A 54,849-nucleotide genomic window follows, 5' to 3' on the forward strand; every position below is an offset into this window, starting at 1 on the left:
CGGACGACATGGAAGAGGTCAGGCGATATCTCGAACAGACCCTCCCGGGCCAGAACCGGGGGGCGAGCGCTGCTCCATTGTCCTATACGAAAAGGGTGGATTCATGACCGCGACAGATGTGCTGGAAACGGTCGGCGGACTGACCTCGCAACTGAAAGCCTATGCCGTCAAATTGCCGTCGATCGTCTTTTTGACCGTGGTGCCGACCGGCATCAAACCGACACCGGAAGCGATCGAAGAATATGAGCACATTGTTTCGCGATTCCGCCAGCAGAGCGCGGGCACCTCGTATAAGGGACTCAACGAACTGCTGGTCGAATCGCTGGAAGCCTTTGAAGTCGGAAAGTTGCTCGGCTCGGTTCAACCGCTATTGGCTGTTCTGGATCATCTGGAGCGCATGCAGCGAGACAAAGAAGCGGAGGTTGGACGCACGGACGAAAAGCGGCTCTCCGATTACCGCGCGGCGCTGAATAAGATCCTGCCGGGCAACAAGCCGGAATTGGATGGGGCCGGCCGGGGACTGTAAGGGGTCATTCGAAGTGAGTCCTGCTGAAGTTGTGAGGTGATTCAGAAACCCTGACTGAAACGCTGTACTCGTAATCGTTCAGATCAGTGGCCCATCTTCGGCCCTGTCGCATTGGCCCCTTCCGACGTCAGTTTGAATCGGACCAAAGAGCCGCAGTGAGGGCATTTCGCGCGAATCGTCTCTTCGTCGAGCAACTCGTAATCATCCTGCTTCAGCCACATCAACTGAAAACACTTGGAACAGCTGCGCACTTGCGTTGCCATAAGTTTCCTCGTACACTAGCGCCGTTTGGATCTACTCGCGGGGAGTTACTTTAGTACAAGATGCCTTCCTCCCTCAAGACCGCCTTGGTGTTTTCCGACAAAAAGGATTTGCAGACAGCCCAGCTTCTCGGCCTCTTTCATCAAGCACCCTGGGCCAAAGATCGAACGCTTGAGGATGCCAAAGACATGCTGCGGCACACTGACCTCATTCTCAGCGCCTGGGATGGGGAGCATCTCGTCGGATTCGGGCGAGTCTTGACCGACTTTGTCTACCGAGCCACGATATGGGACGTGATCGTGGATAAGGCCTACCAAAAGCAAGGGATCGGAACGGAGATCGTGCAGCGCATCCTTCATCATCCGAGACTGCGCCGGGTCGAGCTCTTCTGGCTGTGCACGAGACGGCCGGCCTTCTATGAAAAGATGGGGTTCAGCGCGAGGGAACAGACCGGCATGGTCTGGAGCAGGTCGAAACAAATCAGGCAGGAATGACTCGATAGCCGCCCTCGCTTCCGCAGTGTCCCCCTCCTCCGACCGGATTCTCCGGTGTCCCGGCCTAAGGAAATCGCCGTTCGCATTGTTCATGCACAGCAGAACGAAAGAAGACCGTGGGGCAAGCCTGCGCTAGGCCGCCGAGCGACGTCTTTTGGGAGAAAACAGAATGGACAGGAAAAACACGCTCGTAGCCAGGAGGACGATGGCGGGGCCTGAGGGGATATCCCACAAGGCGGAGATGAGGACGCCGCAGACCGCCGTGCTCATACCGATGATCAGCGAATACCAGGTCAAGGTGGAGAGGCTATGCGTCAGTTGATACGCCGTCGAGGCCGGAATAAGGATCATCGCAAAGACCAGGATTGCACCGACCGTTTTGAGTGAGACAACCACGGTCAGGGCGATCAGGCTCAGCAACAGGAAAAACATGCGGCGGGCCGGCACACCCGATGCCTCGGCCATTTCCTGGTCAAACGCGATAAAATACAGTTCTTTGGAAAACAGCACCATCACCCCGATGATGAAGATGGCGAGCGCGATGATCGTGCGCAGCTCATCCTGGGTGACCGACAGCACGTTTCCAAAAAGATAGCCGTAGACCTCCGCATTGTATGTCTTCATCAATCCGATAAATAAGATCGCCAGTGCCATTGTGGCGGTGTAGAGAATGCCGATCGAGACGTCCAGCTTCATCCGGCCGTGCTCCTCGACCCAGCCGGTGATCCATACAGTCGTCAAGCCAAACAGCACAGCCAGTGCCAGCGGCGACCATCCTATCAAGTATCCGAGCGCGACGCCGGCGAACGCCGCGTGAGCCGTCCCGGCTCCGACGAAGGCCAGCCCGCGCAGGACGACAAACACGCCGACGACGGAGCAAAGGCCTCCGACCAGGGCTGCCGCCAGTACAGAACGCTGCATGAAATCGTAAGCGAAAAGTTCCAACATGGCCGGGTCTCAGTGGTGGTGGTGATAGTCTTCGACCAGGATCGTGTCGTGTGCGGTGATGACCACGTCCTTTCCGTAGACTAGACGCAGGATGTCCGGCTTCAACACTTCCGCCGGAGGGCCTGAGGCAAACAGGCGGGTTTTCAACAGCACCAACCGATCGACGCGGGAACGGATCATGTTGATGTCGTGAGTAATGAGCAGCACGGTCAGCCCCAGCTCGTTATGGAGTTTTTGCACGAGATCGATCACGCTGTGCTGCGTGGGAATATCCAGTCCGGTCGTCGGCTCATCCAGCAGCAATACCTTAGGCTGCTGCGCGAGTGCCCGCGCAATGAAGACCCGCTGTTGTTGTCCGCCCGACAACTGTCCCAACCCGGTGTTGCGATGCCCCTCCATTCCCACGTGCGCGAGAGCCTCGACCGCGATGTCCCTGTCCCGCTTGGTTGGACGAGCGAACAAGCCGAGAGCGCCGTATCGACCCATCATGACGGTTTCGAGCACCGTGACCGGAAAATGTCGATCGACCACGCCCTTTTGAGGCAGGTAACCGATTCTGGCCCGGTGATGACAGCGCAATTTATCGCACGCGCAGTCAAAAATTCTGAGATGCCCGGAAGTCGGCGGCATCAGGCCCAACACCGCCCGGCACAAGGTCGTCTTGCCGGAGCCGTTCGGACCGATGACCCCGATGAATTCCCCTTCGTGGATGTCCAGTGAGACGTCTTCGAGCGCCACAACGCCGGGAAACTGGAATGTGGCATGGTCGAAGCGGATGATGGCCTGTGAACGGAGTGACACGCTCACGTCTCCGTGGCGGGCGACAGGCAGGAGGTGTGGTCAAGCGGCTTCGAGTGCATTGACCAATTGGAGCACATTGTAACGCAACATGTCGAGATAGGTGTCCGTTCGAGGCAATCCACCGGGAAGGGTCGTGAGCACCACGACGCGCGCACCGGTTTCCTTTGCCAGAAGGTCAGGAAATTTCTGGCTGAGTTGAATCTCGGAGACCACGACTTTGACCCTGTGGCGCTTCATCGTTTGAATCAGCTCTTGGATATGCCGCGCACTCGGCTCCCCGCCCGACTGCAACTGAATCGTTCCGACGATATCGAATCGGAACCGCCTGGCCAGGTAGGGCCAAGCCGGGTGGTGCGCGACGAATTGCCGGTCTGCCAAGCCCTTGACCCTGCCGGTCAGTTCGACCTGCAGCCGGTCCAGGCGGGTGAGATAGGCTGCCTGGTTCTTGCGATACTCCTCCGCGTGTTCGGGGTCGGCTTGTATCAGTGCTTCGGTGATGTGCCGGACCATCATCACCGCATTGGCCGGATCGAGCCATACGTGCGGATTTCCTTCGGCGGTCGACTCCCCGCCGGCATGGCCGTCTTCAGCAGCGTGGGCATCACCGATCAGTCCTATGCCGGTGGAGGTCGTGACGACGCGCAGGGCAGATCCTCCGGCATTCTTCACCAGGGGCGATACCCATACCTCCAATCCGATTCCTACTTGAAACAGGAGGCGGGCTTTGCGCACGGCAATGAGGTCGCTTGGCTTCGGCGAATAGGTATGTTCATTCTCGTATCCCTTCAGCAATGAAGTGACCAAGACCCGCGGCCCTCCGACTTGCTCGACGAAGTCTTTGAGCACGGGGATCGTGACGACGACGTTCAATCCCTCATTCGGAACGTTCGCCGATACCAGAGCGGGAACGACCACGGAGAAGAGAAGCTGCAGTGCGAGCAGCAGGGCGCACAGATTCGATCGCAATACGGGCGCAGGCATGGGGTGGGGACCGTAACATCGGGGCCATGCGAAGTCAACGCAACGCAGGCCCTGGCAATGTGTCAGTTTTCTCTCTGCGCCATGCCGGGACAGCGGGCGCCATCTCCCATCAGGACTCAATGCCGGGGAGAACGCCTCGCCCGGATTCTCGCTTCCGCGCGAATGGCACACGCCAGTGCTGCTGACTGCAAACTGACCCACAAACCGGGCCCCGGCCGCCTGCGCACGGCTGCTTGACCGCGGGCGAGAGTTCCATTAGCGTAGCGGCGCTCAACGGCACCCTGATCAGCGGAGGATGAGAGTCATGAAGGTAATTGGACTGATGTCCGGGACATCGGGCGACGGAGTCGACGCCGCACTGGTTGAAATCGCAGGGCGAACGCCATCACTTCAAGTGAAGACCCTTGCCGCGGAAACGCTCGCCTATCCGCGCACGCTTCAGCAACGGATTCTGACCGCTTCGGTATCAGGAACCGTCGGCGAAATCTGTCATTTGAATGCCTTGTTGGGTGAATGGTTCGCCGATGCGGCGTTGCAGATCATTCGAGCCGCCAACCTTCGTCCCGCCGACGTGGCATTGATCGGCTCACACGGCCAAACCGTCCATCATCTTCCCCGCGGCATTCAGGCGCGGGGGGTGGGATCCATTCGTTCCACACTGCAGATCGCCGAGCCCGCGGTCATTGCCGAGCGAACGGGAATTACCACGATCGCAAACTTTCGAGCTCGAGATGTCGCGGCCGGCGGTCAAGGCGCTCCTCTCACCCCCGCGGTCCATGCCCTCCTCTTCCGGCATCCACGCCGCGCAAGACTCGTGGTGAATCTCGGCGGTATCAGTAATGTCACATACGTCCCGCCGGGGAAGACCGACGAAGGGGTCATGGCGTTCGACACCGGTCCCGCTAACATGGTGCTCGACAGCCTCGTGGCTCGCATGACGAACGGCCGCCTTGCCATGGATCGCGATGGGAAGATGGCGCTCCGCGGGAAAGCGGACAGTAGGCTCTTGAGCAAGCTATTGGCGCATCCCTTTCTGTCGCAACGACCCCCGAAATCGACCGGAAGAGAGCAATTCGGCGCAGCGTTGGCCGAGGAACTGCTCGAGGCCCCGCACAAATTGTCCATGGAGGATCTTCTTGCGACGTGCAGCGCGTGGACGGCCAAAGCCGTCGGAGCGTCACGCCGCTGGATCAGGGGCCATATCGATGAAGTGGTGGTAGGAGGAGGCGGGGTCCGAAATCGGGCGATCATGGCTCAATTGTCCGCGGTGTTCGCTCCGGTCCCGGTCACGACCTTTGATGCACTGGGATGGGACAGCAAGGCCTTTGAAGCAGTCGCCTTCGCCGTCCTGGCCTACCGAACGGCCAAAGGACAGTGGGGCAATCTTCCGGCCGTGACGGGAGCCACCCATCCGGTTATTCTGGGCGCGATCGTGCCGGCCGGGCCACAATGGATTCGACTGTTCAAATAGGCCAGCCCGGCATGGATCAAGTACTTTTCTGGAGCGCCCTGGTCATCGGCATCTGTGCGATGTGGTGGTTCAAGGCCAGCAGAAAGCAGACCCCCACACAAACGGAAGAGCGTACCCTCCCAACGGGCGTTATCCTGGAACCGCAGCCTCTTCTCAGCGATCGGGATGTGCGGCTTTACAATCTGCTCCGGATGGCGGCGCAGGACCGCTATATCATACTGGCACGGGTTCCGCTGTTGGGAATCCTGAGGGTGCAGGTCGAGGGCTCCGGGCGGATGCAGATGCTGCGCCGCATGGCACTTCAGCACGTGGACTTCGTGCTGATTCATCCGGGCTGTCGCCTCGTCGAACACGTTGTGCAAGTTGAAGGCGACCAGGAATTGAACGCACGCGAGACGGAAAAACGTCAGGACATCCGGAGAATCGTTCATGCCTCCGGTATCCACCTGGTCGTTCTTGAAGCGGATCGGTTCTATTCAGTGCGGCAGCTGGAAGAAATGCTGGGTCTTGCCGGCGAGTGAGCGGCAGTGCCGCTTCTCAGCTCCTCCGAACGAACGTGCCGCTATTCCGGTAACGTTGTCGATTCGGCTCGGGGCTGTTCCATATCGAGCGCCTTTCTCGCCGCCTCGGCCTCCGGACTGTCCGGATATTCGTCGAGCACGCGCTCGTACATCATTCGTGCTTTCTCATGGTCTTTGAGCTTGGTATAGGTCTGGCCGATCTTGAGGGTCGACGCGGGCAGCTTGGGGCTGAGGGGGTAGTAGGAAACCACATTATAGAATGAAGCCAAGGCATCCTTGTAACGCCCCATCCGGTACTGACATTCCCCGACCCAGTATTGTGCGTTCGCCGCAAGCGCGGTTTGGGCATGGAGTTCGAGGAACAGGCGAAAACCGGCGAGAGCCGCTTCGTAATCCCGGTGCTTGAATTCTTCCATGACCCGATCATACAAATGACGTGACGTATCCTGAACCTGCCCCGGAGCGGCGGAGGCCAGAACGGGATTGAGGCATAGCGGCAGGAGAATTCCGAACACGGCAACGATCCGAGGCCTATACGATAGTGTCATCGCCATCCTCCGAAATGGGTCACGGTGGCTTCGTGGGACCATGGGGATGTCGCAATCGTCGTGCCAGCCGTCGGCAGTAGAGGCGATAGGCAAATCGGGTAAAGGCTCGTCAATGCATAGAGTTGTATCCGAGGGGTTCTGTCACTTCAGAGAGATTCAACAGAATTGTACGAGTCTGTCTGTGCAGACCCGCGGCTTGACAAATGTGAATCCGCAGTTCCCTCACGCGCTCGACATATGTGTCATGCCGGATTGGAGAGCGGGCGGTTTCATGACGCGCAATTACGCCTGTGCCATTGAGTTGTAGAACGATGAGCACTGAGCAGGATCATCGAGACAGGCAGGACATTCCCCCGAATCCACTTGGGGGAAGAACACTGGTGGTGGACGCCCGGGATGCCAAGGCCTATCCGAGGCCGAGCGACGCGCTCGCAGAGGCGGACGCGTTAGATCAAGTCTTCGTCCGGCCGGGAACCTATGAGGACAAGATCTTTGTGGCCTCTCGGCCGATCGCCCTCATCGGTGCCGGCCGGGATCTGGTTCAGGTATTCTCGCGGCGTGGTGCGCCCTTGTACCTGCAGCAAGTGCCGAGCGGGAGAATCAGTGGGATCAGCTTCCGCTATGTCGGAAGCGACCAGCATTCTGCCATGAATCTCCTTGATTCCACCTGCACCGTCACACAATGCCGCGCCATGGAGGGCATCCTTTCAGGCGTCGTCATCTACGGACCCGAATCCAGGCCGACGTTTGTGGGCAACGAGTTTTGTGGCAATCGGGAGTCGGGCTTGTTCGTGTTCGCCGGCGCGCAGCCTCGCCTGGCTGAGAATGTCTCCCGGGGCAATCATCATTTCGGCATTGCGGTACGAGACGACGGCAGTTACCCCGAACTGGTGAGAAATCAGTGCCGTGAGAATATGATGAGCGGCATCCTGCTGTTTCATCATGCCAAAGCGCTCCTGATGGACAACCGCTGTACGGACAATTCCCACTGGGGTTTCGTGATGACGCCAGACTGCATCCCGTCTCCGGATCAGGATGCCCTGGAATCCTCCAATACGCTGACGCCTAATCCACGGGGTGCGGTATCGGTGACCGAAACGCCGCTCTCTGAAATCGGGCGATAAGAGGTCAGAGGATGTTCAGGACTCGGCGTGGGCGGATTGCGTGTGGTAGCCGGAGGCTTCGTGAAAATAGAAGCCGCTGCCTCCTTGCTGCTTCGCGCGGTACATCGCTTCATCCGAATGTTTGAGAAGCTCGTCTATTCCCTGATCATCGTGCGGATAAACGGTGATTCCGATACTCACGCCGATTGATACGTGATGGCCTTTCAATTCAAAGGCCGAGGAGATAGCCTCCGCGATCCGCTTGGCCACTACGACGATACTGGCCTCCGACGGCACCCCTTCCAGAATGATCGTAAATTCATCGCCCCCCATGCGGGCGACGGTATCGACTTCGCGGACGCAGCTTTTCAATCGTTCCGACACCGCCTTCAACAATTCATCGCCGATGTCGTGGCCTAATGTATCGTTGACGGCCTTGAAGCGGTCGAGATCCAACAACATCAGCCCGATGGGCTGCTGGAGCCGTTTACTGCGGGCCATCGCTTGGATCAATCGGTCCCGAAACAGGCTGCGGTTGACCAAACCGGTAAGGTGATCGTATTGGGCGAGATAGGTCAGGCGTTCTTCCGTACGTTTGCGCTCGATCGCATACCGTACCGCCCTGGCGAGCAGTTCGGGATGTCCCTGTCCTTTGACCAGATAGTCCTGGGCTCCCTGTTGCACCGCTTGCAGGGCCAGAGCCTGGTCACTCACACCACTGAGTACGACCACCGGGATCGCCGGATTAGTCGCATGCACCTGCCGAACCGTCGGCAACCCAAAGGCGTCGGGAAGAGAGAGATCGAGAAGAATGGCGTCAAAACGGGTTTGACCGATGAGTGCCAATCCGTCGGCCAAGGTCTTGACGTGCGTAATGCGGAATTCCTCTATGCTCCATTCGGCCAACAGATCTTGGGTAAATTGGGCATCGACATCGTTGTCTTCTATAAGAAGAACGGCGATCATCGCTGGTTAACTCGTGTAGGAGACGTGATAAAGACGCGTGCAATTACCCGCTTGATTATAGCCAAGCGTGGAATACGGAGGAACAAAAAGTAGGAATATTGCACAGGGTTGGGAGATCATAAGCCTCGAGAGGTAGAACGGTGGAGACTAGGACACTCGCTCCATGTTGTTCGCGGCTTCGCAGGGGAATCTGTATTTCTTGGTGACGCGCCCGGAAGACAGGGCCTGATGGAGATCAGCCTTGGGGGAGCGGAGGATACGGATAGGCACCGGTCGGCGGCTGCTCGGGCCCGACAGCCCCTTCACAGGCGTATCCCGGCTCGAAGGGCCAGAGGAGCGCCCGCCCGAATTTCGATCCCCGAACGTGGATATAGCGGAAGGTGACCCCGAGCCGATCAGCCTCTTCCTGCATCGTGGAAAGACAGCCTTCATAGGAGAAGGACCGTCGGCCTATGAGGATCGGCTCACCGGTTTGACTGTGGAACACCGTAAATGGCTCTGCGCAGCCGGCAAGACCCAGCATCAGGAGTGCAAGCCCTTGTAAGAAGACCCGCCTCGACCACATATGTCGATTGTAGCAGATACAGTTCGGAAATTGGACTATTGAATAGCCCTCGATACGCCAGGTTTCTCAACGACAGGGTTTCGGATCAAGCGTCCCAAGCGTACCTGGTCAGTACCCGGCATACGGATAAACTCCACGCCGAAGTACCGTCCCTGACACCACCGGACTCTTGCCAAGCCCACCGACAGCGGAGGGGTCTGGTCGGGGAACAAAACCTTTAATTCGAGATAGGAACCCGAACGGACGGCCTTCTTACTGGTGATCGCGCATCCTGGGACTGAGAGGTTCAGAACAGTCCCTTCTCCCACAAACGATTCACCCGCGAATACAACCGGAAGGCGCGTATCGACTCTGGTGCAGTAGCGAAGCTTCATGATGGGCTCCTCCACGGTTCCCTCAGCTCTTCCTGCCTGTCGGCAACGTGTGGTTATAGGCCACCATAATCAGACACACTATTGTCTGTCTGCCCTACAGAAGTTGGGAACAGGGGGAAAGACTACCGTGGTTGAAGTGGACCTAATACGACGGGAAGGCGGCTAGAGCCGCGAAGCTCTGCAAACTGGGCATGGAGGCTAGACGGGCTTTTCCGCTATATATTCAAGGTACTTCCACAGTTCTTTTGCCTCGCCCTCTCCGAAGACCAACGGGGTATTGTTGGCGGATCCGGCGAAATAGACTTTGACGCTCATTTCGTCCTGCCAGGCTTGCACTTCGCAATAGGCGATGCTGTCAAGGTTCAAGGCCCGTTTGCCGATTCGGACATAATGCATGGGTGATGCTCCTCGCTCCGCGACCCTCCGACTATAGCATCGGAGAATCGGCTCACCTACGACATCATGCTTTTCGTCCGCAGCCGGCTGCGGAACGCGCAGCTCACTCCAAACTTGTTCGTTCAACCACGAGATTGGATGAGGCGAACATGGCGGCGTCGGATTGGGCTCGATCATTTTGAAAGGACAATCAGCCTTCAATCGTCGATTTGCCGACCTGTTCTGGCCAGTACAATTACGGGAATTGAATGGAAAGGCCGCCGAGGACGTGATGCGAATCGAAAGTTGCTCGGTAGCTGTCCGTGGAGAACCCGGTTACGGCGTTCTGATAGCTCAATTCCGAAGTAAAGTGCGTGAACCGGTATTGCGTGAAGAGGCCGATGTTCTTCGTCAACATGAAGGTCACCCCCGCGTCCACCTTCGCTCCTACCGAGACATCCGTCTCATGCTGATTTTGTGGTTGCACGTTCATGGGCGTTCCCGCGTAGGTTATAAACAAAGACGGACCGGCACTCATATACGGTTGGAGCCGGCCATGCGGAAACGCGTCGCTCCGAAGAAGCGGAATCCTCAGCCGTAAGACATCAAATCCGATGCCAAATACGGGCAACGACCACTGAAACGGAGCCGGCGAGGTTGTCGTCTGTCCCCCACTGGTCACGGTACTCGGTACCGACTGACCGGGTGCGTTGACACGGAAAAAGAAGACATCGAGCCCGAAGCCGAGCCAGTCGAAGCGATCGAGCCAATAGCCGGTTCGGCCGCCGACGGTCCATGTGTCGCTAACGGATAAGCCTTGATTGGTGGTCGTCGTCCCGCTGGTGCTGCTGACGGTCACGTCGGTCTTGTTTGTGAAGACCGCACCGCCATAAATGTCGGCATACATTTCGGCGGAGGTTTCGTGAGGAACCAGGAACAACAGCACGAAGGACCAAAGAATCAATGGTTGGACCCGCCTGCGATGCACCATCACATGCCTCCATACGCCAGGAAACTACGTAAGAAGTCTAGCGTGATCTTTTGACTTGTCAACCTGCACGCCCCCTCTGGGAAGTGGTTGCAAGTCGAGAAGCACCTCTAGATACCATTGATTTGAGTCAGAGAAATGCCCGGGACTTAGGTGCGAATGTCAGACAGCGAACGTATGAGGTATGTGACGGAATGATACCGGGAAGGTGGTTTCTTGGGCAGGGAATTCAATTAGGACTCATACGCCTCCTTCCAATGCTTGTCCATTTGCACCTTCTGACTATTCACTTCATATACCACTGCATCTGAATTTTCCACCTCATGAAGGAGAAGCCATTTACTATGGACAACGAGCTGCGCTCCATCGCGACACTTATGAATCAACTTGCCCTCCCAAAAGCCTCTTTGCACCAACTGTGTTTCGATTGATGACAACGAACAAGGGAAGATTGTCTTCAGGAGGAAATGGGAAGTTTTTCCTACCGTCTCGTTAGCATCCCAGCCATACAATCGTTTGGCACCCTGATTCCAACCCTGAATAGTACCATCGGTATTGCGAATCAAGATCGCATCCTCGAGTCGGTCGGCATAGAAATCTATGACGTATGGCTGTTGTCTGAACTGGGACGTAATCCCACTTGGCACAGAAGCGGGACTAACAGCATTGCCGGCAAGCAAACCTTTTAGTCGAAGAGCTCGTTGCTCGAGGAGATGCCAGGAAGCTGCGGCGAGCATTAACGTGAACCAAGGGCGATAGGGAAGGAATGAACCAGCAGCACAGCTAAGGCCGCGGCTATTCGAATGAGGTTAAAATTATTGTCGCGGCCTTGAGTGTAATGAGACAGCTTCATGAGTCGGCCTGGGGTGAAGAGCAGTGATCCAATATAATGAGTACACTGCGGCTGCAGGTCTTTAGTACTCGGGGAAGCCCCGCGCCCCCTTGAATCGCCACGGTTGATTCTTGCTGCGGGTACCACCACCCTGAAGTGGCTCAGGTAGACCTCGTTCAACCGACCGACTCTCAATCTTTCACTGCAACCCTTCGCGCATCCGAACTGCCTTGACATTGGCCTCATGCCATTGTCCCGCCTCATGCTCGCTTCCTGTCCATGGACACTGATCGCATTCGACCAACCCATTGTCCACCTGAAGGTCCAGGCACCCACAATGAGGACAATGCGGCACTGGTTTCTTTAGATCTTCGAGAAGCCTCAGGCCTCCTATTGGCAATGCATTCACAATGAACCTCCCTTGTCTCGTTGACAGCAGAAAGACCCTCCCGGCGTCCTGCAGGGACGGAAGGAGCGTGGAAGACGGCGCACGATCCAGTCTAAATTACAAGGAAGCAGGCGGAGGGTCGACTTGCGAGGGACTTGAGAGGTAACGCTGATGTCGCGGAGTTGCCACCGTATCTCCTACTACTTCTCTATAGTTTCATATTGGAGAAGGGCAAAACAAGCACTCTTTCTTCCAGATGATCCGCATCGTCATTCTACATCCTCGCGGGAATTATCACTGCCAGCGAGCAGGCCTCGCTCCTTAAATTCTCCTGACCAGAACTTTCCCTAGAATCGAGGATTCACGGGGCATAATATACATGACCCAACAGCTCAAGTGACCCAACCTTCGACGGAGGATGCAATGCGCATTCTGCTAGCCATCGACGAGTCCGAAAGCTCTCATCGCGCTGTCAAGTATGTGGGATCTCTTTTGCACCGAACACCTGATGTGGCCATCACGATCTTTCATGTCCTCAAACCTATGCCCAGGGGGTTGCTGGAGCATGGGGGATCGGAGAGTCCGGCCGTCGAAGCACAAATGGATCAGCAGCTACACAAGGACCAGGAAGACTGGATTCGAAAGCAACGGGAATCCCAGTGTCATGTCCTGCAGAGCGCGTGTCAGACCTTGAAAGACTCCGGATTTGACATACAGCGAGTAACCCTGAAGTTTGGCCATGAGGACGATATCGCGAGAAACATTCTTGAAGAGGCACGAGGTCACGAAACGATCGTGGTGGGGCGCCATGGGATGTCCCGGATCAAACGTCTCTTCGGCGGCGGCGTGACCGATCAGATACTGCGCGATGCGAAGGGCTTTGCGATTTGGATCGTGGAATGAAATAGAATAGGCAAGATGTATACATTGACCAGCCGTTTTTGACGAGTTCGTGATTTAACTTTGAGCCACCATTTTACTATGTTCTCACCGACAGGACTAGAAACACGGATTAGCCCGTCGATGGCTACATTAATGACCCCAATAGGTATTGAAGAGCCCTCCCCCCGTCTCATAGCTTTCAGGATTTGACTGGTACAACGACATGGACGTGGTGGGGATATTGTAATAGTGACATAGCCATTCATCGTTCGCGAATCTGTCCTCGACATGGGCACGGGGCGGATCATCCGTGCCGTGATTCCAACCGAGCACCCATTGAGTCCTAGACAAGAAGGAGGAAACCACGGACGAAAGAAATAGACTGAGCCCCATGATTTTCCTCACCGTTCCCGTCGTCTTCGTGAGCAAGAAATGCACATTCATGGTGTCCCTCGCTTTCTCGTCACATCCTTGCTTATTCCATTTGTCCTGTATCTATGGTCTCGCATTAATCAAACCATGCATTCGCCCGATGCATTTGCCACGCCAGTGCAGCGACTCTCCTTCGCGCCTCAGCCCAGGCTCGATTTCACCGAATTTTCCCCTCCGCTTCATCGCATAATCAATTATTCCTGGTTCTCTTAGCATGCACTAGGTGTCTACCTAGTCATTTCATGCCAGAATTATTGCTCCCCTTGCGGACAAATTGCGCCACCGAAGAGTCGTCAAGGGCGAGGCACATGGCTGACGACAGGCATGTGTGCGGTCGGCTCTCCAGAGATCGTTGGCATCTGCCAGAAGTCTATTGACTGGCCAAGGTCCCTATGGGGCACGGTGTCAAACAGCTGACACCCAGTGTGCCACTCACCGTGCAGGATCGATGGTTCGAACCGAATTAAACGTGCCGTGCTCATTGGCGATCCGATCAAGATTCAATGGGTCTTCTTCCCACCGCTGCCCGTTAATCACAAACTTATATTGATAGATGCCGGATTCGAGTCGCAGTGTGACTTTCCATAATCCGCCAGTATCCGGTTTGAGAGGGCGAGCTTCTGGATTCCACTGATTAAAAGTTCCAGCGACGGTGACGGTGGTTGCCGAGGGGTCAAAGTATTCGAATGTCACCGACCGTTTGAGAGATCGTCGAGGCGAGGTGCGAGGCAAAACAGGTTTCTTGAGAGGACTTGGTTTCTTCATATATCCGTTTCTCCATCATGCGGGTCGCTCCGCTGCGATACCGATACCTGCCAGGTTGCGTCGGTTACGTTGCCGCTCAAATGGACTGTAATTTCATAAACGCCTGCTGGGATGTACGAATGTTCGCGCATTTCACCAGGGTGACTACGAAGAAGAAACTGGGAGGGGCCCTAGGAGCGATCAGAGGAGACAGAATAACGGAAGAGCCCACTTCCTTTCGAAAGTGAGCCCTACCTGCTAGAGGTGTAAAACCCTCTTCGTTCCGCTTCGCAGCGCCGCGCAGGGGCATCCTCGCAATGGGAATGCTCCTGACGAGCGTCAGTGCCGCCGCGCTACTCTCTTCCACTAATAGCCCGCCCTTGGAAGTTCGACCCCCCATCTCTTGGCAAGCCGTCGCTCGAAAATACGTGCATTTTTGTCTTGGATCTGTTCGGCTCTGTCAGCTCTCACAGTTTCGATGGCCATGTAAATCGTATAGAGTCTCCTCGCTGGCAGATCGCTACATCCATCGAGTCGGCTGGCTAAAGGCCGGCTCTCTACGAAAGGAGTGATGATTATGAGGGAACCAGTCTCTCGTGGTTTGCAGCTCGTGGCTATGGTGGCAGGCTCCGCGCTGTTATTGAACGCATGGCTCGCTGGCCCGGCGTCGGCGGCTTCGGCAAAAGAAATCGACGCCGGGGCGGACGAAGCCATCGTGAAATTCGAACAGGAGGTCAAAGGCGGCAAAGCCTTCATCGAGAGCAGTAAAGGCATGCTGGTGTTCCCCAAGGTCATCAAAGGTGGCGCGGGGTTTGGCGGAGAGTATGGAGAGGGCGCATTCCGGGTCAAAAGCAAGACGGTCGATTACTACAGCATGTTGCAGGGTTCGTTTGGACTGCAATTGGGCGGAGAGATCAAGACCATCTATCTCGTGTTTCTTGATGAAGCCGCGATGAAAAAATTCCATGATGGCGAGGGGTGGAAGGCCGGAGTGGACGGCTCCGTTTCACTCGTGACCCTAGGCGCTGGGGGAACGATCGATACCAATAACATGAAGGATCCGATCGTAGCCTTTGTGTTAGGTCAAAAAGGCCTCATGTACAACCTTTCGCTCGAAGGGACGAAGTTCACAAAACAGAAAAAGTAGCGCTCGACCTTTATTCTCCCTTGGGCATCCTGGTTGTCCGTTCTGTGGGCACCATTCTTCTCCCTGGCCCCGATACCTAGTCTCAGGTGGCGGGGGCGCACATTTTCGCACGCTTCGCTGCGTTCTCCTTAATACGGAAAGCCAGGCAAGAATTGGTCAGGCGCTGTGCCTAATGTTGGGATCGCTGTTGGAGTGGCTTGGGGGGAAGCTAAATAACTTGGTTGCGGGGAGAGGATTTGAACCTCTGACCTTTGGGTTATGAGCCCAACGAGCTACCAGGCTGCTCCACCCCGCGGGCGGAATCTAACAAAGCGTTGAACGGCAAGTCAAGCAACAGCCGAGCGCCGGTTGCATTCGCGGAAGACGGATGCTAAAGCGGTGGCATGCGCGTCATTTTCATGGGCACACCGGATTTCGCCGTTCCTTCGCTGGAAGCCCTTCTGAATTCCGACGACGAGGTCGTCGGAGTGGTCACGCAACCGGATCGGCCCAAGGGCCGCGGCCAGACAATGACGTTCTCGCCGGTGAAGGATCTCGCCGTGGGCCGGCAGATTCCCATTCTGCAGCCGACGAAGATGAAAGATCCCGATTTTCTGGCGGCCTTGCAGAAATGGGATGCCGACGTCATCGCGGTGGCGGCGTTCGGCCGAATCCTGCCTCCGTCAATTCTTTCCCTGCCACGTCATGGATGCCTCAACGTGCACGGCTCTCTGCTGCCGCGTTATCGCGGCGCAGCACCCATCCAATGGGCGATCATCGAGGGCGAAACCGAAACCGGTATCACGACCATGCTGATGGACGAAGGCATGGATACAGGCGCGATCCTCCTCCAGGAACGGATGGCCATCGAGCCACAGGATACGGCCGGCAGCCTGTCCGTTCGCATGGCCGCACTGGGCGGACGATTGCTCAGTGAGACCATGAAGCATTTGAAATCCGGGACGCTCATGCCGAGCCCGCAGGATGATCGCCAAGCCACGCTCGCTCCGATCCTGAAAAAGGAAGATGGGCTTATCGATTGGAATGAACCGGCCCGCTCCCTTGCCAATAGAATTCGCGGATTGAGTCCCTGGCCTGGCGCGTATACGTTCTCGCATGCCGACCGGTGGGTGCTCTGGAAGGCCGCTCCACTGAGCGAACCGGCTTCCGCAGCGCCCGGCACCATCGTGGACGTGACGAAACAGGCGCTTCATATTGCAACCGGCGACGGGCTTCTGGCGGTCAACGAACTTCAGGTGGCCAACAGCCGTCGGATGATGGTGGCGCAGTATCTCGCCGGGCATCCCATCCAACCGGGCCTGCGTTTGGGCGTGCCCTCGCCGGTGTAGCTTTGGTTCAATGACACATGGGCACCGAAACCCGTCCCTCCGTACGCAAACCCTCCGCACGATCGATCGCATTGGCCGTGCTCGTGGAATCGGTTCAATCGGCTGATCCCATCGATGGGCTTTTGGAGCGGGCTTGCGCGCCGATCAGCCATGATCCGAGGGAACGAGCGCTGGCCGTCGAACTTGTCTACGGAGTCCTGAGACATCAGGGAACGATCGACTGGAGGCTGCAGCCGGTTCTCGACAAGCCGATGCGAAAGCTGCCGCGGCTGATTCAGATGCTTCTCCGAATGGCCGCTCATCAGCTCCTCTCTCTCGACCGCATCCCTCATTCGGCGGCGGTCAACGAGTCGGTTCAATTGGCCAAAATCAACGTTCCCGTTTTGGGAAGAGATTGGAGCGGTTTCGTCAACGCCGTTCTGCGTGCCCTGCTTAGAAACCCTGAGCCGTCTTGGCCTTCCGCGAAGGACGACTCGATCCGCTCGCTCTCCGTGCGGTATTCCGTTCCGGAATGGCTGACCTGTCGATGGGTCGATCGGCTTGGGGCTGACGAGGCCGAGGCGGCTTGTGCCCATTCCGTCACCGTTCCACCCGTGACACTCAGAGTAAATCGGCTCAAGGCGACGCGCGATGACTTTCTCGAACGGCTTCGACAAAGCGGGATATCGGCCTCCCCCACTCGGGTGAGTCCGGTCGGGATTACGATCGAGCCGCGCGGGCCCATCACGTCGCTCCCCGGCTTTTCGGAAGGCTGTTTCTATGTCGAGGACGAGGCGGCCCAGCTCATCCCTCCTCTTCTCGGTGTGAACTCCGGCGAAGCGATCCTCGATGCCTGTGCGGCGCCGGGAGGAAAGGCGACCCATATAGCCGAATTGATCGGAGACCGGGGCACCATCCTGGCTGTCGATAAGAAAGGAGCCAGGCTCGATCTCGTTGCCGCCAACTGCACGAGGTTGGGATTGCGAAGCGTCGTGGCGATCACCGGCGATGCCCGCTACAGGGACGAATGGCAAAGGACCGCGACGCATTCCCATGATCCTTCCGAAGTCCGGAAAACGCTCGTCGACCGCGTACTGGTTGACGCTCCTTGCAGCGGGCTCGGAGTGTTGCGCCGGCATCCCGAGGCGAAGTGGCGGAAGGACGGCGCCGCACTCGCGCGCCATCAAAAACTGCAGCTGGAAATCCTTGATGCGCTCAGCGCAAGCTTGCGGCCCGGCGGCGTGCTGGTCTATAGTACCTGTTCGGTCGAGCCGGAAGAGACTCACGCCGTCATTGAGAGATTCCTCAATGCTCATGCAGACTTCCGACGAGAGTCGCTCGCGCCGTGGCTGCCGAATGAAGCACAGAATCTCCTGACCGGCCACGGAGACCTGACCACGGAGAATAACCGGTACGGGATGGACGTCTTCTACGCCTCACGCCTCAGGAAACGAGATTCATGACCAGACCCGCCCGCATCGCTCCCTCGATTCTGTCGGCCGACTTTGCCCGACTGGCGGATGAAGTCGCCGCGGTGGAGCGCGGGGGCGCGGATTTTCTGCACGTCGACGTGATGGACGGCCACTTCGTGCCCAATCTGACCGTCGGCCCGCCGATCGTCGAATCGTTGAAAAAGGTCACCAAGCTTCCGCTGGACGTTCATTTGATGATCACGAACGCGGATGCCTTCATCCCGGAGTTTGCCGCTGCAGGGGCCAGCTATCTGACCGTGCACGTCGAAGCCTGCCCCCATCTTCACCGGACGGTGCAGTTGATCAAGGAACATGGCGTCAAGGCCGGCGTGACGTTGAACCCCGCAACGTCGCTGCGCACGCTTGACGAAATTCTTCCGGATGTCGATTTGGTTCTGATCATGTCGGTCAATCCGGGATTCGGCGGGCAAAAATTCATCGACCACTGTCTTCAGAAAGTCGCGAACGCCAGGCGGATGCTGGATCAGATCCACAGTCACGCCCTTTTGGAAGTCGACGGCGGCATCAAAGTGGACAATGCCGGCCGCATTCTGGCTGCCGGGGCGGAAGTGCTGGTGGCGGGTTCGGCGGTCTTCTCCAGCCCGGACTACGGCGCCACCATCGCGGCATTGCGCGCCGCCGGGCAGCCGGCTTCGGCGCATCGATAGGGCCTGGGGTGGATATCGCAGCTCTCATCGACAGTCTGCATCCCCTGGAAATCAGGGTCCTCTCGGCGTTCTCCGACAACGGTGACCGCGCGATGGAGACCGAGCAGTTGGCCGCGGCTGCCGGACTGGAAGCCTCTCAGATCAGCATGGCGGTGGAGTGGCTGTTGGCCAAATCGCTCCTCGCCGTCGAAAAAGAAACCGTCACGCCCATCGTGTCACTGACCAAGACCGGCGAGCAGTATATCGAAAAACCATCGCCGATCGAGATGGTCCTGTCCGTCGCGCGCGAGGCCGCGAGCACGGGCAAACGCCTCACCATCCAGGACCTGCAGACCCGCGAACACCTTGAGCCGTCGGATGTCAGCGGGGCCATCGGGGCCTTGAAAAAGGAAGGGGCCCTCTTGATCGTTCAGGGCGGCTGCCTCGAGTCGACGGGAAGGTCGAGTCCCACCGCTGAAACCCTGCGGGGATTGCTCCAACAGCTTCAGCACGGATCTCGAACTCTGGAGACCTTCTCCGAATTCGAGCAACGCGTGATCGATGCGCATGCCGTCAAGCGCGGAAAGGTCAAGGAGCCCTTTCGAGTCGATGATCGCGTGACCCGCCTGTTGAAGCCGACGGCCGAGGGTCTGGATGCGTTGAAACACCTGTCCCAGCAGGACGCGGCCGAGGAAGTCTCCCAGCTGACGCCTGAACTCTTAAAAGAGGGCGGCTGGAAAACGAAGCGATTCCGCAAGTACACCATCAGTCTGCGGGCACCCAGGATCGCTCCGGGACGGCGCCATCCCTATCGCGAATTTCTCGATACGGTCAAAACCAAGCTTGTCAGCATGGGCTTCCAGGAAATGCGGGGGTCGCTGGTCGAGACCGAGTTCTGGGACATGGACGCGCTGTTCATGCCGCAGTTTCACCCGGCCCGCGATATCCACGACGTCTATTTTGTGAAGAGTCCCACGCATGCCCGGAGTGTGGCAGAGCCCTTCCTCACACGCGTGAAAGAGGTCCATGAGCGGGGAGGAAACACCGGATCGACCGGCTGGGGCTACACGTTCGACTTGCAGCGGGCCAGTCGGTTGGTCCTGCGGAGCCAGGGCACGGCGGTATCCGCCCACCGGCTGGCGTCCAATCCGCTGATTCCCGGGAAATATTTTTCGATCGCCCGGTGCTTTCGCTATGATCAGGTCGATGCGACTCACGCGACGGACTTTTTCCAGGTTGAAGGGATCGTACTGGGCGAAGATATCAATTTCCGGACGCTGCTCGGCCTCCTGAATCTCTTTGCGAGGGAAGTTGCCCAGGCAAAGGAGGTCAAATTCCTTCCGGCCTATTTTCCTTTCACGGAGCCGTCGGTGGAATTGCATGTGCGCCATCCCCGTCTTGGCTGGATCGAGCTCGGCGGTGCCGGGCTCTTCCGTCCGGAGGTCGCCGCGCCTCTCGGCGTGCAGGTGCCGGTGATCGCCTGGGGATTGGGGCTTGACCGCATGGCGATGGTGGCGCTGGGTATTCATGACATCCGTGAACTCTTCACCGACAATCTCGATCTCATCCGCTCCACCCGCGGAGTCGTCTAGGCATGCCGACCATTACGATCTTCAGACAGGATCTCGAACAACTGCTGGCGGGGCCGGCCAAACCTCCCTCACCGGTCACGTCCGACCAATTGGACGAGTGGCTGATGTTGGTCAAGGGAGAACTCAAAGGACAGAGTCCCGACACCGGTGAGCTGCGGATCGAACTACAAGATAGCAACCGACCCGATCTGTGGTGCTGTGAAGGGATCGCACGGCAAATCCGTATCAAGCAAACCGGGGCGACCGTTCCCTATACGTTTCTGTCACAGCCAGGTCCCCCGGCCAAGCAGGTCGTAGTAACGGCAGGATTGGAAGAGCTGAGACCCTATGTGGCGGCTTGCACGGCGACCGGGTATCGAGTCACTCAGGAGGGACTGGCGCAGCTGATCCAGACGCAGGAAAAACTGGCGGAGATCTTCGGACGCAAGCGCCGCACGGTCTCCATCGGCCTCTATCGTTTGCCCGCGATCGAGTTTCCCGTTTCTTATGAAGCCGTGGCGCCTGACAGCGCCAGGTTTACCCCGTTGGGCATGACGACGGTCATGACGCTCGGCGAGATGCTGCTGGTCCATCCGAAGGGGCTTGAGTTCGGCGGGATCGTCGCGGGAAAAGAGCGGGTTCCATTGCTTCGAGACGCCAAGGGGCAAATCCTATCCTTCCCTCCGATCATCAACAGCAGGGAAATCGGCGAGGTCCGCGTGGGCGACGACGCCTTGTTCGTCGAAGTGACGGGGACGGACCTCTCGATGGTCATTCTGACGCTCAACATTTTTGCGGCGAATTTGGCCGACCGGGGCGCGGCGATCGAGCCCGTGGAAGTCGTCTATCCGTTCAAGACTGATCTGGGGCAGCGTGTGGTGACGCCCCGTGACCTGGGCCGAGAGCGGACGCTCTCACTCGCCACCATCGAGCGGGCGCTTGGGCAGGCGATGGACGCGCGGGAGGTGAGTCAGGCGCTCCGGAGTTACGGATATGGGGTAACGGTGGACCAGGAAGACGTCACTGTGCGGCTTCCGATCTATCGGCATGACCTCATGCATCCCATGGACGTGGTGGAAGACGTGGCGATCAGTCGTGGGTTTTCCGAATTCCTTCCCGTCATGCCGTCGCAATTCACGGTCGGCGGTCTCTCGAGCCTGGAGACGCTTTCCGATCGCGCTAGGGGCTTGATGGTCGGCATGGGGTTCCAGGAGATCATCTCGAATATTCTCGGCTCACCCCAGTTACTGTGCGATGCCATGCGATTGAACGGAACGGAATGGGGACGGCTGGTGCAGGTCGACAACGTCATGTCGCAGAATTTTTCGGCGCTGCGCCAATGGATGTTGCCGTCGTTGCTGCGGGTGGAAGCCGCGTCCAGCCGGGCCTTTTTCCCTCACCGCCTTTTCGAAGCGGGTGAGGTCGCGCGGCCCGATCCGGCTCACGAACTGGGCGGAGAGACGGTGATGATGTTAGGCGCGCTGATCGCGCATGCGGAGGCCAACTTTTCCGAGATCCACTCCTGCCTGGACGCGCTGCTCTATTATCTCGATTGCGCCTACAAACTCGAATCGGTCCAACATCCCTCGTTTCTCGAGGGGCGAGCCGGTCGTATCGTGGGCGATGACGGCACAGTGTTGGGAGTCATCGGGGAGTTGCACCCGGAAGTGCTCGAACGCTGGCAAATCACCGTTCCTGCCGTATCCTTCGAGATCGATCTCTCGGCACTGGACACATGATCGTGGATGGGGATCCTCCACGCGCCGGGTCGCGCGCGGAGGCGTAAAGAACCGGCGGTTCCGTTACGCGCCGGCCGGCGTCAACTGCTTCTTGGCCAACCCGATCAACTGTTCGAATCCCGCCGCATCCTTGATGGCCATATCCGAGAGGATCTTGCGATCGAGCAGCACGTTGGCCTTTTTCAAGGCGCTGATAAAGCGCCCGTAGGACAGGCCCTGCGCTCTGGTCGCGGCGCTGATACGGGCGATCCAGAGTTGGCGGAAATCCCGTTTCCGGTTCTTTCTGCCCGTATACGCATATTGTTGGCCCTTATCGACGGATTCGGTTGCCGACCTGAACAGGCGGCTCTTGGCTCCGTATTGGCCTTTCGCAAGCTTCAGCCGCTTCTTCCTTCTGGCCCGTGTTTTCGGTCCACCTTTTACGCGTGGCATGGGAGAGTACTCCTTTTCGGTTGATGCTCAAGATCGCTTATTGATAGGGAAGCAGGCGTGCCAGCGCGGAGGCCTTCGTCGGGTCGACGACGACCGATCCGCTCAGGCGGCGCTTCCGCTCGCGATTCTTGCTGGTCAGAATGTGCCGCTTTCCGGCCTTCTTCCGCACGAATTTTCCTGTGCCGGTCTTGTGAAACCGCTTGCTGGCTCCGCTATGTGATTTCATCTTCATACGTCGTGGTCCTTTGGTTAAACGTGGTCGTGTGGGGTCAGTTCTTGGGTGCCACGATCATGATGAGGCTTCGGCCTTCCATCCGCGGGGCGTATTCGATTGTGCCGGTGTCCGCCAATTGTTCGATCACGGAGCTCATGAGCGACCGGCCCATCTCTTGGTTGGCCATTTCGCGTCCCCGATACGTGAGGGTGATCTTGGTCTTGTTTCCTTCTTCCAGGAACGTCTTGATTTGCCGGACCTTGATTTCCAGATCGTGCTTGTCCGTTCTGGGACGCAACTTGATTTCCTTCACCTGTGTCGATTTCTGATGTCGCCGGTTCTGGTGGTCCTTCTTGCTCAACTCATACTTATATTTCCCGTAGTCCATGATGCGACAGACGGGAGGAGCCGAGGTGGGGGCGACCTCTACCAGATCGTAGCCGCCTTCCTGCGCCTGACGAAACGCTTCCGGGGTCGGAAGAATACCAAGTTGTTCACCCTCCGGGCCGATCACTCTGACTTCACGTACTCTGATTTCGCGGTTCACGCGCAGTTTGGGGACGATAGGCCACCTCTCATGATGTCGGTGAAAGTTGTTGTGCACCCCGGTCTGCTTCCCGGCGGAGAAGGTCCAGAGCTCCGGCGACCGTCATGCTCCCGAGATTGGCGCCGCTGCGTCCGCGTACGGAGACCGAACCGCTCTGTACTTCACGGTCTCCGACCACGAACATGAAGGGGATCTTGGCCTTCTCAGCTTCCCTGATCTTGAGACCGATCTTTTCGTTGCGGAGGTCGGCGTCTGCGCGGAAGCCGGACGCTTTCATGTCGGCGGCCACCTTGGCGGCGTACTCGCGTTGGTTGTCGGTGATCGACATCACCACGGCCTGAACCGGCGCCAGCCAGGTCGGAAAGGCGCCCCCGTAATGTTCGATCAAGATTCCGAAGAACCGCTCGATCGAACCGAGCAGTGCGCGGTGAATCATGATGGGTTGATGAGCCTTGCCGTCCTCTCCGATGTAACCCAATTCGAATCGTTCCGGATTGTTGAAATCCACCTGCACGGTCGAACATTGCCAGGATCGTCCCAGCGCGTCCTTGATCTTGATGTCGATCTTCGGGCCGTAAAAGGCGCCGCCCCCCGCGTCCAGTTGAAAGGCGATGTTCCGGCCCTTCAAGGCCGCCTCGAGCGCGCTCGTGGCCAGGCTCCAATGCTCGTCGCCTCCCACTGATTCCTTCGGCCTGGTGGACAAGAAGACCTCAAACTCGGCGAATCCGAACGTCCGTAGCATGAAGAAGGTGAAGTCGAGCACGCGACTGACTTCGGATTCGATCTGGTCCGGACGGCAAAAGAGGTGGGCATCGTCCTGCGTGAATCCCCTCACGCGCAAAAGACCGTGAAGCACGCCCGTGCGTTCGTAGCGGTAGACGGTTCCGAGCTCCCCGTATCGGACAGGCAAGTCGCGGTAACTCCGAAGCCGCGATTTGTAGATCATGATGTGATACGGACAGTTCATCGGCTTCAGCTGGTAGTCGCTTCCTTCCAGCTTCATGGCCGCAAACATGTTTTCGCGGTAGTAGTCCACATGGCCGCTGGTTTTCCAGAGATCAAGCCGAGCGACGTGCGGGGAGTACACTAACTCGTAACCGTCCTTTATGTGCTGCTCGCGCCAGAAGTTTTCGATCAACAGCCTGATGGCCGCTCCCTTCGGGTGCCAGAGAACGAGGCCCGGGCCGATTTCATCCTGGATCGAGATGAGATCCAGCTCTTTCCCGACTTTTCGATGATCGCGGCGTTTGATTTCCTCCAGGCGCGCAAGATGGGCGTCCAGTTCACCCTTCGTCGGAAAGGAGGTCCCGTAAATCCGCTGCAACATCGGATTACGCTCATCGCCACGCCAGTAGGCTCCGGCCGTGGTCAACAGCTTGAATGCGCCGACGTGGCCCGTCGTCGGGAGATGCGGGCCGCGGCAAAGATCGACGAAATCTCCCTGGCTATACGCCGTGATCGGCTCGCCGTCCGGAAATCCTTCGATGAGTTCCACCTTGTACTGCTCACCACGCGAGCGGAAGAAGTCGATGGCTTCTGGTTTGCTGAATTCCCGTTTGGTGATTGTCAGATTGCGTCCGATAATTTCCGCGACTCGTTCTTCGATCTTGACCAGGTCTTCAGGCGTAAAAGGCCGGTCGAATGCGAAATCATAATAAAAGCCGTCCTCGAGCGCGGGACCGATCGTCAGTTGCGCGGAAGGAAACAGCTCCTTGACGGCCTGGGCCATGATGTGAGTGCTGCTGTGCCGATAGACCTCGCGACCCTCCATGCTGTCGAAACGAAGCGGTTCGATCGTGGCGTCGCCCGCCAGCGGCTTCGAAAGATCCACCACCTGGCCATTGACCTTGGCGGCCAAGACTTGGGGATCCAACGCGCCCAGAGACGAAAGCGCGGTCTGAACGGATCCACCGTTGTCAATCGTCAGAGCCGGCCCATTTTTCACCACGACTTTCATCGGCTTACACGCTGATCGTCGTCAAAAATAAGAAAGGCACCCCGCCTCGGAGAGGCGCACGGATGCCCTCAGCCGAATGGTAGGCGCGGACGGTCTTGAACCGTCGACCTCTACCGTGTCAAGGTAGCGCTCTCCCCCTGAGCTACGCGCCTATCGTCCGGATGCGCATGCTAATATAGCCCCGACTGACGTGTCAAGAAACGAGCAAAGGAGAAGAGGGCCCGCGCAGTCTCGCGGACGCTCTTCCCCTTTGCTGCGTGAGAAGCGATTTCGCGTCGGTCGGGCGAGCGCTTAGCGGACCGCCGACTTCAACACCTTTCCTGCGGAAAACTTCGGCACCTTTGCGGCCGGGATCCGAAGCGTTTCGCCAGTTCGCGGGTTACGACCAAGCCGCGCCTTTCGGCGCGAGATGGTAAAGGTTCCGAAATTCACCAGGGACACGCGCTGCCCCTTCTTTAGGGAGGACGTGACTGCTCCGGTAAAGGCCTGGAGCGCATTTCCTGCCGCCACCTTCGTAATTCCGGCGGAGGCCGCCATTTTTGCGATCAACTCTTCTTTTGTCATTATGCCCCTCCTGTAATGGTGGTTGGGATGCGGTCAGGTGTTTTCCCCGATTTCAGCGGGCCCTTCGGGCAGGCGCTTGTCTAGGCGTCGCGCATACGGGCCGGTCGTCCCCGCTTAACGGGAATATGCAGTTCTTGGATCTTTTTTCTCAAAGTATTCCGATTTAACCCCAGTAACTCGGCCGCTTGGATCTGGTTGCCTTTGGTTTCCTGGAGTGCCCTGGTGATCAGCGGGCGCTCAATGGCGGATATCAACATGGGATGGAGATTTCTTCCCGAGCCATTCCGCATACCTTTGACGAAATCACCCATTTTTCGCTCGATAAAGTCCTCCAGGGAGGGCGCTGCCTGTCCGTTGGCCGCGGCATGCTTGGATCGATTCAGCGTCTGCATGAATTTCGAGACTCTTCGCAGCGCTGAACGGGTGCCGGTGATGATGAGCGCCTGCGTGAGATCGAGATGACCGGGTAAAGCCGGTACCACACCGTGAGTACCGGGTTTTGCCTCGAGGATAACCGCATCAAAGATCCGCTTGGCCGAGTCCTTCGACAGGGCCGCAGCGTCTCGCACCGTGGTGACGGACGCGTCTTTAAACGCCTGCCTGAACTGGGTTTGAATATCCGCATCGCTGCTCAGCAGCAGCACGCTGAAAGCCGATGGAGAGAGTGTCATGAACTACCACCCGAAGAAGAGGGCCGGATTATTGCCCAGAGCCCAGGTGATGTCAACGGCGAAAAATATGAAGTGACGGTGTCGTGACGTCATGAACGGCGCACGCTGAGACGCGACGACGAAGTACCTTTTCATCCCACGTCGGGATCAGTGAGCTGTTGCGATCGCACGGTGCGACCGATGACTATGCCCATTGGACATCCCGCGGCACTTTCCGAACGTTGCTCGTATCGTGGTCGACCTGTTCCTGGGCATTGCGGATGTACCGATTCACCGGCATCGCATTTTCATCTTCTATAGTCCATGTTCGTATCGTTGTTTGAGGGGTGCGAGAGGTTTGACAACCCCCGAGACCCATGCCCGAGAACGATTGAGAGAACACCCCGGGCGATTGGCGTCTGTATCCGGGCACCTTGACAACCTGCAAAGCGGGACAGTAACATCTCAAATTCCTACCGGAATAGTCGTATATGAAGGTATCTCTTCGATCTACATATGGAATTATGGCGGCCGTTGATCTAGCCATGCATAGCGGGCTCCTCCCGGTTCAGGCGAAATCAATTGCCAAGCGCCAGGGAATACCCGCACGGTTTTTGGAACAGGTGCTACACGCCATGAAGAAAGCTGGCCTGGTGTCTAGTCAGCGCGGCGCTCAAGGTGGGTACGTCTTATCGAAGAAGCCGACCGAACTCTCCATTGCGGAAGTGCTGGAGGCGCTTGACGGCCCCTTCCTGACCGGAAATGGCTCGAACGGCCGTCCGCCATTTCAACGTATGACCAAATCGGAACTCCTGCTCGCAAAAGTGTGGGAACGAGTTCAGGAAGCGGAACGGCACGTGTTGGAAGCCATCACGATCGACGAGTTAGCCGGGAAGCAACGCGTGCTCGATCAACAACGCACCCTTATGTACCACATCTGAGGTTATGATCATGACTGCCAAGACCCTTACCTCCGGGCTCGTCCAGACGCATCCGATTCCGCCGGCGATCGCCGACGAAATCGAGACGTTTGAGCAGGAGTCCAAGCGCCTCCTGTCAGGAGAGATCGTCACCGACCTGTTCAAACCTTTCCGGTTGCAATATGGCATCTATGGCCAGCGGCAGCCCGGGGTCCAGATGATCCGCATCAAGATCCCTTTTGGGGGGCTGAACGCCAATCAATTGCGCCGGGTCGCCGAACTTGCCGAGCGGTATGCCACCGGAGTGGGGCACGTGACCACCAGGCAGGACATCCAACTCCATTTCGTGGAGCTGAAGGACGTGCCCGACGTGATGCGCGGTCTGGCGGAAGTAGGGTTGACCACTCGGGAGGCCTGCGCCAATACCGTGCGAAATGTGACCGGCTGCCATCTCGCCGGAGTCTGCCAGGGCGAGGTGTTTGACATCACTCCCTATGCCAAGACGGTGGCCTATCACCTATTGCGGAACCCGTTGAATCAAAGCCTGCCGCGCAAATTCAAGATCGCTTTTTCCGGTTGCAAGCATGACTGCGCGTTGACGCCGATCCACGACATCGGTCTCTTGGCCGTGAAGCGGGAAGACGGCGTCATCGGATTCCGCATGGTCGCCGGCGGCGGACTTGGATCCGCGCCGCGTATCGCTCAAGTCCTCCGCGAGTTCACGCCGATGAACGAGCTGATTCCGAGCGTCGAAGCCGTCATCAAGGTGTTCGATACGCTCGGCAACCGGAAGAATCGGAACAAAGCCCGGATGAAATTCGTGATCGACAAGCTCGGATTCGCCGAGTTCAAGCGCCGATGGGAAGAGGCGTACGTCAGCATGGGGCATGCGCGCCCCGCGGACGACACTCTCAGACTCCTCGAATATGAGGACAAACCGGCGCCCTTGATCATGCCCGAACCGGTGAAGTCGAACCGCGTCTCGGGAAACGGCCGTGTCAACGGCTCGACGGAAGAGACGCCGTTCGATATGTGGAAGCGGACGAACGTCGTGCGTCAGAAGCAGCCTGGTTACGTGGCCGCCGTCGTCAAATTGTTCATGGGTGACTTGACGACCGATCAAATGTTGGTCGTGTCCGATCTCGCGGAACGCTACTCGAACGGCAACATCCGCACCACGATCAATCAAAACATGATCATTCGCTGGATTCCCGAATCGGCGATCAGGGGCCTTTACGACGACTTGGCGTCGAAGGGACTCGCCGATCCCGGAGCCGAATTGGTGGAGGACATCATCGCCTGTCCCGGTACCGATACATGCGGCCTGGGCATTACGTCATCCAAAGGGCTGGCACGGGCCCTGGCGGAGGTGTTCCCGGCGGGTCGCGTGCCGGAAGATCTGAAAGACGTCAGCGTCAAAATCAGCGGATGCCACAATTCGTGCGCGCAGCATCACATCGCCACGATCGGTCTGCACGGAGTCGGCAAACGCATCGGAGAGCACACGGCGCCGTTCTACGAATTGCATCTTGGCGGCAAAGTGAACGGAACGGCCAAGATCGGACAGATGACGGTGAAACTTCCGGCCAAAGCCGTATCCGCGGCAATCACGCACCTGATCGACGTATATCGCCGGGACCGCAAGCCCAGTGAAGGGCTGCCGGCATTCATCGAGCGAGTCGGCAAGAACGCCCTCAAGGACGAGTTGATCCCCTATACCATCGTGCCGGCCTTCGACGACGATCCCACCTTCTATTACGATTGGGAGGGAGAGGAAGAGTTCGTCCTGGAAGATCTTGGGCCGGGCGAGTGCGCCGGCGGCGCGCTGGAGATGATCGAAAACGGCATTCTTGAAGCGGATCAAGAGCTGTATCAAGCCCGGCTCCTGATCGATAACCATCAATATTCGGTGTCTGTGAACAAATCGTACCGGGCGGTTTTGGCCGCCGCCAAGGCGCTCTTGGTGACGGAAGGCCTCGAGCCGTCGACCGATGCGGAAACGTTCGGCGAATTCGAACGCCGCATTGCGAGTCACGGTGTCGTACCGGGGCAGTACCGGGAGTTGGGCAAGAAGGTCGGAGATCTGGGGCCGAAGGACACGACGCTGGAATCGGCTCGGGAAAAAATGGCGTTTGCGAAGGGATTCGTCGATGCCTGCCGTGCGGCGACTGAGCAGATGGGGAAAGATCTGAAGTTGGCGCCGACGGCCCCTGCGCCGACTCCGGCGAAGCCGGCTGCACCCGTGCCGACCGGCGCCCCACTGTATGATCTGCGCGGCGTCGCCTGTCCGCTCAATTATGTGAAGACCAAACTGAAGCTGGAGATGATGGATGCCGGCGAGAAACTGGAAGTCTGGCTGGACGCCGGGGAGCCGATCAAGAATGTGCCGATGAGCTTGAAGAACGACGGACATCTTATCCATCTGCAGGAGGCGTTGGAGCCGGAGGCGGTGCATTTCAGGATCTTGGTCGAGAAAGTCGAGTAGTCCGGCATGACGCAGGTATCCCCTAACGATATGGAAGCCCTACAGGTGTGGAGCGACTCGTTCGCGTCGAAGCAGCCGCAGGAGGTGTTGGCTGCGGCGATCGAACGATATGCGCCGAAGATCGTCCTGGCCTGCAGCTTCGGCGCGGAAGACGTGGTGCTGGTGGATATGGTTCATCGCATCAATCCGTCGGTGCCGTTGTTTTATCTCGACACGGACTTCCTGTTTCCCGAGACCCATGCAACCAGGGATCGGATCGCGGAACGGTACAACTTGAAGCCGGCACAAATGCTCCAAGTCAAGTCGCTGTTGACGCCCGCGGATCAGACGGCGCGGCACGGGGAAGCCTTATGGGCCAAGGATCCCGATCAATGCTGCAAGATTCGGAAAGTGGAACCCTTGAACAGAATATTGAAGACCTATGACGCCTGGATCACCGGCATCCGGCGGGAGCAGTCTCCAACGCGCGCCAACGCCAAGATGATTGAATGGGACAACATTTTCGGGCTGGTCAAAGTCAATCCATTGGCGGCGTGGACGTGGGCGGACGTCTGGACCTATATCAAGATCTACGAAGTGCCGTACAACGAATTGCATGATCGCAACTATCCCAGCATCGGCTGCACGCACTGTACGAAACCGGTGATGCCCGGGGAAGACCCTCGCTCCGGCCGGTGGCAGGGGCGTGAGAAAACGGAATGCGGACTCCATAAGAAGGCTTCTTGATGTCGATGCATGAATTCATTGCGAAAATCGCCAAAGGTCAGAAAGCCTCGAAGGACCTCACCTGGGACGAGGCCAAGCGTGCCATGAAATCGCTGATCGAGGGCCAGGCGACTCCCGCTCAGATCGGGGCGTTCCTGGTCGCGATGCGGGTGAAAATGGAATCGGTCACCGAACTGGCGGCGTTTACTGCGGCTGCTCGCTCCTACGTGGCTCCCGTTCCGACACCGCAAGACATCAATGTCGTGGACCTGCCCAGTTATGCCGGCAAACAGGATACCTTTCATGCGCTGGCCGGGGCGGCGATCGTCGCGGCGGCAGCCGGGGCGGCCGTTCTCATGCATGGATACGACGGAATTCCGGGCCGCCCGGGTCAAGCCGGAGTTCTCGAGGCGTTGGGCGTACCGATCGATCTGGATCCCAAGGCGGCCGGAGAGGCCGTGACGAAACAAGGATTTGCCTACCTGGACATCGGGCTCTACCATCCTCCACTGTATCGATTTCTTGAACTGCGCCGGGAACTCGGCGTGCGAAGCGTCTTTCATCCGGTTGCGCGATTGCTCAACCCGGCCCGCAGCCGTTCTCAAGTGATCGGATTGACCCACCCGCCGTATTTTGAGAAGACGGCGGAGGCGCTTCGGATGTTGGGAGCGCCGAGAGCGCTCGTGATTCGCGGTGTTGAAGGAGATCCGGAGCTGTCGATCGCGATGGTGACCAAGGTGTTGGAATTGCGTGACGACCGGATCACTCCCCTGACCCTGGCGCCGAAGGACGTGGGATTGAATCTCGGAACATCTCGCGATATGGGCGGGTTCCCGCCAGAGCAACGGGACAAGGAGGCGCTGCTTCTGCGCCGAGTCCTGCAGAATCAGGTGCAGGGAGGCGCTCGCGATTGGGTACTCTACAACGCGGCGATGTTGCTCTATGCCGCAGGAAAAGAATCCTCGCTGGCCGCGTGTATACCGCGGGCCAAGCGGGCTCTTGAAGACGGGGCCGCGGCGCGAAAGCTCGAAGCACTCGGCCGGCAGCCGATCGCCGCGGCTTCGGCCGGCTGATGCGTACGTGAGGAGAGGATCGACCCGTGAAACATTTGCGTCAGCTTGAAGACCAAAGCGTCTATATTCTTCGAGAAGCCTACAAGCATTTCGACAACCTCGCCATGCTCTGGTCGATGGGGAAGGACTCGACTGTCCTGTTATGGCTGGCGCGCAAGGCGTTCTTCGGTCATGTTCCGTTTCCGCTCCTGCACGTGGACACCAGCTACAAGATTCCCGCCATGATCGAGTACCGCGATCGATTGGCGCGCGAATGGCATCTCAACCTCGTCGTCGGACAGAATAAAGAAGCACTTGCCGCCGGTATGAATCACACCTTGGGACGCGTGACCTGCTGCACGGCGCTCAAGACGAACGGCCTGAAACAGCTTCTTGAGCAAAAGGGCTACACCGGCGTGATCCTCGGCGTTCGGGCGGACGAAGAGGGAACCAGGGCGAAGGAACGATACTTCTCGCCGCGGGACAAGCATGGGGACTGGGATTTTCGGGATCAGCCGCCCGAGCTATGGGATCAGTTCAAGACGACCTTTCCGCCGGGCACCCACATCCGTATTCACCCGCTGTTGGATTGGACGGAGATCAACATCTGGGAGTACATCAAACTGGAGAATATTCCGTTCATCGACCTGTACCTCGACAAGGGCGACGGCACCCGCTATCGGAGCCTCGGATGCGCCCCCTGCACGATGCCGATCAAATCGACCGCCAAGAACGTGGACGACATCATCGAGGAATTGCGCCATACGACCGTCGCGGAGCGGTCAGGTCGCGCGCAGGATGAGGGACGCGGAATGGAATTGCTCCGCAAAGACGGATACATGTGATGCCGCCGCGCCGAGAGGAGTGTCCCGCACTATGACGTCCCATTCATCCAAACCGTCCGAACATCTCAACATCGTCATCGTCGGTCACGTCGATCACGGGAAGTCGACGTTGCTCGGCCGTCTCTATGCGGATACGGGATCCCTCCCGGACGGTAAGCTGGAAAAGGTGCAGGCGATTTGCCGCCAGCAAGGCAAGGAGTTCGAGTACGCATTTCTGTTCGATGCCTTTCTCGAGGAGCAGGAGCAGGGCATCACGATCGATACGGCCCGCACGTTTTTCATCTGGCAGGGCCGCCAGTACATCATCATCGATGCGCCCGGACACAAGGAATTTCTGAAGAACATGATTTCAGGGGCCGCCCGGGCGGAAGCCGCCCTGCTCCTGATCGACGCACTCGAAGGCGTGAAGGAACAGTCCAAAAAACACGGCTATCTGCTCTCGCTCCTGGGAGTGCGCCAGTTTGCGGTGGTGGTCAACAAAATGGACCTTGTCGGTTACCGTCAGGATGTCTTCGACGGGATCGAAAAGGAATATCGGGAATTTCTGAGCCAGTTCGGCGCCGTGCCGGAACGTGTCATCCCGGTGAGCGCGAAAATGGGTGATAACATCGCCAAGCGCGGCTCGGTCATGGCGTGGTACGACGGACCCACCGTTCTGGATGCGCTGCATCTGTTCAAAAAAGAGACGGCCAGATCGGAACAGCCGCTTCGGTTTCCCATCCAGGACGTCTACAAGTTCGATGCGCGGCGGATCATCACCGGCCGCATCGCGGCTGGTCGGCTGAAGGTCGGAGATCACCTGGTGTTTTCCCCTTCGAACAAACGCGCCAATATCCGATCCGTTGAGGCGTTCAATATCGAGCCGCCGCCGACCGGCGCGGAAGCCGGTCAGTCGGTCGGCATCACGCTCGACGAACAGATTTTCATCGAGCGCGGTGAGATTGCGACCCATCAGTCGCAGTTGCCGCTGGTCTCGACGGCGTTTCGCGCCAACCTGTTCTGGCTGGGGCGGCGCCCCCTGGAGAAAGGCCGCAAGTATCTCCTGCGCGTCGCGACGAACGAGGTGGATTGCGAGATTGCCGTGATTCACAAGATCATCGACACCATGGATTTGGCGCAGCAGCAGGGGAGTACGTCGGTCGCGAGAAATCAGGTGGCGGAATTGACGGTGCGGACGAAGGCTCCGGTCGCGTTCGACCTGTCATCCTCCTTTGAAGCGACCGGCCGGTTTGTCTTGGTCGACGAATATGACATCGCGGGCGGCGGGATCGTCACGGAAGTGATCCACGACGATCAGGAATTCCTACGTGAGGAAGCCCGGCGACGGGATTTTGCGTGGGTCAAAGGGGAAGTCGGTATCGAAGAGCGGGCGCAACAATACGGCCACCGGGCGGCGATCGTCCTGGTTACCGGGGGCCGGCATACCGGGAAGTCCTTTCTCGCCAAGAAACTGGAGGCCCGGCTCGTGGCCGACGGTCGACATGCCTATCTGCTCGATGGGGAAAATCTCCGGCGGGGACTCGATGCGGACCTTTCGGAGCACGAGCGGGGGCAGACGGCAGAGATGGGTCGCCGGTACGGAGAAGTGGCGCGGCTCCTCGTCGACACGGGGTTGATCGTGGTGTCCACGACGAACCCGTTCGGGATGGGATATGCCGAAGCCGCGCAGGCGATCAGGACGTTGGTGCATCCGGCGCCGGTCATTGCCGTGCATATGAGCAAGCTGCCCGAAGAGGCACCTGCCGGTACGGATCTCATCTTCACGGGCCCCGCGGATTTTGACGCGGCGACTCGCCGGATCATCGAGGAGTTGAAACGCCGGGGCGTCCTGGCGCACGCTATTGGCGCCAAACCGACGTTTCAATATTCGATCTGAGGGACTGGCTCCGCGGAGCTGTGCTCGTCCTTTTTGTTCAGGAACAGGGACAGTCGCGGATCGGAGGCGACGTTCCCTTGGTCCGCCATCGGTTGGTTTGACTCTCCGGAAACCCCTATGTTACCGTACCTTCTCGCAATATCCACAGGTTTGGCGAGGCGATCGATATGGCTCCCGACAAAGATCTGAAGACGATTCTTGGTAAGCTTCGGTACTCCGACGACGCCAAGGTCGTGCAGCAGATCACCGAGCAGATGCAACAGGTGCAAGCCAGAATGACGGGCATCAAGCATAAGCTCGTCGTCATGAGCGGCAAGGGCGGCGTGGGCAAAAGCATGACCACGGTGAATCTGGCCCTGGCCTTAGCGCGGCAGCACAGCCGTGTCGGCCTACTCGATGTGGATTTGAACGGCCCCTGCGTTCCTCGGATGCTTGGCCTTCATGGCCGGTCGTTGACCATGACCCCGGAAGGAGCGCTGCCGCCGGTCGGTCCGTTGAATATCAAAGTCGCCTCCATGGATTTTTTTCTGGGAGCCGCCTCTCCGGTCAGATGGAAAGGGCCGATGGATGTCAGTCCAGTCTGGCTGGGCCTCATGGAAATGAACGTCATCCGGGAATTCCTGGCCGACGTCGTCTGGGGCGAGTTGGACTATCTGCTTGCGGATCTCCCGCCCGGTGCCGCCGCAGACAAACCGCCTGTCATCGCGGGCTTCATTCCCGATCTGGCCGGCGCCATCGTCGTAACGACCCCTTCCGAGGTTGCCTCGGATGTCGTCCAGAAATCCGTCACCTATGCGCGTGACATGGGGATCAAAGTGCTGGGCATCGTCGAAAACATGAGCGAATACCGCTGCCCGTCCTGCGGTGAACAGAACGAATTATTCGAGGGCAATACCGAAGCCATGTGCGAAGTGTTGGATCTCCCCCTTCTCGGCCGTATCCCCTTTGACCGGAAGCTTGCCCGCACCTTCGACAAGGGCGAACCATTGCTGGATGAGACGTATCCGACCATCCAGCGTTACCAGGAAATCGCCGGACGTATTCGAACGCTGCTGGATTATAAGAAGGTCCTGGCCGAAAAACTGTGACGCTCATCCAAGAGGAGATGCCATGAAATTCGTGTGCCTCAATTGCGAAACCTACATGAACTTCGAAAAGGTCGAAAAGCCCGGAGAAGGGTCTCTCGGGGTGTTTTTCGGCTGCCCGTCCTGCGGGGCAAAATTTTCGATGGTCACCAATCCGGGCGAAACGCAAATGGTCAGTTCGCTGGGCGTGAAGTTGGGCGGGAGGACCGTGGCGGCCGAGCCATTCGAGATGACGAGGGGGACATTGAAGGATGAAGCGCTGGCCGGGTCAGGCCAGATGGCGGCGTATTTAAATGAGAAGATTCAGGGCGGCCAACCCGCCTCCGCCGCTCCCGCGGCGACACCCAAGAGTGGCGACAAGGCCGGAAGCAGCGGCTGCCCCTTTTCCGCGATGGTGGCCGAGATGGGACTCACCTCTTCCGGCAAACCCGCCAACGGCGCGCCTGCGGCGTCGGAGTTCACCTGGACGGCTGATGCCAAGGAAAAACTCGACCGGCTGCCTGTTTTCGTGAAGCCGATGGTTCAGAGCAGCGTGGAAGCCTATGCCAGAAAGCAAGGCTATACGACCATTACGCTGCAAGTGATGGATGACTCCAAGAACGACTCTCCCAACGGCATCGCGTGGACTCGCGAAGCGGAGCAACGACTCGACAATATTCCCGACTTTATCCGTCCGATGGCCCGCAAGGAAATCGAACGGCTGGCCAAAGAGCGCGGCGTCCCTACAATCACGGCGCAAGTGATGGACGACGCTAAAGACAAGTTCATGAAATTCATGTAGATGGCCACTCGGTCGGGATCGACTTCCAACAAGGCCTGTCCGGAGCACCGGATGGGCCTTTTCTTTGCTCGCCTCGTGGGTCTTGCACGAATGACCGGCCGACAAGTCGGGCCGGTCCTTCTATGCGCCGTTCTGTGGGCAGCCCTGACACCGGTTCTCTTGTCCGCTCAACATGCCGAACTGCATCCTGCCGCAGTCACGGCCGGCTCCCATCACGACGGACATCCCGTCTCTGCAGATGGTTGGGAAGGCTCGGCCGCCGGCATCGCCTATTCCGAGCGGAACCATCACGTGGCCGGCCTATTCGTGATGCTGATGGGATTGGCGGAACTCGGCTATGCCTGCCGGTGGTCGACGTTGGCTTGGATCAGATTCGTGACGCCGGCCGCGATGCTCACGACCGGCCTGTTTTTGTTGATTTGGAGCGATCATGAGGCTTGGCCGATCGGCTCGCTGACCTTCACTCAATCGTTCTTTGGGGACGAGTCCGAGATCGTACAGCACAAGGTATTTGGGCTGGCGGCTGTGGTCGTCGGCGTGATCGAGCTGATACGACGGCTTGGCGGCCTGCGACGAGTCTGGTGGATGGCTCCGTTTCCTCTCATGGCCATCGCCGGCGGCCTGATGTTGTTCGCCCATTCGCACGGCGGCCACCCATCAGGGGAAAAAATCGCCTTGCACCATGCCATTATGGGTACGATGGCGATGACGGCCGGCTCAAGTAAGCTGCTCTCTGGCTGGAGGAAGGAGTCGCAAGCTTCTTTGCGATGGGAGGTCGTTTGGGCCTGCCTGATTGTGGTCATCGGCGCGCAGTTGCTCATCTATTCCGAGTAGTTCCGCACAAGAGCCTGTGATCGAGCAACCGGCTCACAGGCGACGCCCGCGTAATTGACACCCTTCCGAACCCTGTGTTACCTGTACCGAATCACCACGCAGCCACGACACAGTACCGGAAAGATCCAGCCGGCGATCGGCTGAGGAGAGTGCCATATGGGCGGCCATAGTCATTGGGCGACGATCAAGCGCCATAAATCGGCTCAGGATGCCAAGCGGGGAAAAATCTTTACCCGGATCATCCGGGAATTGACCATCGCAGCCCGAGGCGGCGGTGATCCCGATGGGAATCCCCGGTTGCGATTGGCCATTGCCAAAGCCAAAGAAGCCAACATGCCGGGCGATACGATGAAGAAGGCGATTCAACGCGGCACCGGGGAGTTGCCGGGTGTCTCTTACGAAGAGTTCAGCCTCGAAGGATACGGGCCAGGAGGAACGGCCCTGCTGCTCGAAATCACCAGCGATAACCGCAATCGCACGGTCGCCGAGATCCGCAGCCTCTTCACCAAGAACCATGGCAACATGGCTGAAGCCGGTGCAGTCGCCTGGCAATTCCATAAGAAGGGTCTGCTGACCATCGACAAGGGTAAGGTCGAGGAAGATGCCTTGTTGTCGTTGGCCTTGGATGCCGGCGCGGAGGACGTCAAGTCCGGTGAGAAGAGTTTCGAGGTCATCACGAATCCTCAGGACTTCGAAGCGGTGAAAAAAGCCTTGGCTGACGCGAAGGTGGATCCGTCGCTTGCCGAGCTCACGTTCGTCCCGCAGAATACGATCCGGCTCGAGGAAAAGGACGCGGAGCAGATGCTCAAGCTGATGGAAGTCATGGACGAACACGACGACGTCCAGAAGGTGCACGCCAATTTCGACATTCCGGACGACGTGATGGAAAAAGTCGCCGCCGCCGCGGCGGGGTAGCGCCGGCTGAAGATTTCTTCCCTTCCGGAACGCCGCACGACGCATGATCGCCTCACTGACGGGCCGATTGGCCTTCAAGGCGCCGACCCATCTGACCCTTGACGTGCAGGGAGTCGGATACGACGTTCTGATTCCGCTCAGCACGTACTACGGTCTCCCCGACCTGAACGCCACACTCGCTCTCAATATTCATACTCATGTCCGTGAGGACGCGATTCTGTTGTTCGGCTTCAGCAGCCGGCAGGAAAAGGAGACGTTTCTGCTGCTGACGACGGTGTCCGGGGTCGGCCCGAAGACCGCCTTGGGCATTCTCTCCGCCTTGCCGGTGAGCGATTTGGTATCCGCCATTCATGCAGGTGACGTCGAAAAACTCGAAACCATCCCGGGCATCGGGAAGAAATCTGCCGGACGGCTCGTGCTGGAACTGAAGGACAAACTCGGCAAGCTGCATCCCGGCCCGGCCGCCCCCGCGGTTGGTCTCGGGTCCCAACACGACAGGGACGCTGAGGATGCGCTGTCGGCGCTGACGAATCTCGGCTATCGATTGCAGGACGCGAAAGAGGCGCTGAAACGGGTCCGACAGGAACGACCGGCTCCGCTCAGTCTGCAGGAACTCATCCGCCATTCGTTAAAAGAATTGGCCAGGGGGTAAGGTATGGGAATCACCGGGTATCGTCCGTCCGTAAAGGGGATCTGTGCGTTGGTCGCCGCGGGCGTATTCCTTGCGGCTTCGCCAGCCGCGCAGGCCGACAATGCCGGCGCAGAACCGAAGAGCATCCGAAAAACCTGCGGACAATGTCCGGACGGCTATGCAATCACCGGCGTCACCGAGGCGCCGTCCATTTGCAAGGACGGGGATCCGACGCTGGTGGAATGCGTTCCATTGGGCGCCAATCTTCTGGCCGTTTGCGGCGCGTGCCCGGATGGATATCAGGAAGTCGGCCGCTCATCCGTGCCCTCCCGCTGCGGCCGTCAGGAAGGCGGGAAGCTCAGTCAATGCCAGTTGCAGAAATTCGAATCGACTCTGCCGGATCCGAGCCAAGGAAGAAAGACCTGCCCTCCCGATTGCGGAAGCACCGCGACGCCGGGACAGGGGGCCATTCCGCCTCCAACCAGATACCTGCCGACACCGGAAAAGCAGTCAGGACAATGAATCGAGACCGGCAAGAACGACTACGATGACGCCGCAACGAATCGTGAGTCCGCAATTGACCGACGAGGAGCGAAGCATGGAGACCGTGCTTCGTCCCCAGTCGCTGGACGAATACGTCGGGCAGCTCCGTATGAAAGAATCCCTTCGGATTTGCATCGAGGCGGCCAGACAGCGCCGCGAAGCGCTGGACCACACCATTTTCTATGGTCCCCCCGGCCTCGGGAAGACCACGATCGCCCACATCATTGCCCGTGAAATGGGCGGGACTCTCCAAGCCACTTCCGGGCTGGTGTTGGCTCACGCCGGAGATTTGGCCTCCGTGCTCACGAATCTTCAGGAGCATGATGTCCTGTTCATCGACGAAATCCATCGGCTCCCCGCTGCAGTGGAGGAAGCGCTTTATCCGGCCATGGAGGATTTCCAGCTGGATTTGGTCGTGGGCCAGGGGCCTGCGGCCCGTACGGTCAAGCTCGATCTGCCACGGTTCACGCTGGTGGGAGCCACGACGAAGGCCGGAGCGTTGACCTCTCCGCTGCGCGATCGGTTTGGGTTGGTGTATCGCCTGGATTTCTATACCCCGGCGGAGTTGCAGCTCATCGTGACGCGCTCGGCCGGCCTCCTCAACATTCCCATAGAATCGACCGGCGCGGACGAGATCGCCATGCGCGCACGAGGAACTCCCCGAATCGTCAATCGCTTGGTCAAGCGCGTCCGCGATTACGCGCAGGTGAAAGCCGATGGACGGATCACGAGGGCCGTGGCTCAGGAGGCACTGGCCTGGCTTGGAGTGGATGCGGCCGGTTTCGACGAGATGGACCGCAAGATCCTCCTGACGATCATCGAGAAATTCGGCGGGGGACCCGTCGGGGTCGAGTCCTTGGCGGCTGCGGTGCAGGAAGACCGGAGTACGCTCGAGGACGTGCATGAACCCTATCTGATCCAGGCGGGCTACCTCGAACGGACCGGACGCGGACGCCAGGCCAGCAAGTTGGCGCACGATCATTTCAACAAGCCGTCCCACCGTCTGCTGTGATTCCGGCCGCCTCTCGTGCCCGCCGGGGAATCGATGGAAAAACCTGCCGCACCGTGTTCCCATAAATGCTCGAAAGTTCTAGGGTCTCCTTGCATTTCCTGACCACAATCCTGTATCATTTCGCGTTTGCTCTCACCTGTTCTGCTTCTGGACGTTCGTCCAACTCATGAGGCACGGGTGGAGGGGGACTATGCATGTCTGGAGATCTCTCCGAACACCGAAAAGAAATTGACCGAATCGACGACGAGATTCTTCGTCTCCTCAACGTTCGGTCCAAGAGCGTTATTGAGATCGGCAGGCTGAAAAAACAACAGGATGCCGATGCCAATCTCCACACGCCTGCTCGCGAAGCCGCGATCATCGAGCGCCTCGTGGCCCAAAATACCGGTCCGTTCCCTTCGGAAGGGATCCGGCCCGTGTACCGGGAAATCATGTCGGCGTCCCTGTCGCTCGAAGGCCCTCAGAAGGTGGCCTACCTGGGACCACGGGCGACCTTTACCCATATGGCCTGTATGCAGAAATTCGGGTCTTCCGCTCAGTACATCCCCGTCCACAGCATCAAAGAAGTCTTCAGCGAAGTGGAGCGAGGCCGGGCGAATTTCGGAGTGGTCCCGATCGAAAATACGACCGAAGGCGTCGTGAACCATACGCTCGACATGTTCATCGACTCGAATCTGTTGATCTATGGGGAGGTCCTCCAGGAGGTGTCGCATCATCTCTTGTCCAAATCGGGGGTACCGGAAGAGATCAAGAAAATCAGTTCGCATCCGCATGCCATTGCGCAATGCCGCAATTGGCTGGAGACCCATATGCCTCACGTGCCGGTTTCCGAGGTTGCCAGCACGGCCCGAGCCGCCGAACTCTGCCTCGAGGACGCGTCCGTTGCGGCGATCGCGTCCCAGTTGGCCGCCGAACTCTACGGCCTGAAGGTCATCAAGTCGCGGATCGAGGACAATTTGAACAATTTTACTCGTTTTCTCGTCCTCTCTCAGAAGGCACCCGAGCGGACGGGGAAGGACAAGACCTCGCTCATGCTCTCGATCAAAGACAAGGTGGGGGCGCTCTACGATCTGCTTCGCCCGTTCGCCTCGCATGGCCTCAGCATGACCAAGATCGAATCCCGTCCGTCCAGGCGAAAGGCCTGGGAGTATATTTTCTTTGTCGACATCGAAGGCCACATCGAAGAAGACCGGGTGAAGAAGGCGGTCGAGGACATCACCGGCCGCTGCCTCTTTATGAAGGTGTTGGGATCCTATCCCGCACACAGCTAATCTCATGACCATCCACGTCCATCCCGATATCCTGTCGTTGAGCCCCTATGTGCCGGGCAAACCCATCGAGGAATTGCAGCGCGAGTTCGGCCTGGAGCGAGTGATCAAGCTGGCCTCGAACGAGAATCCCCTGGGCCCCTCTCCGAAAGCATTGGCCGTCCTCAACGAAGGGATGGCCACGTTGCATCGGTATCCCGACGGTGGCGCCTTCCGGTTGCGGCAGGCCCTGGCCGATCGCTGGAAAGTGACGCCCGACCAGGTCATTCTCGGGAACGGTTCCGACGAGTTGCTGGGATTGCTGGCAAGAACCTTTCTGTCGCCGGGCGACGAAGCCGTCATGGCGGATCACACCTTCGTGATCTACAAAATGGAAGTGGTCGCGGCGCACGGGAAAGCGGTCACGGTGCCGTTGGTCCAGTGGAGGCACGACGTGGCGGCGATGGCCGAGGCCATGACTCCGCGCACCAAGCTCTTATTCCTTTGCAATCCCAATAATCCGACCGGGACGATGGTCTCACGGGAAGAGGTGGCCCGCCTGCTTTCACAGGTGCCGGAACATGTGGTCGTCGTGTTCGACGAGGCGTATTTCGAATACGTCCGGAGCGCGGACTTCCCGGATTCGATGACCTATGTTCGGCAGGGACGCAACGCCATCGTGTTACGCACGTTTTCAAAGATTTACGGGTTGGCCGGCTTACGGATCGGGTACGGCATCACGACGCCGGAGATCACCAATTTGCTCAACCGGGTCCGGCCGCCGTTCAACGCCAACAGCCTGGCGCAACTGGGGGCATTGGCCGCCCTGGGGGACGATGAGCACGTCGCGACGAGTCGTGCGGTGAACGAGAGCGGCATGGACCAGCTCAAAAGCGGTTTGGCTGCCCTGGGGTGTATGCCGGTGCCGAGTGAAGCCAATTTCCTCTATTTTGATGCCGGGTGCGATGGCCGCCGGATTTTTGAGGCGCTGCTGCGGCAAGGCGTGATCGTTCGCCACATCGAGGGCCGAATGGTACGTGTGACCGTCGGACAAGCGGAAGAGAACCAGATATTCCTGACGGCGCTCGCACGCGTCTTGAAGACGGGCTGATTAACACGTGAGGGAACCATGATCATCGTCTTGAGGCCGGACGCATCGGAACGCGAAGTCGATCACATCGTTGATCGGCTTCGGGAGCTGGGGCTGAAATCGCAATTGTCGACCGGACAGGAGCGGACGATCATCGGCGTGATCGGCGATGACCGCATTCTGCAGAATCAACCGCTGACGGCCCTGCCCGGCGTCGAAAGCGTGCTCCCCATTCTGGCGCCATGGAAGCTCGTGAGCCGGGAATTCAAGAAAGACGGCACCGTGATCGACGTGGGCGGCGTCAAGATCGGCGGCAACAAGTTGGCGATCATGGCGGGGCCTTGCGCGGTGGAACGCCTTGAATTGACGGTCGGGATCGCGCACGAAGTCAAAGCAGCCGGCGCCTCCATCCTGCGAGGCGGCGCCTACAAGCCGCGGACCTCGCCCTACTCTTTCCAAGGACTGGGCCGCGAAGGCTTGGACTATTTGATCGAAGCGAGGAAGCAGACGGGATTGCCGGTCGTCAGCGAGATTTTGGATACCAGGGACATCGAGCTCTTTCTCGAAAAGGCCGACATCATTCAAATTGGCGCCCGGAACATGCAGAACTTCGAGCTGTTGAAGGAAGTCGGGGCCTACGACAAGCCGGTTCTGCTGAAACGCGGCCTGTCGGCGACGATCAAGGAATTTCTCCTGTCGGCGGAATACATCATGTCACGCGGCAATCGCAACGTCATGCTGTGCGAACGCGGCATCAGAACGTTCGAGACGCAGTATCGCAACACCCTTGATTTGGCGGCGATTCCGACCTTGAAGGAATTGTCGCATCTGCCGGTCATCGTCGATCCCAGTCATGCGACGGGCAAGTGGAATTTGGTCGCGCCGATGTCCAAGGCCGCCGTGGCGGCCGGCGCCGACGGCATCCTCATCGAAGTGCACTCCAATCCCGAATGCGCGCTCTGCGACGGGGAGGAGTCCATCAAGCCGACCAAGTTCAAGGAGCTGATGCAGGACATGCGGAAAATCGCCGTCGCGGTCGGCCGCGAATTGTAAGGGAGGAATCGGGACGCAGGCTCTACCGGCGTCCCTCTCGGTCCATGGCGCTTCATTTCTCACAAGTCGCGATCATCGGAGTCGGCTTGATCGGAGGGTCTCTGGCCATGATCCTCCGTAGAAACGGACTGGCGGACAGCGTCGTCGGCGTCGGCCGTCGCATCGAGAATCTCAAGACCGCCGTTCAAATGGGCGCCATCGACCGCTACGTCGTCGATCCGAAGGAAGGCGTCGCGGAGGCCGACGTGGTTGTCTTGGCCACACCGGTTGATACGTATGAGGGACATCTGTCCGAGTGGGCGTCCTGTTTGAAGCCCGGCGCCATTGTGACGGACGTGGGCAGCGTCAAGGGAGCACTGGTGGAACATGCCGAACGGACCTTGCCGCGGGGTGTCCGCTTTGTCGGCGCGCATCCCATCGCGGGAAAAGAAAAAACCGGCGTGGCGGCCGGATCGGATCGTCTGTTTGCGGGAGCACGGTGCATTGTGACCCCGACGTCGAAGACCGACCCGCAGGCGCTCGAGCAGATCACGGCCATGTGGCAGGCCACCGGCGCAACCGTTCTGAGCATGGATCCGTATCTTCACGATCAGATTCTCGGTGCGGTCAGCCATTTGCCGCATGTCGCGGCCTTCGCATTGATGGACGCGTTGATCGAGATTCGCGGCCGGGTGCCGGGGCTCGATCTGGCCGGCCATTCCGGAGGAGGATTGCGGGATACGACCAGAATCGCCGCCAGTTCTCCGGAGATGTGGCGGGACATTTTTCTTTGGAATAGGGACAATATCGTCGCCTTCATTGAACGGTATGAAGAGGCATTGGGACGGTTGAAAGAACTCATCCGCGCGGGCGACGCCGCCGGCATCGAAAAGGCATTGGAACGGGCCAAGCAGGAAAGGGAACGATTCCCGGCGCCCGTCGCCGTGACTCCATCGCCATGACGACACTTACGGTGAAAGCCGGGCCTCCGCTCCTGGGCACTATCGCGGTTCCGGGGGACAAATCGATTACGCATCGTGCGATCATTCTGGCCGCCCTCGCCGAAGGCACCGGCACGATCCGGGACTATTGCCGCGGAGAAGACTGCCTCAATACGATGCGGGCGCTCCAGTCGCTCGGGATCAAGATCGAAGAAACCTCGGAAATGCTTCGCGTGCACGGCAAGGGGCTCTGGGGCCTGACGGAGTCGGGTGACGTCATCGATTGCGGAAATTCCGGCACCGGCATTCGTCTTTTGGCCGGTCTTCTGGCCGGACAGGATTTCTTTACGGTGCTGACGGGCGATGCGTCGATCCGGCGACGTCCGATGGGCCGCATCGTCAAACCGCTGCGCGAAATGGGCGCCACAATCGCGGGGCGAAAAGGCGGAGAATTGGCTCCTCTGGCCGTCACGGGCGGCAAACTGCGCGGTATCACCTACTCCTCGCCGGTCGCCAGCGCCCAGGTCAAATCCTCGTTGCTGCTTGCGGCGCTGTTCGCGCAAGGTACGACCACGATCATGGAGCCGAGACTCTCCCGAGACCATACCGAGCGCATGTGCCGGTTTTTCGGTGTTCCGCTCAGGCATGACGGGACGACGATCATCATGGAAGGTCGTCCGTCGGTCGGATGGGCCGCGGCCCCGGTCCTCAGGATCCCGGGTGACCTGTCCGCCGCGGCGTTTTTCATCGTCGGCGCGAGCATCGTTCCGGGATCGGATCTTCTGCTCACGGGGATCGGAGTGAATCCGACCAGGTCGGGAATTTTGGACATCCTGCGCCGCATGGGGGCGGACATTCAGCTGTTACGGCAGCGTGAAGAAGCCGGTGAACCCGTCGCGGATATCAGAGTGAAGGCCGCGCCTCTGCGCGGGGTGACGATCGGACCGGACTCGATTCCTCAAACCATCGATGAGTTCCCGATTCTCTTCGTGGCGGCTGCCCTGGCCGAAGGAGAAACGGTGATTACCGGAGCCGAAGAGTTGCGTGTGAAAGAAAGCGATCGGATCGCCACGATGGCGGCCGAACTGCGTCAGATGGGCGCCCGGATCATCGAACGGCCGGACGGCGTGGTGATTCAAGGACTCGGGCGGCCGGCCGAAAACGGGTGCTTCGCGGCGGCTCGGGGCCGAAGTCACGGCGATCATCGGGTCGCGATGTCGCTGGCGATCGCCGGACTGACGGCGGATGCCGAGACGACCATCGACGACACGGCCTGCATCGAGACGTCGTTCCCTGATTTCAGCGGACGGCTGGCGGCCTTGCGGACCGGAAGCCGCTAACGCGCAGAGGGAGAAGTGCCTCATGATCGTGGCGATCGATGGACCAGCCGGTGTGGGCAAAAGTACGGTTGCCAGGCTATTGGCCGGTCGGCTGAAGTATCTGTACCTGGATACAGGAGCGTTGTACCGGGCGGTCGCATGGACGGTGCTGCAGCGCGGGGTCGACATGGCGGATCAGAAGGCGGTTGCGGCATTGCTGCCCTTGACGTCTTTGAAGATGGAGTTCGAAAACGAGACGGTGGTCGTTCGCGTCAATGACAAGGATGTGACCGGAGAGCTTCGAAGCCCCGCCGTGTCGGCTTCAGCCTCGGTCGTTTCGGCCATTCCAGCAGTCAGAGCCTGGCTCTTGCCGGTGCAGCGCAGTATCGGTGAGAGGGGATCCGTTGTGGCGGAAGGGCGAGATATCGGTACCAAGGTCTTTCCGTCTGCTCCTGTGAAATTCTTCCTGGAAGCGGATCCGACGGTGCGGGCCGAGCGCCGGCACAGGGAATTGGTGGCGGCCGGCCATGCGCGGGAGATCGAACAGACCAGCACGGAAATGGCGGGACGGGACAGCAGAGATCGGAGTCGCGCGGTGGCGCCGCTGGTTCCGGCGGAAGATGCGCACCACATCGATACTTCCCGATTGTCGGCGGCGGAAGTAGTCGACCTGATGATGGGTATCATTGCGGCGAAACTGTGAGTTCAGTAGTGTACTGGTGGCTCTGGGTCCTGACGAGGGCCGTCGGTTGGATCCTTCTCGGGTACCGGGTGGAGGGCCAGGTTCCGCGACGGGGCGGAATGCTGGTCGCGGCCAACCATGCCAGTTACGCGGATATCCCGCTGCTAGGATGTGGAATGCGGCGGCGGGCATGGTATTTGGGGCGCAGTGATCTGTTCGTGCCGGGTGTGAAAGGGCTTCTTCAATGGCTGGGATGGATTCCGTTGAAGCTTGGACGATTGGATCGTCGGGCCTTCGAGAAGGCGGTGGCCTTGATCCAACAAGGCAAGGTCGTCGTCATATTCCCTGAAGGGGGGCGAACCCTCACGGGGCACTTGCGGGAGGCGAAACCGGGATTGGGTATGATCGTCGCACAGACCGGTTGTCCGGTCGTTCCGGCATACTTGAACGGCACGTATGAGGTGCTTCCTCCCGGGGCGAAGCGGCCCCGGCGTCATCCCGTGACCGTGCGGTTCGGAGAACCGATGACGTTCGGCCGTCCCGCCGACGGAGGAGACACGAAACAGTTTTATCGGCATGTGAGTCGGGCAGTGATGGAAAGGATCGCGGCGCTTGGAGGGGTGGAACCCCCGGGCCATGGTCCGGGCAGCCGGAGCGCGCCACGCTGAGTGAGCTTCGGCGATTATGCATATCAGCACCGACGGTCGTCGGGAGAGTAGGACAGACCCATGAGTACGGTTTCGAAATCGAGTGAACAGCAGTTGGATCGCAACGCCTTGGCGGCGCTGTACGAAGAAACGTTCAAGAATCTCGAAGAGGGCACCATTACGGAGGGCCGGGTCGTCGCCCTGACGAAGGACAAGGTGGTCGTCGACATCGGCTACAAGTCCGAGGGGATGATTCCGAGCGATCAGTTTGCCGCTGAAGAGCTGCAGCAGCTCAAAGTCGGTGATCGCTTACAAGTGTATATCGAAGAGTGCGAAGACGCGGACGGCAATCTCGTCTTGTCCAAGGAAAAAGCGGACAAGATGAAGATTTGGGAGGAATTGGAAAAGCTGTACAAGGAAGAAAAGAGCATCGACGGTAAGGTGGTCTCCCGCATCAAGGGAGGCATGATGGTGGACATCGGGGTGAAGGCTTTTCTGCCCGGATCCCAGATCGACCTCCATCCGGTGCGCGATCTCGATGGATTGGTCGGCCGCACGTTTCCGATGAAGATCATCAAGATCAATCATCGCCGCGGCAACGTCGTGGTGTCCCGGCGCGTGCTGTTGGAGGAAACGAGAGACAAGAAGCGGCAGTCCACCCTCGCGACCCTCAAGGAGGGGCAGCTGATTCAGGGCATGGTCAAGAACATCACCGATTACGGCGCCTTCATCGATCTGGGCGGGATCGACGGCTTGCTGCACATCACCGACATGTCATGGGGACGAGTCGGGCACCCCTCCGAAATGTTCAACGTGGGCGATCGGGTCGAAGTGAGCGTGCTGAAATACGATCGAGAGACCGGTCGGATTTCGCTTGGTCTGAAGCAGAAGTCGGCCGATCCTTGGACGAACGTCGCCGGCAAGTATCCGATCGGCACGCGCGTACGCGGCAAAGTGGTGAGTCTGACGGACTACGGCGCATTCGTGGAACTGGAGCCGGGCGTGGAGGGGCTCGTGCACGTGTCCGAAATGTCCTGGACACATGAGGTGCGGCATCCGTCGCGCGTCGTGGCGATCGGAGACCAGGTCGAAGCCGCGGTGCTGAACGTGGATCCTGCCAGCCGGAAGATCTCACTGGGCATGAAGCAGACCGCCCCCAATCCGTGGGACATGGTCGAGAGCAAGTATCCCATTGGAACCAGGATCGAAGGGAAGGTCAAGAGCCTTACCGATTTCGGGGCCTTCGTGGGTCTGGACGAAGGCATCGACGGCTTGATCCATATTTCCGACATGTCCTGGACCAAGCACATCAAGCATCCGTCCGAGTTGTTTAAGAAGGGCCAGAAAGTGGAAGCAGTCGTGCTCCGGATCGACAAGGAGAAGGAGCGACTGTCACTGGGTTATAAGCAGCTGAGCCGAGACCCATGGGACGACGAGATTCCCAGCCGCTACCGGGTGGGAGATTCGGCAGCCGGGAAGGTGAGCAAGGTCGCGGATTTCGGAATCTTCATCGAACTGGACGGCGGAGTAGAGGGATTGATCCACGTCAGCGAGGCGGGATTGGATCCTAGCGCCAAACTCGAGGAGAAGTTCAAACTGCAGGATGATGTCGCGGCCAAGATCATCAAGGTGGATCGTGACGAGCGGAAAATTGCCTTGAGTCTGCGGGATCATCAGTTGGATTCCGAGCGCCGGCACGTGGAAGAATACCATGCGGCTCAAGGGGCGCCGGATCAGAGCTTGGGTCGTGCGGCCAAGCAGAGCCGCAAGCGTGCGGCGCAGGACGACGACAAGTAATCCGTGATTCATGCGGCGCCGCAGGTCGCGGCGCCGCGTATCGTGAGCCGTACGAATAATGAATGCGACGATGAATCAGGGCACGGGAGAGCCTGCGGGCAGGTGGCCCCTGAGGCGAAAGATCCTCTGGGGAGTGCTTGGGGTGATGGGATTGATGTTTTTCATCAACACCTTCTTCCCGGATCTCGACCTTTCAGCGGAAGACCGGATCGCGCTCGTGCGCGTGGAAGGCGTCATCCTGGATTCCCAATCGACGGTCACCGAACTCAAGCGCTTCGGGGAGAATCCTTCCATCAAGGCCATCGTGTTGCGGATCGACAGCCCCGGCGGCGGCGTCGTGCCTTCACAGGAGATCTACGACGCAGTCCAGCGCGTCCGCAACAAGAACAGCAAAGCGGTCATCGCCTCGATGGGTACGGTTGCCGCGTCAGGCGGCTACTACATCGCCTCCGCCACGGACCGGATCATCGCCAATCCGGGGACCTTGACGGGCAGCATCGGGGTCATCATGGAGACGGCGAACGTCGAAGGCCTGTTAAAAAAGATCGGGGTCGAAGGCATCGTCGTCAAGAGCGGGAAGTTCAAGGACGTGGGGTCTCCGTTGCGCAGGATGAGCGACGAAGAACGAGCGTTGCTGCAGTCCGTCATGGACGACGTACACAAGCAATTCATCGAGGCGGTGGCATCCGGACGCGCAATGGAGCCAGCGGCGGTGCAAGCGCTTGCGGACGGCCGGATTTTCACGGGGCGGCAGGCCAAGGAGGCCAAGCTGGTCGATGAATTGGGCAATCTGGAAGACGCCATTCAACTGGCTGCGGATTTGGCCGGCATCGAAGGCGAGCCGAAGGTCGTTGAGCCGCGCCGGAGGTTTTCGATCAGGGAGTTGATCGAATCCCGGCTCACGGCGGTCTTGCCGAAACTGGACTTCTATTCCGGAGTGAGCCTCAAGTATCTGATGGCGTTTTAACGTGGCCGATAGACCGGTTGCGTCTCAAAGCGAAAGGGGAATCGGATATGACGAAAGCCCAGATCATTGAACGAGTCTCCGAACAGGTGACGACCTTGACGAAGCGGCAAGCCGAAATCGTCGTCAATACCATCTTCGACTGTGTGCGGGACTCGCTGAAAAACGGCGACAAGACGGAAATTCGAGGGTTCGGGAGCTTTCGCCTCAGGGCTCGCCGCATGAAAGAAGGCCGCAACCCGAAGACGGGAGCCACGGTGGCTGTGCCTGCCAAGAAAGTCCCGTTCTTCAAGGCCGGCAAGGAACTGAAAGAACTCCTCAATCAGTAGGGAGTATTAGCCATGAGCGCATCGGATGCCGACGATACCGCTGTGACCGACGTACGCTGGACTGACGGTGCATTGAAGCGCATGGATCGCGCTCCGATGTTCCTTCGAGGCATGGTCCGCCGTCTCGCGGAAAAGAAGGCCAGGGAATTGGGTCTGGCGGAAATTACGGAAACCACACTCGATCAGTTCAAGAATCAGATGATGGGGCGCATGGGCGGCGAATCGGGAATGGCCGATGCCGCAGCCCAAATGGAGCAAGGGCACCTGCCGTGGACCGCCGCGGCCAAGGAGCGGCTGAACACCGTTCCGGAGTTCATGCGCGGCATGATCAAGCAGATCGCGGAAGAGGTTGCCAAGGAAGGGGGGCATCTCGAGGTCAACATCGACTTGTTCGAAAAGGTCGAAGCGATGGGCGATATGCGCGACAGCGCCCTGGCCGCTCTGCCCTGGACGGAGGACGCTCTGGCGGCACTCCAGGAAAAGGTCAAGCAGTCGCCTCCGATCGCCGTCGAGTTCGTGACCGACATGCTGAAGCACGACACCGAGGATCTCGCGCGAGAGAAAGGCCTCACACAGATCACGGGCGAGGTCCTCAGAAATTTATGGGACGAGCCGCAGGAACGGGTGGCGTGGACCGACGAAGCCTGGAAGCGGCTGCAGACGTCTCCGGATTTCGTCCGGAGCGGAATTCGCAAAGCTGCCGAACGGCGGGCGAGAAAGTTGGGGTTGAAGGAAATCGATTCGGACCACCTCACCACGTTTCGCAACCAGGCGATGATGAAGGCGGTCAAACGGATCCGCTCGTTCGGCTACAACGAATTGACCTTCGATGCCTTCGACACGGCGCTGGAAAAAACCAAGCGCCTCAAGGGAAATGAACAAGCGGAATTGCGCCTGAAGGAGATCCGCGGCCATTTCGCCGATCCGGAAACCAAGAAGCCGGAAGGCGGAACGCTTGGGGCCGAACTGATGGACCGGTTTCGGCGGTACCTCAAGGGTGAAGGCACGCTCTAAGGAGCGTGCCCGCTTTTGTCGATCGGTTCCGGATCGTGCGGGGTTGCCGGACGGGCTCCTCCTAGAGCGTGGAAACCCGATCCGATGACCCCGTCGAAACGGATTCAGGTGGTCGCGGCCTGTTTAGGCCAAAACTTGTGGCGGATCTGCGGCAGCGGCTCGTTGTCGAGGTTCGGGATGTCATAGAGGCAGCGGTCAATCAACGCCACTTCATCCTCGGTCAGATCCAGCGTCACGCGTTTCTTCCAGAACTGGTCCAGGGTAAAGTAATCTCCGGACTGAGGCTTCTCTCCCAGGAACGTCTTCATCTTCTCAAACCCCGCCGTATCCACTCCGGCAATCCGGCCCTTGTTCCGATCCTGACACCAGTGCAGGACCTCGGCGATTCCGTACATGGTGATGTCTACCTTCACAGTCTTGCTCATGGTACTCCTCCTTAAGAAGAGCGGTAGTCTACCCCAGGTCTCGGCTCATTTTCAAAGGCTTTGAACGGATGTCCCGGCCATGCCCTCGAAGGCACTTGCCGCGTCCGAAATGATTGCCTTGGAAAGACCTCGCTCAGTATACTCAGCCCCTTGCTTCGAACCATGCCATGTACGCGTCACCATTCTAGGGTCGAGAATCCCGAATCCTTCAGGGTTTGGACGGGTTGGGCAGTGCCTTACCGTGAGTCGGGCCGGGTGGGCCGGCAACCATACTGGCACGCGTCTTTCGTCGTCTGTGCCCTGTTCATCGTTCTGTCCTCACTTGCCTGCTCGAAGCAGGACCCCTATGTGCCGCCGGATCTCCTCTATTATTTCGCCAGTTACAAAGTGGGGAAGAATCCGACGACGATCACTACCATGGACGTGAACCAGGACGGCCTCACCGATTTGGTTACCACCAACATCGCGAGCGATACCCTGTCCATTCTCGTGGGGAACGGAGACGGGACGTTTCGCGATCAACTGCAGCTGCACGTATGCCAGGAGCCACGGTCACTTGCGACCGGCTTGTTCAATGCCGACACTCATCCCGATATCGTCCTCGCGTGCTCGGGCAGTGACCAGATCGCCATTCTGTTCGGTCGTGCCGACGGCAAATTCGACGAAGGGCCTCAATACCCGGTCCATAGGACACCCATCGCCGTGGCGAGCGACGACTTGAACGGTGATCATGCGGCCGACTTGGTCGTCGCACTCAGAAACGACAAGATCAAGATTTTTCTGGGTCTCGGCAACGGCGAATTCAAGCACGGACCACAATACGAGTATGGCGATACTCCGACCTCTGTCGCGTTGTCGGACTTGAACGGCGATTCCATCCCTGACGTGGTCGTGACGAACGGCGGCCCGATGTCCAACGCCGTCTCGATATGGATCGGGAATGGGGACGGAACGTTCCGCATGCCGACCGACTACAAATCGGGAAAACGACCGCTTGGCGTCAGTTTCGCCGACTTCAACAACGACAAGATCCGCGATCTTCTGGTGATCAACGGCGAGCGCGACAGTTTTTCCACGTTTTTGGGGAACGGGAACGGCACGTTTCAACCCGGCCGAGACTCCGGAGCAGACGCCGGTCCCAATTTCGGCCTCGCGCGGGATTTCAACGGAGACCGGCGAACCGATGTGGCCATTGTCAATCTTCAATCGAACGACCTGTCGATTCTCTTCGGCCGTGGCGACGGGACTTTCGAATATCCGCCGCGGAACTACAAGACCAAATCGGGTCCCTTTGCCGTCGCCGTCTTTCGGGCGACGACCAAGGACGCCGAGGAACCGGGTCTGGTGACGGCGGATAACGGGGCGGGGACGGTGTCCGTGTTCCTCCATCGAGGACTAAAGTCACCGGTGCCGCCTGCAGTTGCCGCGCCGTGACGGCCGGCCGTACGCGTGAAGTCATCCACGGGCGATCAAATCCGGCGTCTGCTTGACTCTCCACAGACCGTCCGCTAGAGTGACCGACAGGCGCGGGTTTGCGGTGTCGCGCTGTGACTGAGGCGCGATGGCGAGATCGTTCACATGGTGGTTCGGGATCGGCGCGCTGCTTACGCTTTCGGTTCTTATGGTGCAAGGAGGCGTGCGGGACTTGATCGACGGAACCCACCCGGCGGGAGGGACAAATCCCTACCTTTCGTTCGGTACGACAATTTTCGGCGGGGGGCTTTTGGCCGGATGTCTTGCCTTGGTTATGAAAAGAATCGGATGATCGCCTCGTGGCACGTCAGGGCCTGCGATGCATTGCCTCAAATGTAAAGGTTTCATGATGGTCGAGCGGCATTATACGATGGTGAATCGCCGTCTCTACGCGCGCTGTCTGAACTGCGGATTTTGGATCGATCTCGCCGACCTTCTTCGGTTCTTTCATAAAGTCATCGACAGCGGATTCCGTGGCAGCAAGGTTCGGGAATCCTTCACGTTGTAGTCAGGGGGCGGTGACCGTCATGCGCGTGCGGAATACCGGACCGATCCCGCGGCCTCGCCTGGGCGCGACCGTACTATTGTTGGGGATTCTGATCACGGGCCTGGCCGGCGTCATGCCTTCCACTGTGGAAGGCAAGCGCACCTCGGTATCGCCGAGGTCCAACCATGTCTCGGGCGTCGACGGCACCACACTTCCGTGGCGACGCGTTCCGGCTCATAGCATTCTCTTGAAGGAACTCAATAGCGGGCGTGTCCTGTATGAACACGAATCAGCCAAGCGGCTCTCACCGGCAAGCCTGACGAAAATCATGTCGGCGCTGGTAATCCTCGAACGAGGTCACTTGGATGATCTGGTGACCGTCAGCCCGACGGCCGCGCGTGCCCATAAGATTCATCTCCGACTCAAGCCAGGTCAGGTCTTTACGCTCGAAGACCTTCTCAAGGGCATGCTCATCATGTCGGCGAACGATGCCTGCCTGGCGGCAGTGGAACATGTCGGCGGAGACGAGTCGCAGTTCGTGTCGCTCATGAACGCCAAGGCGGCCGCCCTAGGGCTGTCGGACACCCATTTCAACAATGGCTGCGGCTTCGACCACCCCAACCACTATTCAACCGCCGAAGATCTGGCACGATTGAGCGTAATCGCGCTCGAACAGCCGACGTTCCGTCGGCTGGTTCGTGAGGAACGGGCGATCATCATGCCGATCAACGGCACACACGCCCACGTGCTGCACACGACCAACAGGCTGCTGGGGCGCATTCCTGGCGTTGAGGGAGTGAAGACCGGGTTTACCTCCAAGGCCGGACGTTGTCTGATTGCAAAAGTTTCGCAGAACGGCAGTGACTTGCTGCTCGTCATTCTCAATTCCAATCGCCGCTGGAACACGGCGATGAGCCTGATCAACTACGGCCTTCGCACGTCCGACCCCATTCACTAATCGAGTCATACCGCCACGCGGCCGCAATTCCTCGGGAGGCGGTGGCGCGTTGGTGTCATTCGAGTCGGACAGAAACGAAGTCAGGCGAGAGGGACCGGATCAGCGGAGCGGGGAAAACTCGATGTTCACGTCTTTCCCAAGGTAGTTGATCACAAAGCCTTGCTTGTCATAGGCGAGGACGGCTCCCATGACATTCTCGTCTCCGTAGTCCTCCTGCCCCAGCAACTTGCGAACATCTTCCGGGCTCTCGCTGTTGAGGACGTTCCGGAAGACGCCGCGTGTCTTGTACGCGAATCTATTGTTCACGAAAATA

The 54,849-nt window shown here is 58.8% G+C and carries 62 protein-coding genes and 2 tRNA genes (2 of these 64 cut by a window edge); 41 read left to right on the forward strand and 23 right to left on the reverse strand.

Features of this window, described 5'->3' with window-relative positions; all coding sequences use genetic code 11:
- Positions 1-107 carry the final stretch of an RluA family pseudouridine synthase gene (locus NSJP_RS06500; protein ID WP_080886103.1) on the forward strand. The gene continues 895 nt to the left of window position 1, outside the view, so 107 of the gene's 1,002 nt are visible here — the last part of the coding sequence; its start codon lies off the left edge, out of view; the stop codon is at positions 105-107.
- Positions 104-526 (forward strand): hypothetical protein, encoded by a 423-nt coding sequence (locus NSJP_RS06505; protein WP_080886104.1) that lies wholly within the window; start codon positions 104-106, stop codon positions 524-526. The genes NSJP_RS06500 and NSJP_RS06505 overlap by 4 nt, the downstream gene beginning before the upstream one ends.
- 83 nt (positions 527-609) lie before the next feature.
- Here NSJP_RS06505 and NSJP_RS06510 read toward each other — a convergent pair whose 3' ends face one another.
- Positions 610-789, reverse strand: coding sequence for a hypothetical protein (locus NSJP_RS06510; protein WP_080886105.1), 180 nt, complete (start codon positions 787-789; stop codon positions 610-612).
- Positions 790-849: 60 nt separating this feature from the next.
- Here NSJP_RS06510 and NSJP_RS06515 point away from each other — a divergent pair, with 60 nt between their 5' ends.
- Complete coding sequence (locus tag NSJP_RS06515; protein ID WP_080886106.1) at positions 850-1,281, forward strand: GNAT family N-acetyltransferase; 432 nt, start codon at positions 850-852, stop codon at positions 1,279-1,281.
- Positions 1,282-1,413: 132 nt separating this feature from the next.
- Here NSJP_RS06515 and NSJP_RS06520 read toward each other — a convergent pair whose 3' ends face one another.
- From NSJP_RS06520 to NSJP_RS06530, 3 genes are read right to left on the reverse strand one after another with little or no spacing between them, the layout of a single operon-like run.
- Positions 1,414-2,229 carry a metal ABC transporter permease gene (locus NSJP_RS06520; protein ID WP_080886107.1) on the reverse strand — a complete coding sequence of 272 codons (816 nt, stop codon included), beginning with the start codon at positions 2,227-2,229 and terminating at the stop codon, positions 1,414-1,416.
- Between the two features lie 9 nt (positions 2,230-2,238).
- Positions 2,239-3,030 carry a metal ABC transporter ATP-binding protein gene (locus NSJP_RS06525; protein ID WP_172834203.1) on the reverse strand — a complete coding sequence of 264 codons (792 nt, stop codon included), beginning with the start codon at positions 3,028-3,030 and terminating at the stop codon, positions 2,239-2,241.
- A gap of 39 nt (positions 3,031-3,069) precedes the next feature.
- Positions 3,070-4,011 carry a metal ABC transporter substrate-binding protein gene (locus NSJP_RS06530; RefSeq protein WP_080886109.1) on the reverse strand — a complete coding sequence of 314 codons (942 nt, stop codon included), beginning with the start codon at positions 4,009-4,011 and terminating at the stop codon, positions 3,070-3,072.
- 304 nt (positions 4,012-4,315) lie between these two features.
- On the opposite strand from NSJP_RS06530, the gene NSJP_RS06535 reads away from it, so the two are divergent.
- Together NSJP_RS06535 and NSJP_RS06540 are read left to right on the forward strand one after the other, a co-directional pair.
- Positions 4,316-5,482 (forward strand): anhydro-N-acetylmuramic acid kinase, encoded by a 1,167-nt coding sequence (locus tag NSJP_RS06535; protein WP_172834204.1) that lies wholly within the window; start codon positions 4,316-4,318, stop codon positions 5,480-5,482.
- Between the two features lie 11 nt (positions 5,483-5,493).
- The gene (locus tag NSJP_RS06540; RefSeq protein ID WP_172834205.1) at positions 5,494-6,003 is read left to right on the forward strand and encodes a DUF2726 domain-containing protein; all 510 of its coding nucleotides are present in this window, start codon (positions 5,494-5,496) and stop codon (positions 6,001-6,003) included.
- A 41-nt stretch (positions 6,004-6,044) separates the two neighbouring features.
- Here NSJP_RS06540 and ybgF read toward each other — a convergent pair whose 3' ends face one another.
- Positions 6,045-6,551 carry a tol-pal system protein YbgF gene (ybgF, locus tag NSJP_RS06545; RefSeq protein WP_172834206.1) on the reverse strand — a complete coding sequence of 169 codons (507 nt, stop codon included), beginning with the start codon at positions 6,549-6,551 and terminating at the stop codon, positions 6,045-6,047.
- A 311-nt stretch (positions 6,552-6,862) separates the two neighbouring features.
- On the opposite strand from ybgF, the gene NSJP_RS06550 reads away from it, so the two are divergent.
- Positions 6,863-7,675 (forward strand): right-handed parallel beta-helix repeat-containing protein, encoded by an 813-nt coding sequence (locus NSJP_RS06550; protein ID WP_080886113.1) that lies wholly within the window; start codon positions 6,863-6,865, stop codon positions 7,673-7,675.
- 15 nt (positions 7,676-7,690) lie between these two features.
- Here NSJP_RS06550 and NSJP_RS06555 read toward each other — a convergent pair whose 3' ends face one another.
- The 6 genes from NSJP_RS06555 to NSJP_RS06580 all read right to left on the reverse strand — a co-directional run bounded on the left by NSJP_RS06555 (position 7,691) and on the right by NSJP_RS06580 (position 11,659).
- Positions 7,691-8,620, reverse strand: coding sequence for a GGDEF domain-containing response regulator (locus NSJP_RS06555; protein WP_080886114.1), 930 nt, complete (start codon positions 8,618-8,620; stop codon positions 7,691-7,693).
- 235 nt (positions 8,621-8,855) lie between these two features.
- Positions 8,856-9,185, reverse strand: a complete 330-nt coding sequence (locus NSJP_RS06560) for a hypothetical protein (RefSeq protein WP_155969944.1) — start codon at positions 9,183-9,185, stop codon at positions 8,856-8,858.
- Between the two features lie 35 nt (positions 9,186-9,220).
- Positions 9,221-9,559, reverse strand: coding sequence for a PilZ domain-containing protein (locus tag NSJP_RS06565; RefSeq protein WP_080886116.1), 339 nt, complete (start codon positions 9,557-9,559; stop codon positions 9,221-9,223).
- 198 nt (positions 9,560-9,757) lie between these two features.
- Positions 9,758-9,955: a hypothetical protein gene (locus tag NSJP_RS06570; protein WP_080886117.1), complete on the reverse strand. Its 198-nt coding sequence runs from the start codon at positions 9,953-9,955 to the stop codon at positions 9,758-9,760.
- Positions 9,956-10,190: 235 nt separating this feature from the next.
- A complete protein-coding gene (locus tag NSJP_RS06575) occupies positions 10,191-10,925 on the reverse strand; it encodes an outer membrane protein (RefSeq protein WP_080886118.1) in 735 nt (244 codons plus the stop codon).
- Between the two features lie 230 nt (positions 10,926-11,155).
- Positions 11,156-11,659 (reverse strand): PAS domain-containing protein, encoded by a 504-nt coding sequence (locus tag NSJP_RS06580; RefSeq protein ID WP_080886119.1) that lies wholly within the window; start codon positions 11,657-11,659, stop codon positions 11,156-11,158.
- A 906-nt stretch (positions 11,660-12,565) separates the two neighbouring features.
- Here NSJP_RS06580 and NSJP_RS06585 point away from each other — a divergent pair.
- Positions 12,566-13,045 (forward strand): universal stress protein, encoded by a 480-nt coding sequence (locus NSJP_RS06585; RefSeq protein ID WP_080886120.1) that lies wholly within the window; start codon positions 12,566-12,568, stop codon positions 13,043-13,045.
- Between the two features lie 129 nt (positions 13,046-13,174).
- Here the strand turns inward: NSJP_RS06585 and NSJP_RS06590 are convergent, their stop codons facing one another.
- Positions 13,175-13,468, reverse strand: coding sequence for a hypothetical protein (locus NSJP_RS06590; protein WP_080886121.1), 294 nt, complete (start codon positions 13,466-13,468; stop codon positions 13,175-13,177).
- Positions 13,469-13,888: 420 nt separating this feature from the next.
- Positions 13,889-14,221 carry an isoamylase early set domain-containing protein gene (locus NSJP_RS06595; RefSeq protein WP_080886122.1) on the reverse strand — a complete coding sequence of 111 codons (333 nt, stop codon included), beginning with the start codon at positions 14,219-14,221 and terminating at the stop codon, positions 13,889-13,891.
- 556 nt (positions 14,222-14,777) lie between these two features.
- Between NSJP_RS06595 and NSJP_RS06605 the strand changes: the two genes are divergently transcribed.
- Positions 14,778-15,347 (forward strand): lipid-binding SYLF domain-containing protein, encoded by a 570-nt coding sequence (locus NSJP_RS06605; protein WP_080886124.1) that lies wholly within the window; start codon positions 14,778-14,780, stop codon positions 15,345-15,347.
- A 218-nt stretch (positions 15,348-15,565) separates the two neighbouring features.
- Here NSJP_RS06605 and NSJP_RS06610 read toward each other — a convergent pair.
- Positions 15,566-15,642 (reverse strand) — tRNA-Met (locus NSJP_RS06610).
- An 88-nt stretch (positions 15,643-15,730) separates the two neighbouring features.
- On the opposite strand from NSJP_RS06610, the gene fmt reads away from it, so the two are divergent.
- From fmt to pheT, 5 genes are read left to right on the forward strand one after another with little or no spacing between them, the layout of a single operon-like run.
- Positions 15,731-16,675 carry a methionyl-tRNA formyltransferase gene (gene fmt / locus NSJP_RS06615; RefSeq protein ID WP_080886125.1) on the forward strand — a complete coding sequence of 315 codons (945 nt, stop codon included), beginning with the start codon at positions 15,731-15,733 and terminating at the stop codon, positions 16,673-16,675.
- Positions 16,676-16,692: 17 nt separating this feature from the next.
- The gene (rsmB, locus tag NSJP_RS06620) at positions 16,693-18,117 is read left to right on the forward strand and encodes a 16S rRNA (cytosine(967)-C(5))-methyltransferase RsmB (RefSeq protein ID WP_080886126.1); all 1,425 of its coding nucleotides are present in this window, start codon (positions 16,693-16,695) and stop codon (positions 18,115-18,117) included.
- On the forward strand, positions 18,114-18,794 hold the full coding sequence (rpe, locus tag NSJP_RS06625; protein WP_080886127.1) for a ribulose-phosphate 3-epimerase: 681 nt from the start codon (positions 18,114-18,116) through the stop codon (positions 18,792-18,794). The genes rsmB and rpe overlap by 4 nt, the downstream gene beginning before the upstream one ends.
- Before the next feature lie 8 nt (positions 18,795-18,802).
- Entirely contained in the window at positions 18,803-20,365 is a 1,563-nt protein-coding gene (pheS, locus tag NSJP_RS06630) for a phenylalanine--tRNA ligase subunit alpha (RefSeq protein WP_080886128.1), read from the forward strand.
- Positions 20,366-20,367: 2 nt separating this feature from the next.
- Positions 20,368-22,083, forward strand: a complete 1,716-nt coding sequence (gene pheT, locus NSJP_RS06635; protein ID WP_080886129.1) for a phenylalanine--tRNA ligase subunit beta — start codon at positions 20,368-20,370, stop codon at positions 22,081-22,083.
- Between the two features lie 63 nt (positions 22,084-22,146).
- Here the strand turns inward: pheT and rplT are convergent, their stop codons facing one another.
- The 7 genes from rplT to NSJP_RS06670 all read right to left on the reverse strand — a co-directional run bounded on the left by rplT (position 22,147) and on the right by NSJP_RS06670 (position 26,468).
- Positions 22,147-22,515 (reverse strand): 50S ribosomal protein L20, encoded by a 369-nt coding sequence (gene rplT, locus NSJP_RS06640; RefSeq protein WP_080886130.1) that lies wholly within the window; start codon positions 22,513-22,515, stop codon positions 22,147-22,149.
- Between the two features lie 37 nt (positions 22,516-22,552).
- Positions 22,553-22,747, reverse strand: coding sequence for a 50S ribosomal protein L35 (gene rpmI / locus NSJP_RS06645; RefSeq protein ID WP_080886131.1), 195 nt, complete (start codon positions 22,745-22,747; stop codon positions 22,553-22,555).
- A gap of 37 nt (positions 22,748-22,784) precedes the next feature.
- Positions 22,785-23,276: a translation initiation factor IF-3 gene (gene infC, locus NSJP_RS06650; RefSeq protein ID WP_231989501.1), complete on the reverse strand. Its 492-nt coding sequence runs from the start codon at positions 23,274-23,276 to the stop codon at positions 22,785-22,787.
- 28 nt (positions 23,277-23,304) lie between these two features.
- Positions 23,305-25,233, reverse strand: coding sequence for a threonine--tRNA ligase (gene thrS, locus NSJP_RS06655; RefSeq protein ID WP_080886132.1), 1,929 nt, complete (start codon positions 25,231-25,233; stop codon positions 23,305-23,307).
- A gap of 77 nt (positions 25,234-25,310) precedes the next feature.
- A tRNA-Val gene (locus NSJP_RS06660) sits at positions 25,311-25,385 on the reverse strand.
- Positions 25,386-25,524: 139 nt separating this feature from the next.
- Positions 25,525-25,797, reverse strand: coding sequence for an HU family DNA-binding protein (locus NSJP_RS06665; RefSeq protein ID WP_080886133.1), 273 nt, complete (start codon positions 25,795-25,797; stop codon positions 25,525-25,527).
- An 80-nt stretch (positions 25,798-25,877) separates the two neighbouring features.
- Positions 25,878-26,468, reverse strand: coding sequence for a helix-turn-helix domain-containing protein (locus tag NSJP_RS06670; protein WP_080886134.1), 591 nt, complete (start codon positions 26,466-26,468; stop codon positions 25,878-25,880).
- Positions 26,469-26,938: 470 nt separating this feature from the next.
- Between NSJP_RS06670 and NSJP_RS06675 the strand changes: the two genes are divergently transcribed.
- From NSJP_RS06675 to NSJP_RS06790, 24 genes are all read left to right on the forward strand, one after another.
- Positions 26,939-27,388 carry an RrF2 family transcriptional regulator gene (locus NSJP_RS06675; RefSeq protein WP_080886135.1) on the forward strand — a complete coding sequence of 150 codons (450 nt, stop codon included), beginning with the start codon at positions 26,939-26,941 and terminating at the stop codon, positions 27,386-27,388.
- A 10-nt stretch (positions 27,389-27,398) separates the two neighbouring features.
- Complete coding sequence (locus NSJP_RS06680) at positions 27,399-29,852, forward strand: sulfurtransferase TusA family protein (RefSeq protein WP_172834209.1); 2,454 nt, start codon at positions 27,399-27,401, stop codon at positions 29,850-29,852.
- Positions 29,853-29,882: 30 nt separating this feature from the next.
- Complete coding sequence (locus NSJP_RS06685) at positions 29,883-30,578, forward strand: phosphoadenylyl-sulfate reductase (RefSeq protein WP_155970589.1); 696 nt, start codon at positions 29,883-29,885, stop codon at positions 30,576-30,578.
- On the forward strand, positions 30,578-31,630 hold the full coding sequence (trpD, locus tag NSJP_RS06690) for an anthranilate phosphoribosyltransferase (RefSeq protein ID WP_080886138.1): 1,053 nt from the start codon (positions 30,578-30,580) through the stop codon (positions 31,628-31,630). Before NSJP_RS06685 ends, trpD begins: the two co-directional genes overlap by 1 nt.
- Positions 31,631-31,656: 26 nt before the next feature.
- Complete coding sequence (gene cysD, locus NSJP_RS06695) at positions 31,657-32,454, forward strand: sulfate adenylyltransferase subunit CysD (RefSeq protein ID WP_080886139.1); 798 nt, start codon at positions 31,657-31,659, stop codon at positions 32,452-32,454.
- 31 nt (positions 32,455-32,485) lie between these two features.
- Positions 32,486-34,330, forward strand: a complete 1,845-nt coding sequence (locus NSJP_RS06700) for a GTP-binding protein (RefSeq protein WP_080886140.1) — start codon at positions 32,486-32,488, stop codon at positions 34,328-34,330.
- Between the two features lie 167 nt (positions 34,331-34,497).
- Entirely contained in the window at positions 34,498-35,418 is a 921-nt protein-coding gene (locus NSJP_RS06705) for an Mrp/NBP35 family ATP-binding protein (RefSeq protein ID WP_080886141.1), read from the forward strand.
- Positions 35,419-35,440: 22 nt separating this feature from the next.
- Positions 35,441-36,196 (forward strand): PCP reductase family protein, encoded by a 756-nt coding sequence (locus NSJP_RS06710; protein WP_172834210.1) that lies wholly within the window; start codon positions 35,441-35,443, stop codon positions 36,194-36,196.
- Positions 36,197-37,030: a hypothetical protein gene (locus NSJP_RS06715; protein ID WP_080886143.1), complete on the forward strand. Its 834-nt coding sequence runs from the start codon at positions 36,197-36,199 to the stop codon at positions 37,028-37,030. It begins immediately after the preceding gene.
- A 156-nt stretch (positions 37,031-37,186) separates the two neighbouring features.
- A complete protein-coding gene (locus NSJP_RS06720) occupies positions 37,187-37,945 on the forward strand; it encodes a YebC/PmpR family DNA-binding transcriptional regulator (RefSeq protein ID WP_080886144.1) in 759 nt (252 codons plus the stop codon).
- A gap of 43 nt (positions 37,946-37,988) precedes the next feature.
- The gene (gene ruvA / locus NSJP_RS06725; protein ID WP_080886145.1) at positions 37,989-38,597 is read left to right on the forward strand and encodes a Holliday junction branch migration protein RuvA; all 609 of its coding nucleotides are present in this window, start codon (positions 37,989-37,991) and stop codon (positions 38,595-38,597) included.
- Positions 38,598-38,600: 3 nt separating this feature from the next.
- On the forward strand, positions 38,601-39,098 hold the full coding sequence (locus NSJP_RS06730) for a hypothetical protein (protein ID WP_080886146.1): 498 nt from the start codon (positions 38,601-38,603) through the stop codon (positions 39,096-39,098).
- 25 nt (positions 39,099-39,123) lie between these two features.
- Positions 39,124-40,131, forward strand: a complete 1,008-nt coding sequence (gene ruvB, locus NSJP_RS06735; RefSeq protein ID WP_080886147.1) for a Holliday junction branch migration DNA helicase RuvB — start codon at positions 39,124-39,126, stop codon at positions 40,129-40,131.
- Positions 40,132-40,325: 194 nt separating this feature from the next.
- Positions 40,326-41,402 carry a prephenate dehydratase gene (gene pheA, locus NSJP_RS06740; protein ID WP_080886148.1) on the forward strand — a complete coding sequence of 359 codons (1,077 nt, stop codon included), beginning with the start codon at positions 40,326-40,328 and terminating at the stop codon, positions 41,400-41,402.
- A gap of 4 nt (positions 41,403-41,406) precedes the next feature.
- The gene (hisC, locus tag NSJP_RS06745; RefSeq protein ID WP_080886149.1) at positions 41,407-42,489 is read left to right on the forward strand and encodes a histidinol-phosphate transaminase; all 1,083 of its coding nucleotides are present in this window, start codon (positions 41,407-41,409) and stop codon (positions 42,487-42,489) included.
- An 18-nt stretch (positions 42,490-42,507) separates the two neighbouring features.
- A complete protein-coding gene (gene aroF, locus NSJP_RS06750) occupies positions 42,508-43,521 on the forward strand; it encodes a 3-deoxy-7-phosphoheptulonate synthase (protein WP_080886150.1) in 1,014 nt (337 codons plus the stop codon).
- A 44-nt stretch (positions 43,522-43,565) separates the two neighbouring features.
- The gene (locus tag NSJP_RS06755) at positions 43,566-44,462 is read left to right on the forward strand and encodes a prephenate dehydrogenase (RefSeq protein ID WP_080886151.1); all 897 of its coding nucleotides are present in this window, start codon (positions 43,566-43,568) and stop codon (positions 44,460-44,462) included.
- The gene (gene aroA, locus NSJP_RS06760; RefSeq protein ID WP_080886152.1) at positions 44,459-45,781 is read left to right on the forward strand and encodes a 3-phosphoshikimate 1-carboxyvinyltransferase; all 1,323 of its coding nucleotides are present in this window, start codon (positions 44,459-44,461) and stop codon (positions 45,779-45,781) included. The genes NSJP_RS06755 and aroA overlap by 4 nt, the downstream gene beginning before the upstream one ends.
- A 22-nt stretch (positions 45,782-45,803) precedes the next feature.
- Positions 45,804-46,463 (forward strand): (d)CMP kinase, encoded by a 660-nt coding sequence (cmk, locus tag NSJP_RS06765; protein WP_080886153.1) that lies wholly within the window; start codon positions 45,804-45,806, stop codon positions 46,461-46,463.
- Positions 46,460-47,110 (forward strand): lysophospholipid acyltransferase family protein, encoded by a 651-nt coding sequence (locus tag NSJP_RS06770; RefSeq protein WP_155969950.1) that lies wholly within the window; start codon positions 46,460-46,462, stop codon positions 47,108-47,110. Before cmk ends, NSJP_RS06770 begins: the two co-directional genes overlap by 4 nt.
- 60 nt (positions 47,111-47,170) lie before the next feature.
- Positions 47,171-48,886, forward strand: a complete 1,716-nt coding sequence (locus NSJP_RS06775) for a 30S ribosomal protein S1 (protein WP_080886155.1) — start codon at positions 47,171-47,173, stop codon at positions 48,884-48,886.
- Between the two features lie 145 nt (positions 48,887-49,031).
- Positions 49,032-49,853 (forward strand): signal peptide peptidase SppA, encoded by an 822-nt coding sequence (gene sppA, locus NSJP_RS06780; protein ID WP_231989503.1) that lies wholly within the window; start codon positions 49,032-49,034, stop codon positions 49,851-49,853.
- A 17-nt stretch (positions 49,854-49,870) separates the two neighbouring features.
- The gene (locus tag NSJP_RS06785; RefSeq protein ID WP_269457718.1) at positions 49,871-50,179 is read left to right on the forward strand and encodes an HU family DNA-binding protein; all 309 of its coding nucleotides are present in this window, start codon (positions 49,871-49,873) and stop codon (positions 50,177-50,179) included.
- 12 nt (positions 50,180-50,191) lie between these two features.
- Complete coding sequence (locus NSJP_RS06790) at positions 50,192-51,193, forward strand: PCP reductase family protein (protein ID WP_080886158.1); 1,002 nt, start codon at positions 50,192-50,194, stop codon at positions 51,191-51,193.
- 104 nt (positions 51,194-51,297) lie between these two features.
- Here NSJP_RS06790 and NSJP_RS06795 read toward each other — a convergent pair whose 3' ends face one another.
- Positions 51,298-51,618, reverse strand: coding sequence for a hypothetical protein (locus tag NSJP_RS06795; protein WP_080886159.1), 321 nt, complete (start codon positions 51,616-51,618; stop codon positions 51,298-51,300).
- Between the two features lie 231 nt (positions 51,619-51,849).
- Between NSJP_RS06795 and NSJP_RS06800 the strand changes: the two genes are divergently transcribed.
- From NSJP_RS06800 to NSJP_RS06815, 4 genes are all read left to right on the forward strand, one after another.
- Positions 51,850-53,052 carry an FG-GAP repeat domain-containing protein gene (locus tag NSJP_RS06800; RefSeq protein ID WP_172834211.1) on the forward strand — a complete coding sequence of 401 codons (1,203 nt, stop codon included), beginning with the start codon at positions 51,850-51,852 and terminating at the stop codon, positions 53,050-53,052.
- Between the two features lie 127 nt (positions 53,053-53,179).
- Positions 53,180-53,383: a hypothetical protein gene (locus NSJP_RS06805; protein ID WP_080886161.1), complete on the forward strand. Its 204-nt coding sequence runs from the start codon at positions 53,180-53,182 to the stop codon at positions 53,381-53,383.
- Positions 53,384-53,437: 54 nt separating this feature from the next.
- The gene (locus NSJP_RS06810) at positions 53,438-53,599 is read left to right on the forward strand and encodes a hypothetical protein (RefSeq protein WP_155969954.1); all 162 of its coding nucleotides are present in this window, start codon (positions 53,438-53,440) and stop codon (positions 53,597-53,599) included.
- A 19-nt stretch (positions 53,600-53,618) separates the two neighbouring features.
- Positions 53,619-54,536 carry a D-alanyl-D-alanine carboxypeptidase family protein gene (locus NSJP_RS06815; RefSeq protein ID WP_080886163.1) on the forward strand — a complete coding sequence of 306 codons (918 nt, stop codon included), beginning with the start codon at positions 53,619-53,621 and terminating at the stop codon, positions 54,534-54,536.
- A gap of 99 nt (positions 54,537-54,635) precedes the next feature.
- Here NSJP_RS06815 and NSJP_RS06820 read toward each other — a convergent pair whose 3' ends face one another.
- Positions 54,636-54,849 carry the 3' end of a hypothetical protein gene (locus tag NSJP_RS06820; RefSeq protein ID WP_080886164.1) on the reverse strand. Its footprint extends 320 nt past the window's final position, so only the last 214 of its 534 coding nucleotides appear in the window; its start codon lies off the right edge, out of view — the gene reads right to left on this strand; it ends in the stop codon at positions 54,636-54,638.

It is taken from the genome of Nitrospira japonica, assembly GCF_900169565.1.
GTDB classification, from domain to species: domain Bacteria; phylum Nitrospirota; class Nitrospiria; order Nitrospirales; family Nitrospiraceae; genus Nitrospira_C; species Nitrospira_C japonica_A.

Excerpts from the sequence above, each read along its gene's own strand:
- NSJP_RS06505 (WP_080886104.1), top strand. The coding sequence starts at position 104 with ATGACCGCGACAGATGTGCTGGAAACGGTCGGCGGACTGACCTCGCAA.
- NSJP_RS06510 (WP_080886105.1), bottom strand. The coding sequence starts at position 789 with ATGGCAACGCAAGTGCGCAGCTGTTCCAAGTGTTTTCAGTTGATGTGG.
- NSJP_RS06515 (WP_080886106.1), top strand. The coding sequence starts at position 850 with ATGCCTTCCTCCCTCAAGACCGCCTTGGTGTTTTCCGACAAAAAGGAT.
- NSJP_RS06520 (WP_080886107.1), bottom strand. The coding sequence starts at position 2,229 with ATGTTGGAACTTTTCGCTTACGATTTCATGCAGCGTTCTGTACTGGCG.
- NSJP_RS06530 (WP_080886109.1), bottom strand. The coding sequence starts at position 4,011 with ATGCCTGCGCCCGTATTGCGATCGAATCTGTGCGCCCTGCTGCTCGCA.
- NSJP_RS06535 (WP_172834204.1), top strand. The coding sequence starts at position 4,316 with ATGAAGGTAATTGGACTGATGTCCGGGACATCGGGCGACGGAGTCGAC.
- NSJP_RS06540 (WP_172834205.1), top strand. The coding sequence starts at position 5,494 with ATGGATCAAGTACTTTTCTGGAGCGCCCTGGTCATCGGCATCTGTGCG.
- ybgF (WP_172834206.1), bottom strand. The coding sequence starts at position 6,551 with ATGACACTATCGTATAGGCCTCGGATCGTTGCCGTGTTCGGAATTCTC.
- NSJP_RS06550 (WP_080886113.1), top strand. The coding sequence starts at position 6,863 with ATGAGCACTGAGCAGGATCATCGAGACAGGCAGGACATTCCCCCGAAT.
- NSJP_RS06555 (WP_080886114.1), bottom strand. The coding sequence starts at position 8,620 with ATGATCGCCGTTCTTCTTATAGAAGACAACGATGTCGATGCCCAATTT.
- NSJP_RS06560 (WP_155969944.1), bottom strand. The coding sequence starts at position 9,185 with ATGTGGTCGAGGCGGGTCTTCTTACAAGGGCTTGCACTCCTGATGCTG.
- NSJP_RS06565 (WP_080886116.1), bottom strand. The coding sequence starts at position 9,559 with ATGAAGCTTCGCTACTGCACCAGAGTCGATACGCGCCTTCCGGTTGTA.
- NSJP_RS06570 (WP_080886117.1), bottom strand. The coding sequence starts at position 9,955 with ATGCATTATGTCCGAATCGGCAAACGGGCCTTGAACCTTGACAGCATC.
- NSJP_RS06575 (WP_080886118.1), bottom strand. The coding sequence starts at position 10,925 with ATGGTGCATCGCAGGCGGGTCCAACCATTGATTCTTTGGTCCTTCGTG.
- NSJP_RS06580 (WP_080886119.1), bottom strand. The coding sequence starts at position 11,659 with ATGCTCGCCGCAGCTTCCTGGCATCTCCTCGAGCAACGAGCTCTTCGA.
- NSJP_RS06585 (WP_080886120.1), top strand. The coding sequence starts at position 12,566 with ATGCGCATTCTGCTAGCCATCGACGAGTCCGAAAGCTCTCATCGCGCT.
- NSJP_RS06590 (WP_080886121.1), bottom strand. The coding sequence starts at position 13,468 with ATGAATGTGCATTTCTTGCTCACGAAGACGACGGGAACGGTGAGGAAA.
- NSJP_RS06595 (WP_080886122.1), bottom strand. The coding sequence starts at position 14,221 with ATGAAGAAACCAAGTCCTCTCAAGAAACCTGTTTTGCCTCGCACCTCG.
- NSJP_RS06605 (WP_080886124.1), top strand. The coding sequence starts at position 14,778 with ATGAGGGAACCAGTCTCTCGTGGTTTGCAGCTCGTGGCTATGGTGGCA.
- fmt (WP_080886125.1), top strand. The coding sequence starts at position 15,731 with ATGCGCGTCATTTTCATGGGCACACCGGATTTCGCCGTTCCTTCGCTG.
- rsmB (WP_080886126.1), top strand. The coding sequence starts at position 16,693 with ATGGGCACCGAAACCCGTCCCTCCGTACGCAAACCCTCCGCACGATCG.
- rpe (WP_080886127.1), top strand. The coding sequence starts at position 18,114 with ATGACCAGACCCGCCCGCATCGCTCCCTCGATTCTGTCGGCCGACTTT.
- pheT (WP_080886129.1), top strand. The coding sequence starts at position 20,368 with ATGCCGACCATTACGATCTTCAGACAGGATCTCGAACAACTGCTGGCG.
- rplT (WP_080886130.1), bottom strand. The coding sequence starts at position 22,515 with ATGCCACGCGTAAAAGGTGGACCGAAAACACGGGCCAGAAGGAAGAAG.
- rpmI (WP_080886131.1), bottom strand. The coding sequence starts at position 22,747 with ATGAAGATGAAATCACATAGCGGAGCCAGCAAGCGGTTTCACAAGACC.
- thrS (WP_080886132.1), bottom strand. The coding sequence starts at position 25,233 with ATGAAAGTCGTGGTGAAAAATGGGCCGGCTCTGACGATTGACAACGGT.
- NSJP_RS06665 (WP_080886133.1), bottom strand. The coding sequence starts at position 25,797 with ATGACAAAAGAAGAGTTGATCGCAAAAATGGCGGCCTCCGCCGGAATT.
- NSJP_RS06670 (WP_080886134.1), bottom strand. The coding sequence starts at position 26,468 with ATGACACTCTCTCCATCGGCTTTCAGCGTGCTGCTGCTGAGCAGCGAT.
- NSJP_RS06675 (WP_080886135.1), top strand. The coding sequence starts at position 26,939 with ATGAAGGTATCTCTTCGATCTACATATGGAATTATGGCGGCCGTTGAT.
- NSJP_RS06680 (WP_172834209.1), top strand. The coding sequence starts at position 27,399 with ATGACTGCCAAGACCCTTACCTCCGGGCTCGTCCAGACGCATCCGATT.
- NSJP_RS06685 (WP_155970589.1), top strand. The coding sequence starts at position 29,883 with ATGGAAGCCCTACAGGTGTGGAGCGACTCGTTCGCGTCGAAGCAGCCG.
- trpD (WP_080886138.1), top strand. The coding sequence starts at position 30,578 with ATGTCGATGCATGAATTCATTGCGAAAATCGCCAAAGGTCAGAAAGCC.
- NSJP_RS06700 (WP_080886140.1), top strand. The coding sequence starts at position 32,486 with ATGACGTCCCATTCATCCAAACCGTCCGAACATCTCAACATCGTCATC.
- NSJP_RS06705 (WP_080886141.1), top strand. The coding sequence starts at position 34,498 with ATGGCTCCCGACAAAGATCTGAAGACGATTCTTGGTAAGCTTCGGTAC.
- NSJP_RS06710 (WP_172834210.1), top strand. The coding sequence starts at position 35,441 with ATGAAATTCGTGTGCCTCAATTGCGAAACCTACATGAACTTCGAAAAG.
- NSJP_RS06715 (WP_080886143.1), top strand. The coding sequence starts at position 36,197 with ATGGCCACTCGGTCGGGATCGACTTCCAACAAGGCCTGTCCGGAGCAC.
- NSJP_RS06720 (WP_080886144.1), top strand. The coding sequence starts at position 37,187 with ATGGGCGGCCATAGTCATTGGGCGACGATCAAGCGCCATAAATCGGCT.
- ruvA (WP_080886145.1), top strand. The coding sequence starts at position 37,989 with ATGATCGCCTCACTGACGGGCCGATTGGCCTTCAAGGCGCCGACCCAT.
- NSJP_RS06730 (WP_080886146.1), top strand. The coding sequence starts at position 38,601 with ATGGGAATCACCGGGTATCGTCCGTCCGTAAAGGGGATCTGTGCGTTG.
- ruvB (WP_080886147.1), top strand. The coding sequence starts at position 39,124 with ATGACGCCGCAACGAATCGTGAGTCCGCAATTGACCGACGAGGAGCGA.
- pheA (WP_080886148.1), top strand. The coding sequence starts at position 40,326 with ATGTCTGGAGATCTCTCCGAACACCGAAAAGAAATTGACCGAATCGAC.
- hisC (WP_080886149.1), top strand. The coding sequence starts at position 41,407 with ATGACCATCCACGTCCATCCCGATATCCTGTCGTTGAGCCCCTATGTG.
- aroF (WP_080886150.1), top strand. The coding sequence starts at position 42,508 with ATGATCATCGTCTTGAGGCCGGACGCATCGGAACGCGAAGTCGATCAC.
- NSJP_RS06755 (WP_080886151.1), top strand. The coding sequence starts at position 43,566 with ATGGCGCTTCATTTCTCACAAGTCGCGATCATCGGAGTCGGCTTGATC.
- aroA (WP_080886152.1), top strand. The coding sequence starts at position 44,459 with ATGACGACACTTACGGTGAAAGCCGGGCCTCCGCTCCTGGGCACTATC.
- cmk (WP_080886153.1), top strand. The coding sequence starts at position 45,804 with ATGATCGTGGCGATCGATGGACCAGCCGGTGTGGGCAAAAGTACGGTT.
- NSJP_RS06775 (WP_080886155.1), top strand. The coding sequence starts at position 47,171 with ATGAGTACGGTTTCGAAATCGAGTGAACAGCAGTTGGATCGCAACGCC.
- sppA (WP_231989503.1), top strand. The coding sequence starts at position 49,032 with ATGGGATTGATGTTTTTCATCAACACCTTCTTCCCGGATCTCGACCTT.
- NSJP_RS06790 (WP_080886158.1), top strand. The coding sequence starts at position 50,192 with ATGAGCGCATCGGATGCCGACGATACCGCTGTGACCGACGTACGCTGG.
- NSJP_RS06795 (WP_080886159.1), bottom strand. The coding sequence starts at position 51,618 with ATGAGCAAGACTGTGAAGGTAGACATCACCATGTACGGAATCGCCGAG.
- NSJP_RS06805 (WP_080886161.1), top strand. The coding sequence starts at position 53,180 with ATGGCGAGATCGTTCACATGGTGGTTCGGGATCGGCGCGCTGCTTACG.
- NSJP_RS06810 (WP_155969954.1), top strand. The coding sequence starts at position 53,438 with ATGATGGTCGAGCGGCATTATACGATGGTGAATCGCCGTCTCTACGCG.
- NSJP_RS06815 (WP_080886163.1), top strand. The coding sequence starts at position 53,619 with ATGCGCGTGCGGAATACCGGACCGATCCCGCGGCCTCGCCTGGGCGCG.